Raw genomic sequence first — 57,671 nt, forward strand, 5'->3', positions numbered from 1 at the left:
CATTCTGTCAGCAGTATTCTTTGCTGTCTGTATTAATTCCAATTTATTATTCATGGGTTTCACTCCTTATTCTCATTACAATATCAACTCTTTATTGCTCCCGCGGTAGCACCCTTTGTAATGTGCTCATTCAATACGATATATACAAGCAGTGAGGGAAGCGCCACAAGGTTCATTACCGCAAACTGTACCGAGTAGTTGGAAGCATATTGTCCTGCAAAATAATATACTGCAAAGGGCAATGTCCTGTAAGTATCGCTGGACAGGTAAGTTGCTGCCATAATAAACTCGTTCCAGGTATTAAGTATAGTCATAATGGATATAGTCATTACAGCCGGTTTTACCATTGGCAGTATGATTGAAAATACTATACGTATAATGCCACAGCCGTCAATAACTGCAGCTTCCTCAATTGATCGGGGTATTGTCTCCATAAAGCCTGTCATCAGAAACACTCCAAGGGGCAGAGAAAACGCAATATAAGGAATTATTAATGCAAGATAAGAGTCACTGATACCGACGAATTCGAAGGTCTTATAATTCGGCAGAAGAGTTGCGTGTATGGGTATCATCAGACCCAAAAGTATAAATGCAAAAGTTCGTTTCCTGAGCTTCCACTCCATACGAGTTAAGGCGTAGCCCATCATAAGTGAGAAGAGTACGGTGAAAAAGCCTGCGGCAATATTCACTATCAGACTGTTTATCAGAAATTTGAATATCTGTCCGTCCACCCACGCAGTAACATAGTTCTGCCATTGTGGAGGATCAGGCCACTTCAATATGTTCGCACCAAACAAGTCCCCGCTTTTGCACAGCGAAAAATCAATAAGCCATACCAAAGGGAAAAGCTGCCCGATGGAAAAAACAGCCATAAGTATATACATGCAACGCTTACGGATTTTTGGCTTCGTATTGCTAACTTTCATATTATCCATAATGCCTTCCCCCTTTCTCAGTATTCTATCGCTTCGCGCTTAAGCAGTTTATTCAACAAATATGTGGCAATCAGGCAGGCTATTACGAATAGCACAGATATTGCGTTTCCGTAGCCATACTCGTATGAGTTGAACGCCTTTATATACAGATAATTTGCGAGGAACTGGCTGGTATTCCCAGGACCCCCGTTTGTAGTCAGATAGATGGTTTCCATTTGCTTAAGAGCAGCAATTACTGCCAAGGTGACATTTATCCTTATAACCGGCTGGAGCAGAGGAATTGTTATCTGGGTATAGAGCTTCAAACCACTCGCACCATCAATTCTTGCAGCTTCATACAGCTCCTCAGGTATTCCTTTTATGCCTGCGTAATAAATAAGCATGCCCCAGCCAAAGCCCTGCCACATTATTATGATCAGTAAGGACCAAAGCACCAGCTTTGGATTGCCGAGCCATTCCTGCTTTAAGAAACCGAGATGAAATAGATCCAGAACCTTGTTCAGCAGACCATATTGCGGGTCATAAATACCTACCCACATTCTGGAGGTTACTACAATAGAGATGACACAGGGGATGAAAAATATTGCCCTGAATACCTTCTCAAGCCTTCCGCCTATCCGGTCAAGCATTATTGCTGCAGTAAGACACAAGGGATGCTGTATCAGTACATATCCTGTTGCCAATAGTAAAGCATTACGCAAGGAAATCCAAAACACCTTATCATGGAAGACAAGCTCCTTGAAGTTTGCCAACCCGATAAACTCTGGTTTTCCAATGCCTGACCAGCTTGTCATTCCGTAATAAATACTTAGAACTATAGGAAGAAAAACTGCAAATACAAAAACAGATAAGCCAGGAAGTATGAGTATTGAAATGATTTTTTTATCCCGCAGCATCTTATTCATTAAAAATCCCCCTTAGGACAAATTTGATGCAGAAGCTTTGTGCTTCTGCATCAAAGTGTTCTATATTTACTTTGCTGAAGCGTCCGCTGCTGCTTTGTCCATTTCTTCGAGGAATTTCTCAGGAGTCAACATCCCTGCAGCAAGCTCTTGAGACAGATTCTCAGAAGATGTTTTAAAGTCCGGGGTCAAGCTGTCATTCCAGCTGGTACCGCTTATTGAAGTTGTAACGCTTAATACTTCAGTAAGTTTTTTCTGCAGATTTGTTTCTTTGCCTGTCAGATAGCTGTCATATTTTTGTCCTGGCACCACTAATCCAAGCTGCCAGCCGTTTTTAGCCCAGTTATCCGGTTTCATTATATATTTGAGGAGTTTAATTGCTTCATCTTTTACCGGTGAGTTGGCTGATACAGCATAGCCGCCGCCGTTCCAGGCAAGTATGTCGGTAGACTTTCCAGAACCGGTACTCGGCCCCGGGAATTTGACTACATCAACGTTTTTCTTGAAGGAATCGCTGAAATTAGGATTGCTGTCCATACCTACTTCCCATGCACCCATGTAGTACATAGCTGCTTTTTCCTGTGCGAACAAATTGTTTGCTGCGCCGTAGTCAGCAGCCACAAAGGAGTCCTGGAAGCCTTTAACATCCATTAAGGCTTTTACGTCTTCTGCTGCTTTTTTCAAAATTGGATTCTCTGTAAACTTCACTTTACCGTTTATTGCATCATATATAAGCTTCTGATCTCCGCCTTCTTTGATTACCAGGTCCTGATAGAGCAGAGAAATTGCCCATTTATCCTTACCATTCATTGCTATAGGGGCAATGCCCTTGGCTCTGAAGGTCTTAGCTGCAGCTATAACCTCTTCGAAGGTCTCAGGTACTTTTACGCCATTACTTTCAAACAATGCTTTGTTATAATATAAAACCATATAGTCTGTGTTTCTTGGAAGTCCGTATAGTTTGCCATCAAGACTGAAGCCGTCCAATGCTCCATTGAAGAACTGGTAGTCCTTGAAGTCCGCTGCGTTCAGCTCAGCAGCGTAGCCCGCTTCCATTACAGGGTTGAAGAAGGACGGCTGCCCCCATACCATGTAGATGTCCGGAATCGAGTTCCCTGAAGCATACGCTTTGAATTTCTGCTTGTAGGGCTCATCCTGAAGGGCTTCCAACTGAATTGTCACGTTAGGATTTTCCTTAATATAATTATCTATCAGCATTTGTTCAAGCTTTCCTTGTCCTGATGCACGGTCCGGGAGGTTGGAAAAGAACTTGATTTCAACTTTAGTTTCCTTTGGAGGTTCTGTCTGTGTAGCAACCGGCTTTTCGGCTGTACATCCGGCTATGCTTAATAAAAATATCAGTGTAAGCATAATGCTGGTCAGCTTAATTATTGTCTTTTTCATTGCACTTCCCCCTTTTAAAATCTGGTTTCAACGGCACTTAGCTTAAGGATCCATTAAGCAAGTTCCCTTGGCATACCTTTAATACATTTTCATTATATCTTCATAAAAAAACACTTGATAGTATGTATTCTTTGAAAATAGTTTAAATTTTTCGAATGATTAGTTTCGTCACCCTTTTAACTGTAGCCAGGTTTATTATTAATTGGTATTATTTAGATAGTACATGTTTTATAAAAGAGGGTGTATGGCATGAAAATATTAGGAAAGTACTTGGCTAAGCTGCATACAGGCTATATGAACCTTGGCTTCAAATACAAAGCCTTAGTGATATTCAACAGTATAATAATCCTTATTTCAATTATACTTGGAACATATTCCTATGTCACCTCATCAAAAATGATACAGGACAATGTGACCTCGACAAATGTGAGGGATATTGAGCAGATAACCAACAGTATGGACTTTTTGCAGAAGGACATTTACGATCTGTCTACCTTCATATGTATAAATCCCACTGTACAATCCTTTCTCCGGGCAAAAAACAATACGCAAAGCAAGCTGGTCAACAACAATCTGGGGTCATTCAATAATCTTCTCGCCTCCAAGGATTACATAAGCTTCATTGTTATTTACAATAAAAATGGAGATGAGTATTATATAAGCAGTGATAGAAGTACCGGTATAAAAAGCTATGAGTCAGTCAAACAAAGCAAGCTGTATGAAAAAGTTCATGCCCTGAAGGGGGCTCCTGTATGGGTTGACCTTAATGCTGAAAACCAGGTGTTTATTGTGGATAATAAGGCTCCTAAAATAGCGATGGTCAGAGCTTTGCTGGACAACAACAACTTCGATCCCTCAGGACTCTTGGCTATTTGTGTGAATCATGATGTGCTCAAAAGCATTTATGGCAGCAACAGCAAGATCTCCGGCAATACGATGATACTGGACAAGGATAACAGGGTCATTACGTCCAGCCAACCACTGGACATGAGTGCTGCAGATTATGAGACACCGAATATATTGTCACATATGAAAAATGAAAGCGGCAGTGCAATTTTCAGGACCAACGGCAAGAAGCTGCTCATGGTGCATAATACAATGAAACAAAGCGGCTGGAAGGTGGTTTCTATAACACCCATTGTTCTGCTGCTAAAGGACCTGAACTCCATATTAGGTCTGACCGTTGTTGTCATTCTGGTATGCATTGCCATCGCTTTCATGTTTTCTGCTTATACATCCTCAATATTGACTTCGCCTATTAATCAGTTGCTGAGGTCTATGGAAAAGGTTAAAAACGGTAATTTCAAAGAGAAGGTGGATTTCAAATACAACGATGAGATTGGTATGCTTGGGGCCCAATATAACGATATGATTGATAATATCAATAATCTGATTGGCAAGGTATACAAGCTTCAGATAAAGGAGCGGGAAGCTGAATTGAAAGCACTTCAAGCCCAGATAAATCCGCATTTTTTGTATAATACCCTCGATACGATATTCTGGAAAGCAGAGAAATCAAAGCAGAAGGACATTAGTGAAATGGTATATGCCTTGTCCCGGCTATTCCGTACAACCTTGAACAAAGGCAGTGAGTTTATACTTGTCAGGGAAGAGAAAGAATTCATTGAACACTATTTGCTGCTCCAAAGCAGCAGGTTCAGGGAAAGACTGACCTATGAAATCGACTTTGATCCGCTGATACAGGATTATTCAATTCCAAAGCTGATATTTCAACCCTTTGTTGAAAATTCTATTATACATGGAATGGAAGCCTATGATAGAACCTGTCATATAAAGATAAGCGGAATATTTGCAAATGATAAGATGGCATTCATAATTGAAGATAATGGCGCAGGAATAAGTCAAGATACTATCGGTAAGCTTTTGGACAAAACCCGAAATGATGAAAAGGGCTTTCCCTCAAAACAAGGATACGCTATCAGCAATGTTGATCAAAGATTGGCGCTATACTATGATGGTGATTATGAAATCAATATCACCGGCTCGACGGGAGAAGGAACAAGAGTTGAGATTATTATCCCTAAAGTGTACAGGGCAATAGGCTAATAAATGGGAGGGTCAATATGTATAAGCTTTTGATAGTGGATGATGAAACGGAAATCCTTGAAGGCCTCAAAACCATTATAGATTGGGAGAATAACGGCATCACGCTGTGTGGGGAGGCCTGCAACGGAATAGAGGCTCTTGAGAAGATACATCAGCTGTCACCAGATATTGTGATTATGGACATCCGTATGCCTTTACTGGATGGACTGGAGCTTCTGGCAAGGGTCTCTCAAAGCAACCTTCCTGTCAAATGTATTATCCTAAGCGGTTACGACGATTTCTACTATGCACAGAAGGCAATCAATCTGAAAGCTGCCAACTATCTGTTGAAGCCATGCAGACCCAACGACATACTTGAAGCTGTCCTGAAGGTGAAAGCTGAGCTGGATGAAGCAAAGCAGCAGGAGGCATTATTCCATAAATACAAGCAGCAGTTTCAGTATAGTATGCCTAACTTAACAGAAAATACAAACAAGCTTGTCAAAACAGCTATAGGTTTTATCTATTCCAATTATTCGAAGGATATAACTTTGGATTTTATAGCTAAGAAAATCTATATTACTCCTGGTTATCTAAGCCAATTATTCAAGCAGGAGACCGGCGTCAATTTCCTGGACTTCCTCAATCAGCACAGGATTGAAAAAGCAAAGGAATATCTAGCCGGTACTTTCTTGAAGAATTATGAAATAGTCGACAAGATTGGTTTCAAGGACGAAAAATATTTCTCACAGGTCTTTAAACGGTATACTGGACTGACTCCATCGCAGTACAGAGACAGCTGCAAGTATTGATAGACGATAAATGCCTATTAAGTTGAAGCACTGCAGTTACAGGATTTCATACTTTGCGGACATTCAACAGGGGGTGCGATAGCCATCAGATATATGGCCAGCGAGATAAATTCAACTTTGAATTGACGCAATTTATTGAGGAATAATATGCATAAAACCGACATAACTTAACCAGCCTATTTACAATTATTAGTAGTTTATGATACAATTTGTAAATAATGGTAATTTAGGAGGGTTTTATGAAGAGAACAAAAGTCCTTATACGATGTGGTGCTGTATTGCTTATTATATTCTCAATGCTTTGCCAGACAATTACGGCTTCCACAGCACCCGATACCCAATCTCCCACGGCTCCGAAAGAATTAACTGTTACCAATAGAACCTTTACAGCTATTTCATTAAGTTGGACAGGCTCATATGACAACACAAAAGTAAAGGGCTATCAAGTGTTCAGGGACGGCAAGAAAATAACTACCACTGCAAAAACAACTTATACAAATAAGGATCTAATCCCAGGACGGAAATATACATATGCCATAAAGGCGTATGATGCTGTCGGGAATGTATCACCGAGCAGTATTGCCTTAAGCACAACAACGATAAGTGATTCACAGAGCCCTTCAGCTCCAGGAGACCTTGCAGCACCCTCTTCAACCTTTACTTCCATATCACTCACTTGGGAATCCTCAACAGATAATGTAGGTATCAAGGGTTATGAAGTATACCGCAACGAGAAAAAAGTCGCATCTACATCCGCTGCATACTATGAGTGCAAAAGGCTTACGCCGGGTACTGCTTATACCTTTTATATAAAAGCACATGATAAAGCAGGCAATTACTCTTCACAAAGCAATCGCGTTTCTGCCAATACTGTATCGGACAAAGCAGCACCATCTCAACCGAGCGGACTTGAAGCTTCCTCCGTTACTGTAACAGAAGTGAATCTGACATGGTCACCCTCTTCGGATAATGTTAAAGTTAAAGGCTATGATATCTTTCGTGATGGAGTTAAGATTGGCACAACAAGTAAAACAGGCTACCTCAACAAAAGCCTGATCCCTGGAAAAAGCTACACCTATATGGTAAGAGCCTCCGATATTTCCGGGAATCTATCAGGTAACAGCAGCCCGTTAAAAGTGACTACATCAAAAGATTTACAGGCACCTGCAGCTCCAGCCGAGCTTAAAGTAACCGCTGTCAATGGCTCATCCGTTTCTCTTGCATGGACGGCAGCCACTGATAACGCAAAAGTTGCAGGTTATCAAATCTATTGCAATGGCATTGTAATTACCACAGCAGTCAGAACCTCACGTATTGTAAAAAGTCCATTTGGACTAGGTCTTGATGTATACTGGGTAAAGGCCTTTGATCAAGTAGGCAACCTTTCGGGCAGCAGCAATACAGTAACTGCTATTACACTTCCCGGATAAGCTATTTTATATATGATGCCAGTCACCATATTCTAGACTGGCATCATTGTTTCAAAGCCTTCTCCCACTACTCCTATACTTTCATTTATGTACATGAAACATATTGGGTCTACTTTTTTCACATATTCTTTGAGAGCAATCAGTTCAGAGTTGCTGACAAGAGTCTTGATAAGCATCTTTTCCTGATTATTATATGAACCGAGCCCTTTTATATAAGTAGCTCCCCGCTTCAAGTCCTTATGTATAAATGCAGTTATATCCGCGTACTTATCCGATATAATGGTTACTTCATAATCCCGCCTAAAACCTGCTACAATGAAATCAGTAACTTTGCCACTAACATAAATTGATACCAGCGAGTATAATATGCTGTTCAGTGTAGCATTTGGAAGAAGCAATGAGGATGAAACAATGACGGTGTTTAGTACTGTGAAAAATACCCCCAAGGTAATACCATATTTATTCTTCACATAAATTCCTAACAGGGCTTCAGGGCCATTTGCCACTCCCAAGCGCAGTACTATCCCCCCGGATATTCCAAATAACACGCCTGAAAGAAGTGCAGCCAGAACCACATCAACATTGAGCGCCGGAAATACTTTAACAATTCCAAGCAGTATTGTAAACAACGTAAAGCAAGTAAATGCGTATATTATTTGTTTAAAACCATATGTAATATATGCCCATATCAATATGGGAAGACACAATACTGCCAATATTATCTGTATATTTATTGAGTTCCACCTGTTGATTACAGTAGCAATGCCACCGAGACCTCCAGCTATTAAATTGCTGGGCAGAAGCACATTGTTGAAAGAATATGCCCCTATAAATGCTCCTAGAAATAGAAACAGAACTATTCTTGCAATTTTCTTCATTGCATGCCCCCCTCATATTTCATTTTGGGTTATATTAATCACTTCATTTGTTCCAGTGTCCTTATCATTCTAAATAGAGTGTCATTTACTGGCGTCGGGACTCCATGCTTTTTTCCCATTTCCCGCAATGCACCAGATAGCATCTCAACCTCTGTTTTCCTTCCAGCCTCAATATCCTGCAGCATGGAGGTCTTTCCATCAGCTGAAAGAGTGCCTAAGAGCTTATGTACCTCTGCAATATCCTCTTCTCCAAGGCTGACTCCTGCTTTTGCTGAAACTGCAATTACTTCCTTCATGGCTGCATCCAGAAGCTCATGGGCTTCATGAATAGTATGGAATACCCCATAGGTTGCTCCAAGAACTGCCGAAGCTTGATTAACACCGATATTCACCATATACTTCCACCATATAGCCTTGAGCATATCTTCAGGGATAAAATAAGGTATCTGCGCTTCATCAAACAAAGCCTTAACACGTTCCACCCTTTCGGTATGAAGCTGATTCAACCGCTCTCCGAAATAAAGTTTCCCAAAAGTGGTATAGCGTATATCATTGTCCGTTCTGACTGCATCAATGCCCACACATGAGGCATACAGCAGCTTATCTATACCAAAAGCTTCACCTATTATTTCTTCACTGTCAATCCCATTTAAAAGAGATATAATAATGGTCTCCGGCCCTACACGCTTTCTTACCGAATCAATTGCTTGGTTGAGGTTGTGATATTTGACCGCTATAAGGATCAAATCCGCATAGTCCCCATCATTATCCGGCTGTACAAAATTAAAGTCATAGGGCTTCCTATTCACAGTCAGCTTGTTTAAGTAATATTTCTCAATTCGCCTGCTGTCCGCAATAACAGTAAAATCTATAGAATCGGTGTCGCAAAGCTTTGCAGCATAGCTGCCGCCTATTGCTCCCAAACCGATGATTGATACATTCTTGATTTTTTTCATACTATATACTCCTCAAACCAAAGATTCCAAGATATTTATACTATACCACAAATAAAAAAGGATGTGATTCCAGATCGCATCCTTTTTTATTCTAAATTATACTCATCGTCTAGACGCCGTGTCTGGCACCATATTCCTTACAGCAAAATGGGCATTTGTTTCAGTATTTTGTTAGTTTGACAAGACATTTAATAAATGTTATATTAATTTCATTACTTACTAAAATACTTTTAATAAGTATCTTAATAAAGGATGTGTTTAAATGAAGGACATTAGTGGAAATGCCCTTATTATTAAAGAAATAAATATAAACCTTGTACGAAAAGCCTTAAAATCAAAAGGAGTTGCTACCAAGCAGCAAATTTCAAAGGAAACAGGCTTAAGTCTTGTTACTGTCGGAACAGTTTTACAACGCTTAGTAGACCAACATGAAGTATTTGAGTCAGAGCTGTCCCCTTCCAGTGGTGGAAGGCCGGCACAACAGTATCGCTATAATGATGATTTTGCTCATGCCCTAATAATATTTCCATATGAGTCAGATGAAAATATTATTATCCGAAGTACTATTGTTAACTTATCCGGCCAGTGTATAAATACGGCAGATTCTCAAGTAGAAGTCATTGATTTGAAAACCTTTGAAAGAATAATCGAACCGTTGTATAACACTTATCCCTCAATCCAAGCGATTGGATTTGGACACCCCGGTGTAGAGGAAAGTGGAAAAATAATTGTATCTGACTATAAAATGCTGATAGGCACTACTTTCACAGAGCATTTTAGCAGACTCTACCAAGTACCCGTAATCATTGAGAACGATGTGAATGCTGCTGTAATTGGATTTGCAGATCAAAAGAAACTCCCCCATAATAGCATACTGGTCTACTTATATTTCCCTGACCAACATCCGCCTGGAGCTGGCATTCTAATTAATGGTGAACTGTTTAAAGGTATGAGAGGTTTTGCAGGGGAGGTTAGCAATATTCCATTGGATCTAGTATGGGATGACGAATTATACTCTTCCTTTGATATATTGTGCAAAGCAATAACTAAGCTTATTATGACAGTTTGTGCTATTCTCAATCCTGACAAAATCATCTTGAATGGTAATTTTTTAAGTGAAAACCATATAGCAACCATATCACAAAATTGTAATACTGAGCTTCCACAAAACATCATTCCGGTTATTCAACTTTCTGATAGTTTTGTAGCAGACTATCAAACGGGACTTATTGTGCAGACTTTGAAGCAGTTAGAGACTGACATTAAAATAACAAGTAAAAAACACTTGGAGGCATAGCATAATTATGACAACATATTTTTTAATGATAATATATATGGCATTTATCAGCTTAGGGCTGCCTGATTCCTTATTAGGAGTAGCTTGGCCGCTTATACAATCAGAGTATGGGTCCCCATTTGAAGCTGCGGGTTTGGTTTCCATGTTTATAGCAGGCGGTACGATTGTCTCAAGCTTTGCAATCGGAGCTGTCCATAAGCATTTGAGTACCGGCAAAATAGCATTAGTCAGCTGCCTAATGACATCACTAGCTCTATTGGGTTTTGCTTTTTCCCCAGCTCTAATTTGGCTTCTTCTATTTGCAATACCTCTTGGCTTGGGAGCTGGATCTGTTGATGCAGCATTGAATAACTATGTTGCTATCCATTACAAAGCACATCATATGAGTTGGCTGCATTGTTTTTGGGGGATTGGAGCCACCATGGGACCTATTATTATGTCCCGGTTTATTGCAGAGCAAAATTCTTGGAGAGGCGGATATTTTACTGTTTCTATGATTCAGCTTGCCTTGGCCGCCCTACTCTTTTTTACCCTCCCATTATGGAACCGCATGGCAGCTGAAGTTCACAAAAGCCCTGTGGACCTAAAGGCAGATCAGAAATTACAAGCTGTTTCCTCCCATAAAACAGTAGGGAAAACAAATTCTTTGAATATTAAGGGTGTTAAGCTTTCACTTGTTTCTTTCTTGTTTTATTGTGGTGTAGAAAGCACTATGGGTTTGTGGGGCAGCAGTTTTCTTATAAACGTTAAAGAATTGTCTGCATCATCAGCAGCACAATGGGTGTCTTTATATTACGGTGGAATTACAGTAGGTAGGCTGATAACGGGATTTATTACCTTAAAAATCAGTAATAGGGTTCTGATTCGTACTGGACAAACCGTAGCATTGGCTGGAGTCTTGCTCCTTTTGTTTCCTTTGCCTAACAGCTTTTCACTTATAGGGTTCATTATGATTGGGTTAGGATGCGCACCTATTTTCCCATGTATGCTGCATGAAACGCCTGCACGTTTTGGGAAAGAAAATTCTCAAGCAATTATGGGATATCAAATGGCTCTCGCTTACACAGGCAGCACTTTTTTGCCGCCCATTTTAGGATTTATTGCAGCTCGCACGACCATAGGACTTCTCCCATTTTTCGTTTTGTCATACATCATCATTATGTTTATCAGTTCTGAAAAAATAAATAGGGTAATGATTTACCATTCCCAATAAACGTGATATTTTCAAACATTGCGAGTTTTTCGGAGGTTTCCTGGCACTTAATCTCTTTTGCCTCTATCTCTTTAACGTCGCTCACCATCTTCTCACACTTTATGGTTCCTAACACCTAACTCATTAACTGTAATATATTGACAGTATATATTCTATATGATAAAATATTAAAAACGAGCGCTCGTTCGTAAGAAGGGATGTATTTTATGACTTCATATTCAGATATGCCGTCTAAAGAGCGGATAATGGATGCAGCTATTGGACTTTTCTCTGAAAAAGGCTTTTTTGAAACCACTGTAAGGGAATTGGCTGAAAGAAGCAATTTGAAAGTCAGTTCACTTTACAGCCATTATTCTGGCAAGGATGAGATACTCAAAGCAATCCTTGATTATTATCAAAAGGAAATGAACAAAACAAGTATCCCGGATGGAAAACTTGACGAGATTATTAGTCAGTACTCTCTTGTGGACATACTTCTCAAAGGCTTTGATATGATACTTGATACAACATCATCACCAAGAATAAACAAGATTATTAAAATCCTCGTTATGGAGATGTATCGTAATGAAGCAGTTCAGGAGTTTTACCAGCAGTGGTATCTGGATGAGAATATGTCTACTATGACAAAGATTTTTACAATACTTAAAGAACAAGGGAAAATCAGCGATGTGGACACTGAACTTCTTGCATCGATGTATAATGCGTTGATTAATTTTTACTATCATGAATATTTTATTTTAAAGCTCAACAATAAAGATACTCACTTGCTGGTTGAAAAGATAAAAAATCATATTGTATTATTTGTAAATCTTATTAAGGAGAGATAATTGTATGAGTGAAAAAGAACAGGCTAATGCTGGCCCATCAGAAACTGCCTTAATAACTGCTTCAACAAGGGCACTTGCATATTATGATGAAAGGGAAGAAATCAGGTGTGGTGATAAATATGCAGAATTGTTCCTGACTGAGGATAGAAAAGCTGCAATTAAAAATCCACATACCAGGGAATGGATAAGGAAAAGTGCCATGCCGCCGGGATTATATGAATACATTATTGCAAGGACAGCATTTATTGACGACATTTTTAGAAATATGCTTCTTAAGAACATATCACAAATTGTAATTCTGGGCGCAGGGTATGACAGCAGGGCATTATTATTTGCAGAGAATAATAATTCTACAATTATATATGAGCTTGATGCCAAGCCAACCCAGGAAAGAAAGATCAAAATAATAAAAGAAAACAATTTCCTTATACCAGATAGTGTAAGGTATGTACCTATAGACTTTGAGAGCGAAAGCCTTGAAAAAACGCTTGTGGAAGCTGGTTATAATAAGAATTTAAAAACCCTATTTATCTGGGAAGGTGTGACATTCTATTTATCAGAGGATGCAGTAAATAATGTAATGGCATCTATCCGGGATAATTCACCGGCTGAAAGTATATTGTGCTTTGACTTTCAGACATACCTGGAAGAAAGTAAAGACCTCGTAAAAACGGAAATACCAGCTGAACAGATAAAGTTTGGAATTAGAGAAGGGGGTATTACAGAGTTTTTGAACAATAGAGGTTTTAAAATCATTCAGCACAGTACTTCAGCAGATATGGAAAAAAGATATCTTACATTAAAGGATGGAAGTATTGCAGGCAGCATTTCTCCAAAAATGAATCTTGTAAGCTGCTATAAAGTATAAGCGGTATCAATTGTACCGGGTACAGAGGATAAGAGGTTATTGTGAAGTGAATCAAAATTAACCACTTAACTGCTGTACCCGGTACACATTTTTAATATGTTTAGTCTATTACAGCCGGGATAATATGTTCCTTAATCAGTGTCCACCTATCACGAGGATTAATGACGAATTCTGATGCAATTGCTACGACTAGGTCTTTTTCTGGAAAGCAACAAATGGCATTGCCGCCATCGCCTAGTGCTAAGTATGCAAAAACTCCATCCTCTTCGTATAACCACCATAGATAACCGTATTTATTAGGGTTCATCACTGTTGATTCGTCAATCCATGTCTTGGAAATAATCTGATTATTGTCCCAAATACCACGGTTCAGATATAGAAAACCAAAACGTGCCATATCACGGGGAATTAGCGTAAGTCCCCATCCCCCTGTGGAGTTGCTGTTTGGGTCTTTAACCCATCCTTTCACATTTTTCCCGAATAAATCCTCAAACCCAAATGATTTCATTTCATGATCCGGGATTTCTTTCATGCCGATGGGTTTAAATAAGCGTTCATTGGCAAACTCACGGGCACTTTTTCCTGTGCTGCGAGTGATGATGGCTGAAAGCAGGTGCGCCCCTGCAGTGGAATACTTAAAAGCTCCAATACTGCCTTTTTGGCCCAGCATATCCAGTGTATACTTTACCCAGTCAGGTTGCATACACATCTTGTCCAGCGGTTCATGCCAGTCCTCAAATGGATAGGGAGCAGTCATAGTGAGAAGGTGGCGTATGGTGATTTCTCGTTTCTGCCTATCAGCAGCATCGGGAACATATTCGGGAAAAAAATCCAGCACCTTCTGGTCTACATTTTTAATATATCTTGCATCTATGGCAATACCAATGAGGGCAGATATTATGCTTTTCGTTACAGATGCCACATGGTACGTATCATCCGGGCCATAGCCATTATAATATCTTTCATAAGCAATATATCCATTTCTCACAACAACAATACCGTTTATATTGCTGTACTCGGATTTTATCATAGGTTCAAGCTCTGAAAGCTTTCCAGAGTCCATTCTCAAGGTTGCCGGGTCAACGGCTTGCCATTCTGTAGTTGGCCAGTAGTTTCTTTGCATTATAGCTACCTCCTAAAAGACGTTTTTGTTTTGTTTAGCGAGCGTTAAGGAGAATAATAGTTCCTGCTGCTATTTTTTCTTTATAGGAAAATACACCTCGGTAACAAGATCCTCAGGAAGGTTGGCTTGATTGGGATCGGTCACATACACTTCATATGGTGGTCTCACCAATTCATATCCCTCATTTTCTACCCATTCCCTCAGCCTGGCATATATCATTGTCAATTCTGGATATGAACCCTTTAAAACAGACTTTGCACAAAGGCCTCCAGGCAAATCTCTCGTTCCTTTTACAGCCTCTTCTATCGGGATGGCAAACTCTGTATCATTGCCGGCAGGATCGTATTCAGGGCTGTGATAAATAGTCATCGGCATACCAAGCAAGGTGTGTTTTTCGGCAGCAATCCTTTCATATAGCCTGCCAAAATACTTTCCATATCCATCAGCATAGTCTTCACTGCTCATCATCCGACGCATATAAAGGATATTCATTGGCTGGGTCTCAACAAGCTGTACTTCTATGCTGTCAAGGTACGACATAATCGGTATGCCCTTCTCTAAATTTAAAATATCATTGCTCATTTGTTTTAGGGTATATTCAAAAGCATTTAGCTTTTCCTGTATTTCCCTTCTCTTGCGATTAAGGGCAGAAGAAAGCTTCTCTTCTGATTGATCCTCTTCCAATTCCAGAATGGTTTTGATTTCTTCCAGAGAAAAATCATAAGATTTCAAACGGTTGATAAAGAGCATCTTTTTTAGTTGCCTGATGGAATAATACCTATAACCATTTTCAGGATTAATCTCATTAGGATTAATTAATCCAATTTCATCATAATATCGAAGCGTTTTTGTAGATACTTCACATATCTTTGAGAATTCTCCAATCGACAGCAAGAGGCCACCTCCATTCTCATAATTTTATACTGGCTTAATGCTTTAAGTATCGATACCTTTGTTCAGTTCTACTATACACCTTACCCTAAGGGCAAAGTCAACTGCAAAAATGATTAAGAATATGGTGCCTGCACCGCAGTTTCCCATACGAAAAGCAAAGCAATTTATGGATATACAAAGAGGGTTTAAGCTTAGCTAAACCCCTCAAATTGCATAATTATTTTTTGTTTGGTATATTTATTAATATGTTTTAGTTTTTCAGAGCTTTCTCAGGCACCATATTCATCCTTTTGGTAAAGAAAATAGGAGGAACATTATGTCAGTTGAAATTGTAAAATGATATTTGAGATAATAGAATATGAAGTAACGTGTTCAGGAATTTTCTATTTTCAGTGCATCTAAAGCTATTTTTTATCTTATATTAGAATTTTGCGCATATAGTGAAATTGTGAAAATAAAAGGAGTCAGTTAATAATGAGTAAATCTAGAGTCTGGTTGCTGTTAGTTTTATGTAATTTATTTTGGGCAGGAAACTTTGTATTTGGCAAATTCGTTGTAGCAGAGATGCCGCCAATTAGTATAACCTTTACCCGTTGGTTATTTGCATCAATTATTCTAATAGGGATAGCTCATTTTATTGAGAAGCCAAAATGGAACACAGTGTTTAAAGAGTGGCCTTCATTAACAGGATTAGCTATATTGGGCATAGTAGGTTATAATTCAGTGCTTTATTATGCACTTAATTTTACGTCCCCAACTAATGCTTCTTTAGTTAATTCATTTAACCCGGGGTTGATAGCTGTAGCTTCTGCCATTTATCTAAGAGAAAAAATTCCACGAATTCAAGTATTGGGTATTTTGGTGTCATTCCTGGGAGTGTTTGTAATTATGACTAAAGGCAATCTGCTACAGATATTTGCTACGCAATATAATAAAGGTGACTTGCTAATGATAGGTGCAATAATAATGTGGACGCTTTATTCAATGATAAGCAAAAAACTCACAACTATTCCCCCAATAACGTCTACAGCTGTGTCTGGTTTAATTGCTGTAATTTTAATGGCTCCATTTGCAATTGCTCAGGGAATTGATTATGCGAAGCTTAGCACAATAGCTGTTACAGGCATTGCTTATATAACTATTTTCCCAACAATTTGTTCTTTCATATTTTGGAACATAGGAGTCAGAGAAATTGGCGTCAGCAAGGCCGGAGTATTTTTAAATCTTAATCCGGTTTTTACTGCTGTTATTAGTTTGGCACTTGGACAGAAGATTACTATAGTGCAAGTATTAGGTGGACTATTAGTGTTTTTAGGAGTATATATTACAACCGGAATGTTTGAGAAGAACTTTATCCATAAATCAAAATTTTAGGTGTCAGACACCTAACTATTATTCACTAGTTTCTTCAAGAAAAATGGTGCCAGCTACAGCACTTAAGAACTTAACTATTGCAATTGAAACAATATGTTCTTATGTTCTGTACCTGGCACCATGATTACAAGATCAAGTCAATAGCATCATCCGATGTTATCCCCAATTCAATAAACCGGTCTAGCATCAGTTTATAAAGCTCTATAAGCAGTTTAAGATGATTTCTGTCTTTGATTATTCCATAAGTTTTTAAGCGCATTTCATTAATCTTTTCTGGAAACTTTGTCCCTAATAAGCCCTTCCCGTTAACTATTTCTAAATTGAAACCTTTTACTTTATCTAATATTTGGCGAATATCCGGATTGCATAAAAGTTCTTTTGCCTTTGATTGATCATTAGTTTCAACAAAATACTTATTATCAATTTCCATTTGCCCTATTTCAACATTATTTCTCTTAAATAGAAAAATTATTTTATTAAAGATATTTCTGTTTCTTATATGCAGGTCAAAGTCTTTCTTATTAATGAAAGACACTCTTAGTCTAGTTTCTATTGTTCTTGTTTTTCCATTGGTTCTTGAAAAAAGGTCCAAAATAAAAACCCAATGTTTATAATTAATCAAAACTTTATCATAATAGCCAAGTCTACCCTCTACATATCTTGCACCCATTTCATTTGCAAGTTCTTCCCATGCGGCCTTTTTACTCATAAACTTATTATTGCTAAACATATGCCACAGCTCCTATCTAACTATTGTTAAATTTTCAATATGACTATTCATATCTTATTGATTCAACCGGATCTAAGTCCGCTGCTTTCTTTGCGGGATAGACACCAAAGATTAATCCTAATAATATCACGCCAATAAATGAAAATAATATAACCAATATGTTAATTACCGGAGTTATTTTAAATAGATAAGCAATCAAGTAACCTGTACTAATCCCCAGAACTATTCCAATTAATCCGCTGAAACCGGTCATGATAACTGATTCCATTAAGAACTGGAAGACAATATCTCTTTTTTTAGCCCCAATAGCTTTTCTAATTCCAATCTCCCGTGTTCTTTCGGTGACAGAAACCAGTAAAATATTAATGATTCCTATCCCCCCAACCAGCAGGGTAATAATTGCTATTACCAAAAGAACAGAGGATAGGATCCACATGATACTTGTAAGGGATTGCTGCATCTCTGCAGAATTTGAAGCATAGTATTTATCTTTGTTTCCATGTTTAAACTCCAAAGCGCGAATAGCCCTTTTTCCAACCTCCTGCAATTTATCTTTTTCTGCGATTGAAATCATGATCCTGTCAACCTTGTCTACATTGAAAAATCTCTGGATGGTCTTTATGGGGACATATATAGTGGTTGGATAGTAATCTCCAAAAATGTCTTCCAATGGATTGGAATCGGCTTTTAAAACGCCTAATACAGTCAGATTCAGCGTTTTGTTGGAATCACTTTTCAGTTCTATAGTTTCACCTTCGATATCCACTCGATGAAAGTATTTTTTTGCAAAATTCTCATCAACCATAAGAACATCAGACTTTGTTGATATATCAATCGCATTGATGCTTCTACCTGATACAAGTCCATATTTCATAAAACTTTTGAATTGGGAGGTTACACCATAAACAATTGCATCTCTGCTGCTATTTTCAACCTTCAAGGTTGCCATCCTTTGTATGGCTGCCTGAATGTTTTTTATTTGAGGAACAGCTTCTATTACAATGTCCATGTCATCTAAATACAACCAATCATTGGAATTAAAACTTCTGTTCCTTTCCGAAATGGTTAATGTATTAGCCCCTAGACTCTCGAACTCAGCATTTATAAATTCTTGTGCCGCATTACCGATTGCCACTATAGTGATGACTGAAAAAACTCCCATTACTATTCCTAGCATTGTTAATATGGATCTCAATTTATTGGAATTCAGACTATCCAGTGCTTGACGGAAACTCTCATACAGGCTCATTTTTCAGCACCTCACTCAGTTTCATCCATAATTGTGATAACAACCTTATCGCCATCCTTATAGTTTGGTTGTGGCTCAAGCACTACAAAATCATTCTCTTCCAATCCAGCTAACACTTCTGCTTTAAGATTTGAGACAATTCCCAACTTAATTGTACGTTTTTTCAGCGTATTGCTGTTTTTATCTACAACAAATGCATATTTATCACCATTCTTATCTTCTAGAATCATGTCAAAGGAAACAACTATAGCATCACTTTTTTTACTGGCAATGATCTCACAGTCAACATTTAAGCCGTGCATAAGAAGTTCATTCTTTTTGACAATACCAATAATTACTTGCATAAATGTTTCTTCACCATTAGAGGTATCTTTTTTAATGGCAATAGGAATTACTTTTTCCACACTGCCCCTAACGCCATCATCCTTATGTATCAAATCACTTGTAACAATCACTTCTTGACCTATACGAATATATCTTATATCTGATTCTTTAATGTCAGCACGTATCTTAAGGCTATCGGTATCCATGACAACAAAGGCCGGCTGGTCAGAATTAGTAACATATCCTGATTCTATATTGACCTCCGTAACAACACCATCTATAGGGCTTTTAACCGCGACCTTCAGTTTGCTGATACTTTTTTCAATGATAGAACGACTAAGCATCAGGTCTTCAAGATCTTTTTTCTGTATCTCTCTCTCTATTTCATTATTCTTATCTGTTGTTTCAGAATTTTCTAATTCTGTTTCAGCATTCTTATAAGCAGTTTCCGCATCATTATAGGTTTTTTCTTCTATCTCCAGTTCATACTTGGATATTGAGCCTGTTTCATATAATACTTTGCTGCGGTCATAACTTTTCTTTGCCAACTCGTAAGTGGCTTTTGCATTTTCATAGTCGTTTTGTGCCACTACGCTGCTTGTTAAAGCTGCTTTTTTCAATAATAGCTGCTGAGATGCGATTTTGAGGTTTATTTGATCAAGGTTGGAATTATATTCATCCATATCTGTTTCGAACAATGGCTCGCCGGCTGTGACCTTCTCATACTTCTCCACCAATACATTTTTGACTTTAATGTTGCTGTCCAAATATATTTTCTTTTTTTCCTCTGTTTCTACCAGACCTTCTGCTTTCAAGCGAAGCTCAATTTCACCCTTCCTAAGCTGTTTTACATTTACTTGCTGATGCCCCCCCACGGATGTATTGACTTTACCGCCACTACTGTAAATATTATAAAACAGTAGTCCCAATATAATAATCACTCCCAAAACAAGCCATACTATTTTTTTTACTTTCATATAAAACCTTCCTCGTAAAAGTTAATGGTTATATCGGCTATTAGAAATTTTTCATATTGGATGCTCCTAAAAGGACATATCCGATAAAAATAAGAGACGTTACTAGTATGATTTTTTTCTTGTCAAGCTTTGTTAACACATAAATTCCTGTTCCTATCAATGAAAAATACCAGATGTCAAAAAGCTCGATTCCCCTTAATAAGCCGTAGATAAACTGCCCTTTTTTATCCAGAGCCAGCAAAGCCAATGAAAAGTTTACATACAGTTCCCCTGTAAATAATCCGGAGATACAGCTCAGCAAATAGAAAACCAGCTTTACCACATAGGCCATGCCTGCTATAGACAAAACCTGGGAGTAGGAAGCCTGCCCCTTGAAAAGCCTAACAAAAGCAAAGAATATCAAAGAAATAAGAAGCCAGGAAACAACGGCTATCAGAGGGAACAAAACAACTCCCACATATGAAAAGATATTAGCCATGGCATTTATTTGGTCTTGTGAAACAGGTGCGTTGTTTTGTGCTATACCCATTTCAATGTTTTGCTTTATCAAATGGCTAAATGCCTGAAAATTTAATGATACAAACAGCAATGTACCTACAAATATGATCAGAAATGGAATGAACAGTCTTTTTTTCAACACAACACGCTTCATTGCATCAACAGGGGAAAGAAACATATCGGCAATAATTCTGAATGCATTCATTTTGCTTTCAGATTCATTTTCACTTTTTTGCTTATTATCAGTGCTTATCATTAAAATCACCCCAAATTATAAAATTTGAATTTATCCGACGACCCCTGGCTGCATAGGCGTATTATGCTCTTTTATAGCTGAAGCCCATCTGGCTGAAATAGAAAATAACAAATGATTCATGCGCTATCAACGCCGGCAAAAAGCTGCCGGTATAAATAATCAGCAGGCAGCCTACACCGGATACAGATAGTGAAGCAATTGCCATTGCAACCCCTTGATGAAATGTCTCTGTATTAAGTATCTGCTGTACAGCAAACAATACTGTTACAACTGCAATGGGTATGATCACACCAATCTGCGGAAACACTTCCAGCATGATAATAAAAAGTACCCCACGGAAGAACATTTCCTCAAAGAATGCACCGGAAGTCGGTATAATGGGTCCAATATGCTCAGGCATCAAAGATATTGAATTGATCCAGGGAATCGTCTGTATCTGCTTTACCCAGTCAACATCCATCTTGAACGCCATTACCAGTGATATTATAAGGCTTGATACCGACATTTCCGCAATAATGCCTATCACTATATAAATTATGTACTCAGGTTCTATAGTAAAGTATTTAAGTATATTCACCCGATAAGCTATGGAAAAGATGACACACCCTAAAAGTCCGCCCCCAAGATATAAAGCTCCTAAAACAGCTGAATGCAAATAAGTATATTCTATTCTTGTAAACTGCATCAGGAACCGGGCAAATTTCTTAATATACCTTTTTTGAGCATTGAACAGGAGGACTTTTCCCCATAATACGGAATATATTGTTGCCAATACCAAGAAAATGGCGAAGCCTTGCAAATTCTCAATCATTTTCTACCTCCACGACTTGACAGGAAAAGTAAGGTCAGATTTTGTACCGAATGTGCTATAATCGGTACCACAACGGATGACCCGGAAAAGTAAAATAGTAACGTATAAACCAACCCGCTCACAAACTTCTGAACCAGGGTATTTACGCCAAAATACAGATGATTGAGCGAATATATTAATGCGCATACCAAGACTGTCAATAGCAATCCAAGCCCTATCATGTTATAAAAAATCGTAAACATGAACTGCCTCAGAATTAACTCTTCGCAGACCACCAATAGAATAATCAAGGCAATAAGAGCAGGTCCTATCTTGATATCGTAGAATGCGTGCACTCTATAGTCCGGCAATTTTTTATTCTTTATTACAAACTGTACCGCTCCCACCGCATACTCAAGTATAATGCACAAAGGCCCCCCTAAAAGTGCTATGAGGTACATATATGCTGGGGGAACATTAAAGTAAAAATACTGCTCCCTCGTTATCGGGAAGACCAAAGCTATCAACAGGACATTGATTACAACATTACCCAATATAGTATAAAAATATGTATTATTTTTCGCTCTGGGGAATATGACGCTTAGCCCTCCCGAAAAACCCAATGTACACAAAAGGATAATTTCTTTAAGGAAGGGGATGTGGTGTGTCATTTTTGATTCCCCCATATTTTTTAATTCTTGGATGATTACTATATGGGAAACCCGGGAGGGACATCTGCACTAATTCAGGGAAAAATGTCCTTATACACTTCCAGCCCTTACTCTTAACTTCCGGCGGTGTAATATCCAGAAAAACGCCATACTCAGATACATTCCTCATCTTTTTGAGAATGTACTCCAGTTCCAAGTCAATATCACCTGAATAGTCTTTAAGCCCGCTCAAGGCCGTTTCTCCCTGAAGCATCCCAAGAAGCTTTGCCTTCTTTTCGTTCATATCCGTTGCATGAGCCCAGTAGGCAACATTTGCATCCAGATTGGCAAAATTCTGCTGGCCTGTCGTCTCCAAATAGTCCTTGGGCATAACCAGTGCACCATAATTGGCAAGGTACAAAATAGCAAGCGCTTCCATTACAGCCCTGTACATTCCTGACAAAGGCTCCAGCGTTGTCTGGCAACCCATTACTATGTATGGATGCTCTTCCCTCTTATTGACAAGCGCAAGTCCGAAAGTATGTCCCGGCAGCTCTTCAAGACTGTATTCGAATGGTATCAGTTCATAGTTTTGTTTGCCTAAAAGGTCGGATAACATATTCAGAAGTGTCGGGTCGTCAAGAATAATCTTCTTGCACTTTCTGCCTGTATACCAGTTGATCATCAATGCATCCGCCTCGACATATTCCAATATGGCACTCTTTAAGGCTTTCTTAAAATCAGTATGTGAAGCAGAACCCTTTGAAAACCCTGGAGCAAAATACTGTTCACCGACGCTGGTATTCGTCTGGTAGCCGGTAAAGAGCAGCTGAGCAGGTACGAAAATCTCTTTTTCAGGATCGAAAATAGAGGAGCATTTAAGCCAGCCAATTGTATCATCCTGTGTAATATTTCTAATCAGCGTCCTCTTTTCCAGTTTTTCATAATCCTCATCAGAAAAAATCTTTATATATTCCCAAGGAATAACCGTCCCCTGTTTTTGAATATCCTTGTAACTGGCAAAAACAAATTTATTCTTATACAAGGTAGGTGCAATCAATAGAGCATATCTCTCAATGCCTTCTCCAAGCAATCTGATCATTGCTTCTTCCCTGTAATACCCATAACCGGACAGATGGTAGCTCATATCAACATTTTCGCCAATCAGCAGCTTGTGGTAAGCAGGCATCGAGTTTGTGCATAATGCGGGACTGGGTGAGTAATTTGTCTTGGCGGAGAAGAGTATCTGAGACTCCAATATACCGGCATGTTGTCCGCAAATTTCACTGAATCTATTTTTTAAGTTGGTATGCGAAGGGTAATTCTTTAGCATTCTTTATCACTCCCTACATTTATATCTCATTGTTAATCATGATCTTGTTAATAATGTTGCCTACAATTTTCTTCGAGGAAGTATACATCTCTTCCATTTCCGCCTGTGCAATGAATCCACATGCCGGACAGAAGGGAACACGCATCAGATCTTGAATTTGTATTTCCATAATCGGAATGTACATATTCAATACTCGACCTGCAAGCTTAGATCTTCCTATAGCCGAGAGCAGGAACCCCTCAAAAAGGGCAAGTGAAGTAAAAGCTTGAATGATTGGACTTGCATAGGTCTTTTCCTTCATCGGCGCGTATTTTCTTGTATGAGCTACAAATTTCCGGTAGGCGGACATTTCTTGCATACGTGCAAGTACTCTGTTTTCGAAGCATTCAATGCACCCGGTCTCTGTCGGCTTTATAGTAAGGAGGCTCAGGAAGGGACCATCCATCATGCTCAGTGTCAACGGCTTAGACATATCTACCAGCAGTCGGTTCAGGTTTCTCAGAAAATTAATATGCGGTCGTTCAAAGCTTCCGACAATACAATAGAATGGCTCTATGAATTTCTGAAATTCTTCCATTTTCTGTTTAGTGTCATACGCATCGAACCTTGTTGTAAGGTCTGCCTCACAAAGGTCCTTGTATTCCTTTTCTCCCATGACAGTGAGGGGAAGGCTCATCTGCTTCGCAACCGTCTGCGCATAGTCCCTTATGTATTCGGTATCAGCAAAGAAAAGTACAGGCTTCAGCATGTTCACTTCCCCGGCAAATTGATTAATGACAGATCCTCCGATAAGGCTGTAAAGCAGCTGCTTGATAAAATCATCGTTTTCATATACCACATAGTTTTGTTCCTGTAGCTGCAGCATCAATCTTTCTACAAGATTTTTCTCGTCCTGGGTAAGCTGCATTTCCTCCATCACGTCAAATATATCTACAGCGATGCCTTCATCCATATCATTGAATATCTTGACAAGTGCATCTCTCATGTTCTTATTGAATGCATCCAATGTCAAACCGGCTTCCTCGTAGTTCCATATTCCTTTTCTGATACGGTATTCATTGTCACCATTGGAATAAACCCTTACATTGTCAGCAAGTGTATATTTAAAACTGCTGTTGTACATTACTTTTACCTCCTATTCACCTATTACTGTTAAATGTATGATATGCTTAGTCAGACCATCCACACCAATCAGCTTCTCGCAGGGAACCTTGTCGTATCCGCCTATGTCACAGGAAGCCAGGTTAAGGCCTGTGCATGCAAGATGGATGTTCTGCGATATTTCCCCCGCTTCAATCAGACCGAAGGTAAGACCCATATCCACATACTTTCTTGAGTTCTCATATAAATTGTAAACGTAGAAAATAATCATATTCAGCTTAGGCAGCTCTATATTTCTACCCCAGTTGGCAATGGTATAGAGTTCCCCTTTGTCCCTCTCGTCAAATAATTTGACCTTTTTGAGCGAGTGGGTCAGCGGCATGTATTTGTAGATACCGTCCTCCAGCTTCTCCACATTTTGAATGACCACATAAAGATATATCGGGTAAAGTCCTCCCCCTGAAGGCGCTGTACGAACCTTGCTCACATATCTGGAGCCTAATGACTCGGTCACAGCAAACTCGGCACCCTCGGGGGCATGGTTAAAATCACCGGTCGTACCATTTGCATAAAAAAGAATGGTTGAAAGCTCTTCCAGCTTGATCCTTCTTCCTGTCATCTCTCTGATGCTTCTTCTTGAGCGTACCAGAACATCCAGAGAGGTCTTTACCTTCATATAGTCAGGAAGCTCAATGGTGTTATCCTCCTGATCATGTTCCTCTTCTTCCAGGAAATGCCTGAAAGAAAGACTTCCTCTTGTTGCCAGGGATGCGTAAGAAAACACCCCCAAGGGCAGAGCCATATCTATGGAACAGCGCTTGGAATTGAGCAGGTATTCTTCACTGAAAAACCTGTTCTCAGAAATTAGGGCACCTCTGTAGCACATTTCTGGTAACTTGACAGCTGTTGATTCAGTATAGATAGATACCGGAATATTGGCGGCAAAATCGAATATTTCCCAGATAGGTCCCATCTCTCTTTGTTGAAACTCCTGGATAGACATTTTCACTTTCTTGTTTTTTTCTTTGTCTTTTTCTCCCATCTTTTCAGACGCCATTGATGTCATCTCCTCCCATTATGTATTTCATAGAATATAGTGATTCTGATTGTTGGATCTGGACCATATAACCGAAACTAGAAAGCATTTATTTCCAACCTTGAAGCTTGTTGGCTACCCAATTGCTTCCTCATCCCACTCCTTCTAATGGCACGTGCCAGCATATCATACCCGTTTTTCAGTTTGTCGGCAGACATTTTCTTAGGCTTGTAAACCACCTGGCAAAAATTATACTTGTTCCAATTATAATCGATGATTCTGCCTTCACTCTCAAATTGCTTGAAGAGCTCGGTTCCCGGTAAAGGGGTAAGAACACCCACCAGCGGAAACTCGATTTCATTCTTTTCTATAAAGTTATACATTTTCTCGAATATGCTTTCATCATCGTTATCCAAGCCGATGATAAACGAGCCATAAACATGTACACCCCTGTCATGAAGCTTTTTTATCGCTTCGCTGTAACCTTCAACAGTATTTACATTCTTTTTATTAATAAGGATGATATTTTCCTCATCGATGCTTTCAAAGCCAATGAACAAAGATTTGCAGCCGCTTTCTACGGCAAGCTTTAAAAGTTCCTCATCATGAGCAATTTTCATGCTGACCTGCCCGCCCCACACCTTATTCAAGGGCCTCACCGCTTTAAACAGCTCCATGGCGTAATTTCTATTTCCGATTAGATTGTCATCTGCAAACAATATGGGATCATTATTCATACGCATAATTTCATCAATTACATGCTGCACCGGCCTGGTCCTGAACCCTCTGCCAAACATTTTTGTGACGCAGCAAAAGCTGCAGTTATTGGGGCATCCCCTGGTAGCCATTACGGAATTTAGAGACCCATGCGGCATTCTGTAACTGGGGCCATCTATCAGATCAAGTCTTGGAAATGGCAGGTTTTCGAGGGAAGGGGGATTGATGCATCTATATACAGGCTTTAATTCACCTCTTTTGAAATCCTCCATCAATACCGGCCAGATTTCGTCACCTTCTCCTATGACGATACTGTCCGCATGTTTGCTTGCCTCTTCAGGTAAGAATGTCACATGTATGCCGCCCAGAACAACGGGGATATTTCTGGACCGATAGATATCAGCAATTTTATACATGCGATTTGCTTGCATTGTCATGCCGGTTATCCCAACCAGATCTGCATCTTCAAAATGGCTGATAAGTCCATGCTGCTCATCAATGATCTTTACTTCAATATCGGGTGGTGTCAGCGCCGCCAGGTAGGGTAATGCCAGCATTGGCGTTATCATCCTCAGTTTGTTTGCCTCGGCAACAAATCTGGACTCTTCATTGTCAATACCAGGGCTAATCAAAAGTAATTTCATAAAATTAATTCCCACCTTCAAATTTAAAAGTCGTATACTGAATAATCTTTTTTCTGTCTGCCTGAGAACTTATTCTTCGCTCTTCCGGATAGCGCTTTGACCAGCTCATGGTGGCGCAATTGCAGAGTTTCCGCAGACATATTCCTTGGCAGATAGACAACCTCGTCACAGCTGTATCTACTCCAGTCATAGGATATTATTCGATTTTGTTCTTTCAAACTGAGAAACAGCTCAGTACCCGGGTAAGGCGTCAATATATTTACAATTGGTACATAGATATCATTCCGATCAATAAAAGTGTAAATGTCCTCAAACACACTGTCATCATCATGGTCTAACCCCACAATGAAAGAACCGATTACCTTCATTCCATAACTGTGTATTTTATTGATAATTTCTGAATACTGGCTTATCTTATTAACACTTTTGTTGATCTTCTGTATATTTTGAGGGTTTGTAGTCTCGAATCCTATGAACAAGTAGCGGCAGCCTGCATCACTTAGTGCTTTGAGTATTTCATCATCATTGAGATGAGCCAGGCTTGCCAATCCCATCCATTCTTTTTTCAGCGGCACCATTTGGGCCAACAGTGCTTTTGCAAACTTAACACTTGCCAGCAGATTATCATCAATCAATAAGAACAATTTTTCTTTTACTGTTGCAATCTCATCGATGACATCTGAGATATTCCTAGTTCTGTAAGCCCTGCCGAACATTTCCGGTACATTGCAGAAGTTGCATTTGTTTGGGCATCCCCTACCGGCTTGCACCGGTAATACAATCTGCATGTTTCTATCTCTGGCACCTTTCTCCACCAGATGCCAGCTTGGCATAGGCGTTTCCTTCATCGTAGGTGGGTTACCTAATGCAGAATAGACTTTCTTCAAATCTTCTTTTTCAAAATCCTCTATCACTTTACTCCATAGATTATCGCCTTCACCCACAACAACTGAATCTGCGTGGGTTAAAGCCTCTTCCGGAAGTGAACTTGCATGTATTCCTCCCATTACTACTTTTTTACCTATACGCCGGTAGGCATCTGCAATTTCGTATGCCCTGCCGGCAGACGCAGTGAGGGTGGATATACCTATCAGATCTGCATCAGGCAGCTTATCCAAATCCAAGGCCGACTGGGCTTCATCGATGATACTGACTTCTATATTCTCTGGTGTATAAGCCGCCATAAGTGGAAGCCCCAGACTGGGGAAATATGAGTTGCCCCAGAAATAGCGTTTGGTGACCGGATTAATAAGCAGTATCTTGAAAGTTTTGTTGTATGCCATATTTAAAATTCAACTCCCAGATTGGTAATTTTCTTATGCAGCTTTTATTTCTGTCAAAAATGCTTACACGCTGATTATAGTGGTAATACCAATACTGCATTAAATCTTCCATTTCTTTACTACTAAACCCACTTAATGCATTCTTCATTATCTTTCTTAAACACAGCGGCTGTTCATCTGTCAGCTTAAGGCCTCTGGTAAGCTTGTTGCCGATGCAGCTGCCATAGCAGACTGACTTGAAGGAGCAATCCTTGCATTCGCCTTGCAGATTATCAAGGAAATCCTCTGAAAACATGCCGTTCATTTCATTCTTCAGCTTCTTGAAATCGTCACAGCATGTGTATTTACAATGAGGATATTCAACTTCGGACGGAAAGAATTGGCACGGGATGATATCCTGATTTGCATCAACAATCATAAAAATGTCCGAACCGGCAGGACATCGCCGTGTTGTCATGATATCAATCGGATCTCCAATCAGGTTTAGGTTTTTCTTGGGATAACTCAAATAATTTTTGTACTTCAATGCTGCTTTTATGATTCTAACCAGCATTTCCTCATGAAACTTTTGATCGAGTTTGATACCATTCCCTTTTAAAATACTAACAACTGGCGAATACCTAATAAAAGCCGCATTTGATTTTAATGCAAATTCAGCCAGCTGTTCGATTTCATCCACATTTTCTTCAAAGATAGTGCTGCCTATGGAGTAATACACTCTCAATTCCTTAAGCCTGTTAATGGTAGCAACCAATTGATCGTATGTGTCTCCATTGGTAATCTTATTATGAAGCTCTTTTTTCAAGGAATGAAAGCTTACTCTGATATTTACCTTTTTTCCCTTTATACTGCTTAAGAATTTGTCATCTATTAGAAGGCCGTTTGTCGTGATATTTATCCAGAACCCTTTATTATTTGCGTAATCTATTATTTCAAGAATATTAGGATGCATCAGGGGTTCTCCGCCGGATAGAGTGGTGTATTTGAAACCGTAATCTTTTCCAGCATCAAGGATACTAAAAACTTTATCCAGTTCTATAAATTGATTTGGATTATCCTGCTTCCATGCTCCACAGAACAGACATTGCATATTACATGCAGTTGTTACAAATACATCAAGATTCATCTATTTCACTTCCTCAGTATCTTCACCCTGTCAAGGTTTGTTTGATACAGCATTTTGTTATTTTGGGGCAGATGCTATGTGCGCAAGCCCCATAACATCTCCCCTTTGCTTTACCTTGCTATTACCAGGAAGTTGATGTGCAAGTAGATCCACCGCAGCAGCAGCAAGAACCAGGAGCCAATACAACTGTATTACTTGCAGTACAAGTAGCTCCAACCTTAGAAGTAAATGTTAACATGAGTTTCACCTCCTCACTTATTATTTAATTAGGTTATTAAATACTTCGCCCATTTGAATCCAGGGCTTTTCTTTATATAGAACTCCTTACTTGTATGATGCAATGTGAATTGCGGTATATATGAATACGTATACATTTACAAGGTAGGAGAACCATACTAGGTTTTTAAACAATTTTGCCTTTCACCACTTAAGTAGCTGATTTCAATAAAACAAAGATGTGCATAAATGAAAAACAGATGAGCAGTAAAAACTCCAACATAGTATTCTTAAAAAAATACTAGAATGAAAGATATACTAATTGCGTGGCAGCATGAAGTGACTTGGTATACATTAGTAGAAATATAAGTGCTTAGAATGATACGGCTTAAAGTATAGTCCTATACTTGATATAAATTATATATATTTTCTAATACATTATAAGTATTATAGGTTGTATCATATTATGCATGCATTTACATTTTTTGTATTTTACTCATTTTAGTATTTAATAAAGCCTTTAGGGTTAAATCATGATGACTCAGTAGAATCACATATATCATAATTTATTGGTTATAGCTTTAATGTATCTTTGTAAACATAAAAGCATCTCATTAATTAATGAGATGCTTTTACATACCCTTTTAGATTATCGTGTCTGGCATTTAATCATTCTTAACGACCTGTTCATGCCTGAAGCAGTCTAAAACATGGTCATTGACCAACCCCGTAGCCTGTAAATGGGAGTACATTATTACAGGTCCTAAAAATTTAAAACCTCTCCTCTTCATATCCCTGCTTATTTCTTCTGAAAGATCCGTTTTCGCGGGAATCTCTGATTCACTAGTCCAACAATTTATTATCGGTTTATAACCTACGAACCTCCATATATAATCACAAAAGCTCCCAAATTCCTTTTGAATCTCTAAAAATCTTTGAGCATTATTTATCGAAGCTCTGATTTTACTATTATTTCTTATAATACCTTCATTGCTCAGCAACTCTTGAACTTTCTCTTCATCAAAGCTCGCTGCAGATAAAGGATTAAAATTATCATAAGCTTTTCGGTAGTTCTCTCTTTTCCTTAATATCGTAATCCAGCTCAACCCTGCCTGTGCAGATTCCAACACAAGAAATTCAAATTGCTTTTTATCATCAAATACCGGCAGTCCCCATTCTTCATCATGATATCTTACATATAGTTCATCCTTACCACACCAATTACACCTCTTCATGATAGTTTTCTCCTTCGTTTATGAAACTTCTGGCAGCATATTCTTATTGTTTACTCATCAATTAAGTTCTTTTGTTTCGTGCTTGGCACCTACCCTTCAAAAGCTAGACCTTTAGCGATCCGCGGAACGCCCTAACTCCATAGTAAGATTCTGCACCGTTATGATACACAAAGACATGGTCGTAGCGACGATCACAAAAGAGGGCGCCGCCGAGTTTTCTAATCTCAGTAGGCGTTTTCACCCAGCTCGACGTTTTTGTATCGAAATTCCCAAGTTTCTGCAATTCCCGATATTGTTCTTCCGTTAAAAGCTCTATGCCCATGGAAGCTGCCATATCAATAGCGTTATTCTCTGGTTTATGTTCTTTCCTTGACTCCAGCCCTTCACGGTCGTAACAAAGACTTCTGCGGCCTTTAGGACTTTCCGCTGAACAATCATAAAAAATGTATTCACCCGTCTCTTTATCATAACCAATAACATCCGGTTCACCGCCAGTTCTTTCCATCTCATTGAGTGACCACAGTTTTTCAGTATTAGCTTCTAGCTTTGCTTGTACTCTAGCCCATTCAAAACCTTTATGTCGGTTCACGTTTTTCTCAAAACGGGCTTTCAATGCTCCGAGTAGTTCTTCACGTTGTTCTTGTGACAACTCCCTTTTTTCATTTTTCATAATTAAACCTCCTAATGAAGATTTCTATATTGGGGTGCCAGGTCTAAAGCAGAGGGAACCGTCCCTTCTGCTTTCTAATTATCACTTTTGGTCCAATATCTTTTTAGTATATATACCTGAGTATCTCACGTTCATTCCTGCAAATGGTGATTGACCATAATCTTGCCCAGTTTTGATATTAATCTCTTCAATATTAATAACATTCTCATTTGTAAGTTTAAAAATCATTTTATAATCAGGATACTCTTTTGTCGTAAAATATGCCTCTTTAGAAGAAGTGAAATAAGCGATACCCGCGATATTGCCTTCATGGGGATTGGGAATTAATTCTCCACTTTCCGTAAGTATCGTACTTATAAAATAAGCATCTATCGAGAAACTAAACTGTTTCTTGTTTGCATTGCTAATATTTAACTTAGCGCTTGCACCAATTCCGTTTTGTTCTCCCATACTCCAATTGCCAATCCACTTTGAATATTTAGTATCTATTTTATCTTTTTCTAACTTCTTAACTTGTTCTGATAAGTTTGAAGTCTGCAATTCGCTATAAATCACTTTGCTTTCAAGCTCTTTAGGCTGTTCAGATTTACCAACACATCCTATTTGAATTGCAATGATAGTTAGAGCTATCAATAATAAGGCCATGGTTTTTTTCATTTACATACCTCCTGTTATTGTTTCAGCTAATAAAACTTAATAGTCTTCCTCGCACTGTTAACTTATTATTTTACTAACCAATCATAACTATCCTATATAAATGTTGAATAATCTTCCTTTTGAAAACCCAGGTGCCAGGCACGACAGTTGGTCAGCTATCGAGACCTTTTAATTCAATAACTGCCTAACTGTCGTGCCTGGAAGAGCTCCGAAAAACTCCATATCAAAAAAATAAAACTAACGATTCGAAAATACAAGGCTCAAAAATTCGTTCTATAGGACTTATTTATATCAGGTAATGATTTACCATTCCCAATAAACGTGATATTTTCAAACATTGCGAGTTTTTCGGAGGTTTCCCTGGCACCATATTCTTTAAGAATGATTGGGACAATGTACCTGTCCCCTTGTCCCATGCAAGTTTATCGTTAGCAATATAACCTCTTTTAGGTTTGGTTCCATCGATTGGTACAACACCGTGGCAATGGATATAAGGTATACGTGATTGTCTTGTATTGATAATGCTATTAAGAACCCTATCAAATATTATTTTATTACCATGTCCTTGGTCTACACTGAATGAGTTTATCATTGCCAATAATATTGCTTCACCATTAAACGTCAGTATTGTTTTAGGAGCGATATCGTTTTCAATAGCAGAAACGATGACTTTTGCTAATTGATACGATGATGTTTTGTTAAGTACATTTTCTCTTATGTATTTAAAGTCATCCCAAACATTTTTTTTAATATCAGATAAATGTTGTAAATTATGGACAATACAAAATGACTTCCATTGCCTCAGTGTTAGTTGATTTTTTATCTTTTCATATATTTCCTCAGAAAGCATATTAATAAAATCATTATCACTACTTCTCAGATTGTTCTTAACTGCTTGAATCATAGCATCAGCAGAAAAGCCCATTTTTTTATACACATCTATATTTATCCTGTCTTCTATCTTGCAATACTTTATTATTAAAGAATCTACTAACTGAAACCAGTCTGGAATAACTGGTGAAGATGTTCCTGCCCCAATACATAGTGACCATCCAGTTCTGGCATGAGCATCTTATAAAATTGGATATATTGTATCAACATGCAAACCTTGTTTCGCCATTAGTCAGTATCCTCCATGTTTATTTTTCATTGAAGCAGCAATAATTGAAGTATTGTATATTTTATCAAAGGTTGATAATATTATGTTTGCTTGAACTACCCTTATAGCTATGCTTGTCCAATTTTATATATAATCGAAGATCATTAATGGAATCAATACTTATCTTTCTAATAATTTATGCCGCATATTAGATTTAGCTTATGTACTTTATAAATTTAATAATAGTCTATTGATATAACTTAAGTATTTTAAATATCGCTTCGTTCAATAAATTAGTGATTTTATCATTACAACTATTATCTATAGCGAATTCATTTATAAGATTATTTATGCTGGCATAACATTTGGTAATAAAATCCATCATTTTCCCTTTATTCATAATAATCCTATTATCGACCTCTAATGTAGCATTGTCATTTATATATGCTAAGAACATAGCTTCAAAGAAACCTATTTCTAAATTCAAATACCATATTATTTCAGGAAATTCAGTAATTATCTCTTTTATATAGGTTTGAAATTCAGCAATGCAGAATAATTCTCTCATGTCATCATCATAACCTGAAACTGAAATTATAAATTTTTGATAATTGTCTTTAACATTTTGCTTATTATCCCGTTTTGATACTATATATTCTTGTATCTGAATGTAATTTCTACTTAATATTTCTTCTTTACTTATTTCTATAATATAGAATTTATAATCATTGTTTTTCACTTCTCTTTTAGTTAAAAAGTTTTCGTTAAGCAAAGCATTAGTATATAAACTATTTTGCCAGAAATTATTATCTTTCTTTAATTCTACTTTCTTGTAAGCTTCCAATTTTACAAAATTAGAACTGACATTCAGTATTGCCTTTTCTATTTCATTAATCTCACCCTTATCAATATCTTCATCATACACTATAATCAAAAATGCAAATGAGTTTATTATAATTGTTCTCATAGAACATTTGTGAGTACTTTTATCTTTCAATTTAAATGGAGCTATTCTGAAAAAATCTATTGTATATTCTGAATTACCATCAAAATGATAGTAATCATGTGTCTTGCCATTAATGGCTAAATCTATAAATAATCCATAAACACTAATTTTATTGTTTATTTCTTTATTATCTTTAATATATGGTATGCAATTTTTATATGAGTTTGAATCATATTCTAATTTATTAGCTCTTGCTGAATTGTAGCATATTTTTAATAACCATCTGGCTAATTTGTTATAATCATATTCGAAAATTACCTGCATTATATCTTTTTGTATTTTACCATTATATTTTATGATTTCATTGATTGCATATGTATCTAGCTGCGATAGAACGCCATTATTACATACACTACATACATCTTTAATGATAAAATCACTGTTTATGACTTTGCATGGCGCAGCCTCAGTCCAACGAATTTGTTCACTTTTATTCATTCCTCTAAGAAACCCATCAGGTATTATATGTTCTCTTGTAGGCACTCTTTCTTCTCCACAATATGCACATTTCATATGTATCACTACTTTCTTAAATGTATCCCAAATTTCGTATTTCAGACAAACTTTCCCAATTATATGGATAATACAAAGGGAAAGTGCAAATTAATGATAAATTTAAAGTTAAAAAATACCTGCTTTAACTTCTTTAGCCAACCGATTCCAAGAATAACAACTAATATTTTTATTCTCAGAGGTAACGCCTCCAAAGCTTGGCCTTGCAGTTATAATCACAGATTTTACTTTTACATCCTTCCAATCAATTATACCAAATAGGATATCTAGTATATCACATAAATTTTCAGCGATTAGTTTTTCTCTTAAGGCTATCTGTTGATACACTTTATTCTCAATTTTATCAAATACTAGTTCTCTGTGGCTCATGGCAGCTTTATAATACTTCAATTCAAAATTGTAAATCAGTTTTTTCGCAGGCTTGTATGCCAAAATATCAATATCATTAAAGGCTATTGTCTTGCCTTTTTTATTAATTATTTTTTTTATATCTACATAAACTATGTCCGGTTCATCTGGGTCTCTTGGAAGAATGAAACCTTGTGACTCAATAAAATCCGCAAGTTTATATGAAAAAAATAGTGACATATCTTGCTGCAACTCACTAAAAAGACTTTTATTTTTTTTATCAATAATCATCTCACCCATGAAATGACCGGAGAAGCATATATTTTTAAATATAGTCACAACTTCTATAAATGTATACTTACCAAACTTTATGCATTTACCCTCCTCATAAAAACATCTTAATTCTAAGTGCCTGGTGGAAACTTCAATTTCCGCTTTAAAAAGCCTAATTATTGAAAAATATTCAATAATATTGCATATAGTTTGTACATCCAGATACTTCTTGAATAATTTTTTGAATCTATCCTTGCTAACATAATAATGGTCTTTTATCTTGGAATCTCTATCCAACAAATGCAGATTATTAACAATAATGTCCAAGTCAGATACCCTAAAACCCAAAATTGTTTCAATTGAGTGATTAGCTCTTTTCATAATTAACTCAGGCATAAGTCTTTTTCTAACTAAATACTGTCTCAATCTTGGGTCTATAATTTCTTCCTGCTCAATTTTCCTGCTTGTATAAAGTTCAGCGCATTCGTCAAAAAACTGATCTACCTTTTCATCTTTTATTGGTTCAAAAAGATTGATGTCCGATATTTCCCTTCCCAGTGCCTTGTAATACTCCATATTCAGAATAAATATGTTATAAAGTTTTATAAGTTCAAATAATTCATCCAAATTGGTATTTTCATATAAAACAGCATTGTTCTGAAATCCTTGATTACCCAACTGCAAACATATTTTTTGTAAATGAAGCGCAATTTCATTAAATTCATTCATCCTAAATAAATGCTCTTTGGGATGAAGCTTTTGGCAATACTGTTCCCTCATAAATTCAACGATGAAAATCAATTCATCATATCTAAAGTATTGTACTTTACATATAATTAAGTTATAAAAATCGTGCTCGATTTCATCAAGACTTCTATGATTTTGAATATCTCGACTAAAAACTTTAAGGATATATTCCTTTGTGCTACTGAATAAGTCCAGTCCAGAGTTTTCATAAAATCTCGGTAATATCCTCAAGAATTCTTTCATTAGATTTTCAAGCATCTCATTACCTCCAATAATTAAAAGACTAACTCGTATTTACATTATTTCAGAATCCAGGTCAAGCTTTATTCTTCGCTTCCGATATTGCTGTTATCACAAAAAGAATCCTATATTGATAACCCCTATTTACTCAACTTCTAGTTATTAGCCTAATTGGAATTGATACTCAACCACCCCTAACAAACTAACTTGTCCCAATTCTACGGATAAAGTGTAATTAGTTATTTTTAGATTAAACCATCAGCGTTGATATTATATCTGATATTTAGAATGGTTATATGGTTAATTTATTTTTATTTACAGTCCCTCTCAGCATAAAAATCACCGGATAATTTACTAGTTATTGATATAAACTCATCAACTTTTAGAGCAATAACAGATGACATCCAAAAGTTATGTTCTTCTAGCTCTGGCATAAACATACCCTTTTCTCCTGCTGCATCAAAATAAACCTGAAAAACAATTTGTGGAGGTATTGCACCCGTATAGCAGATAACAGCCCCATCTTGCCAAGGTATCCACCCAACTTGACCTATCAACTTTTTGTCACGCTTAAAGAATAAATTATATTTAACTGTAGCACCTTTAAAATTGCCCATTTTATGATAATCGTCTACTTCAACTAATTCTCTTTCTAAGTTGTATTGATACCCTTTCAGAGTCATAAAAGCAGATGGCTGTTTCCCTAAAAAACTCTCGATATTTATCAACGAACGTTTTCTATAAAAAGAAAGTCTTATGATCAGGTCACTAAAAAACTTGTTTAATGTAAGTTCACCAAGTTCCGATTTTCCTAAGTGTACATAAAACGGTGCAATTAAAAAGTTATCATCACAATTTCCTGCAAACCATCCTCCCATATTTTTGCTAAAAGGCGTTTGAATTGTATATCCAATTATCCCCTTATCTAAAACAACAATCATATCAATCCATTGACTTGAAGGATATTCTGCATTTATTTCTATTAAGTTTTCAGACAAAGTATTAAGCGATGTGTATGATTCATATGCAAAAACAACACCAAAGGTTTTTTCTATTACTAATGGACTCATTGTTACTGGCTGATCGCCATCATTAACAGGTGTTTTCTTTAAAGCTTTTGCAGAAGCAATCTTCTTAGCAGCATCTTTTAACTCTTCCTTATTCAATTTGGATTTTACCTCAATAACTGAAGCTACATTATCATTGGGAAGAATTAATACTCTTTTACCTTTCCGATAAATAGGACTATTTAATGCATCATAAATAATAATGTCAGTTTGCATGCTGATATTACTTTCATCATCGATAACACAACCTGTATCAGCAGCAAATCTCTTAGGGAGGTGATCATTGAGAAAGTCTCGCAAAATGACTTCTGCTTCTGCTCCACTTTCTCCATAATGCGGATTATCTTTTTTTATTTCTTCAAAGTCATAACGCAGTTGCTTGCCTGCTTCAATGAATAAGTTTAATATCTTTTCATTCTTCTCCATAAATAACCTCACAAATAATTTGGTATTCCCTATAATCGGTAAATTCATCTGCACCTTCCCATTATAGACATTAGTGGCTGTTCTAAAAGACTTTAGTTACACTATTATAATTCGTCTACCACAGCTAAAACTTTTATTTGTCTATATCTTCAATCACGAATAATGTCGTGATTGGTCACTGTATGTACTAATTATAATTCTATACATTCAAGTAAATTCCTTCCATTTATTGAAATTGTTATGGATGATTGTTTTTTAGACAAAACAAAAAGCTTATACTCAGGCATCCACCTAAATATAAACTTTCAGTACATCATACAGTTCACAACCTTTTGAATCTACTAAAGTTGTGAACTTAACTTGATTCTTTTTACTAACTTTATTGTATCTATACCAACTTTATTGTATGTTTACTGACTTTATTGTACGGAAACATTAATATTATATTTTATTTACTCAGTCTACTCCACAGTAACGCTCTTCGCCAAGTTCCTCGGCTTATCAACGTCGCAGCCCTTCTCCACTGCCATGTAATATGCCAAAAGCTGCAACGGTGTCACTGCCACCACAGGTGCCAGGATATCTGACACGTTCGGTATATAGAGGGTATAATCCGCTACCTTTTCAACCTCGGTGTTGCCTTCCTTTGCTATTGCGAATACGAAGGCGCCTCGGGCTTTGACCTCTTTTACGTTGCTTACCATCTTCTCGTATAGCTCATCCTGTGTTAGAACTGCAAGGACTATTGTGCCCTTTTCTATGAGGGCTATTGTTCCATGCTTAAGTTCTCCGGCAGCATAGGCTTCTGAGTGTATATAGGATATCTCCTTGAGCTTCAGTGAGCCTTCAAGAGCTACAGCGTAGTCTATTCCCCTGCCTAGGTAGAATACGTCTTTGGCATTGGAATTTTGGGTTGCAAACTTCTGGAGGATTGCTTTATGCTTAAGAACTTGCTCTACAAGCTCAGGAAGTTTTCCCATCTCTTGTGTGATTGCTGAAATCTCTTCATCCTTCAAAGTCCCTTTGAGCTTAGCCATGTAAAGTGCTATTATATATAAAGCTATAAGCTGGGTTGTGTATGCTTTTGTGGATGCAACTGCAATTTCAGGGCCTGCCCAGGTGTAGAACACATCATGGGATTCACGGGCTATGGAGCTGCCTACAACGTTGACTATGCTCAGTATCCTTGAACCCTTTCTCTTAGCTTCCTTCAATGCAGCCATTGTGTCAAGGGTTTCACCCGATTGGCTCACTACTATAGTCAGAGTCTTATCATCTACGATAGGGTCTCTGTATCTGAATTCCGATGCAATTTCTACTTCTACAGGAATCCTTGCAAGCTTTTCGATGACATATTTGCCAACCATGCACGCATGGAAGGCTGTCCCGCAGGCTACCATATATATCTTATTGAACTGCTGAAGCTGTTCCTTTGTAAGCTTTATATCGTCCAGCTTTATGCTTGCAGTGTCATGCAGAACTCTGGAGGTCATAGTGTCCTTTATAGCCTTGGGCTGTTCATGTATCTCTTTTATCATGAAATGCTCGAAACCGCCTTTTTCAGCTGATGCTACATCCCAATTCACTTCAAATACTTCCTTGCTCACTGCATTGCCGCTCTCGTCATAGAAGCTTATCTTATCCTTTTCTACTACTGCAAGCTCATTTTCATTGAGCAGATATATCTTCCTTGTATGATTCAGTATAGCAGGTATATCTGAGGCTATGAAGTTTTCCCCGTTGCCTATGCCTACTATAAGAGGATTTTCTTTTCTTACGCATACTATTTTATCGGGCTCTTTTCTGCTCATTACTGCAAAGGCATAGGAGCCTCTGATTTTTTCGAGTACCTTCTTTACCGCTTCTATAAGATCACCTTCATAGAAAAAGTCCAGATAGTGCGCAAGCACCTCTGTGTCAGTCTCGGATATAAAGGTGTACCCCTTCTCTATAAGCATGTTCTTTATGCTCATATAGTTCTCTATTATACCGTTGTGAACTACAGCAATATCATTGGAACAGTTGGTATGCGGGTGGGAATTCACATCCGATGGCTCACCATGGGTAGCCCACCTTGTGTGTCCTATACCCAGACATCCTTCCAAGGTCTCTTTCTTCAGATGCTCTTCAAGTACTGCGAGCCTGCCTTTATATTTTCTTACCTCAATATTTCCATCATTATAAACTGCCACTCCGGCAGAGTCATATCCTCTATACTCAAGCTTCTGCAAACCCTCTATCAAAACAGGAATTGCTTTTTTATCTCCTATATAACCTACGATCCCACACATATATAAATTCTCCTCTCAGATTAATTGCTTCGCGCTACGTGCCACGTGGCTCGTGCATAGATTTGGCATTTATACTGGGTCTGGTTGACTCCTCGAACCTCGCATCTATTTTTATGTTAACCTATTTCTGGGCAAAAAAATACACTAACAGGTCCTAACCGTTAGTTTTCTCAGCTTTACCCTTGGCTCAATTAGATTTTCTTTGTCCCATCAATCACTTGAGGATTTGTAAAATCTATAACGCTGTTAAGCCGCAACGCAGGGCACCCGCCGAATTTTCGATGAACCCTGACCTCGTCAACTTGCAATGCAAGTCTGGCGCTTCATTAAGTTTTCATATGCCACATCTGTAGTCTTTTCACCACCTTTCAAATATTATTGTTCTACCTTTCACCCCCCTAATCTTATTATTATATAATTTTATAATTTTTGTAAACATTTTGCAAGTTAATTCAAATGCTACCATTCGATAAATCCTGTCAAATAGAGCAAGACCTCTCTTATATCATTCTATTTTGGAAAAAAGAAAAAGTACCTTTATTCAGGTACTTTTTATGTCTAATTCATTTTTCCTTCTATCAGTTTAGCAAGAGCCTTAGCATCTTCCTTTATTTCTGCCTCGTTCTCACCTTCAAGCATAACCCTTACAAGCGGTTCAGTGCCTGATGGCCTTATAAGCACTCTTCCCCTATCCTTAAGCTTGTTCTCTAGCTCTGCTATCATGGCAGCAATGGCGGTATCCTCCATGTACTTATCCTTGTTCTCGTTCTTTACTTTTGCATTGACCAGTACTTGAGGCAGTTCTGTTACAATAGCTGCAAGGTCTGAAAGCTTCTTGCCGGTTTCTTTTGTCACAGCCAGCAGCTGAAGTGCTGTCAAAAGTCCATCTCCGGTTGTGTTATGGTCAAGGAATATTATATGCCCTGACTGCTCGCCGCCAATGTTGTAACCTTTTGTAATCATTTCTTCGAGTACATATCTGTCCCCTACCTTAGTCTTGGCAAGGCCGCACTTTTCACGCTTCATTGCTATGTCAAGGCCCATGTTGCTCATAACTGTGCCAACTATGGTATCATTTTTCAATATGCCTTTTTCTTTAAAATGCTTCGCAAATATTGCAAGCATATGGTCTCCGTTAACTATATGACCCCTGTTATCTACCGCAATAAGCCTGTCGGCATCCCCATCAAAAGCCAAGCCTACATGAGCTCCGGATTCCAGCACCAGCTTTTGTAATTCGTCAGGATGTGTCGAGCCACATTTTACATTTATGTTCTTTCCATCCGGCTTGTTGTTTATAATCACAATTTCAGCTCCAAGGTCAGCAAGTATCGAAGGAGCTGCTATGTATGATGCTCCGTTTGCGCAGTCAACTGCTATTTTGAGTCCTCTCAGATTGACATCTATTGTCTTCTTGAGGAAATCAATATATCCATGCACTGCATTGTCTATCTCAATCTTCTTGCCAATTTCTGCCCCTGTGGGATTTGCTATGCCGTTATCAGGATTCAAAAGCAAGCTCTCTATCCTGTCCTCCAGCTGATCCGACAGCTTATATCCATTGCCGTCAAAAAACTTAATACCGTTATATTCAAACGGGTTGTGTGAAGCAGAAATCACAACCCCTGCATCCAAGCCCATATGCCTTGTAAGATAAGCAACTGCCGGTGTAGGCTGAACCCCTAAAACCACAGCTTCTGCTCCCATTGAGCAAATACCAGCGATAAGCGCAGCTTCAAGCATGTCACCAGATACTCTGGTATCTTTTCCTACTGCAATCCTGGGTTTGTGGTGGGTTTCTTCTGTCAAAACATATGCGCCTATTCTTCCGAGGTTGAACGCCAGGGTAGAGTCCAGCTCCTTATTGGCAATCCCTCTTACTCCGTCAGTTCCAAACAAGCGACCCATCGTAAGACCCCTTTCAATGTTTAGTTTGCTATTTTCCGTTAGTATATTTATAATATCACAATCATACCCTTTGTTCAAACTTCATATTTCCACCGTGTATTCCGTGGGATTTCGTGTGTTCAGTGTTGCCCGCAACCATGAAACCCCGCCCCTACCTTTTTACACCCTCTTTAAAGGCTTTCAGGTATTCAGGCTTTTCATCCAGCCAATAACGTCTGGCCGGAGTTCCTTTTTTATTCTTCCTATAGTCAAAATCTGCATAACTCCACCACACTGCGGCTTTTATATTTTTATACTTATTGATGCTGCTGAACATATCATTGATCCACTTTCCCTTGTCTCCCCCTACCGAGCTGCAGGCAAACTCGGTAATCATCCATGGAAAATGCCCATAAAACCTGGTGTACTTTTCATTCAAAGGGTCATATATTTCGTTAAAGCTTCTCCATCTTTCTCCGGTAAGGCCCTTGTAGTAAGTTCCGGTATTGTAGCCTGTAAGACCTATCATCTGTACATATTTGTTCCCAGGATAGTATGAGACATGGGAATTCCATTTCAAAGGAGGATAATCCACATCATTGGGATTAAACACCCATATGGCGTTTCTAACCCCTTCCTCCTCAAATATGTCATATATATGCCTCCAAACCTTTATATAGACATCAGGGTCGCATAGCAGCGCTATACCGCTGTATCTCACCCACGTACTGTTCATTTCGTTGTTCAGTCTGAATATGAATGGATGCCCGAAGGCTTTTGCCTCTTGTGCAAAATTCCTAAGGTAGCCGTCATATAAACCATCAATCAAATCAAAATTGACATTCTTCATTTTATTATCGGTGTTCCCTGCCTTTATGTTCCACATAACCTGCATTGTAAGCTCCACTGTCTTACCTCGCTGGTAGGCATTCCTCATACCCTCCATCGGGAATTGGTGCCCAAGATAGATATAGTGAAGTGTAATTGGAAATTTGTATCCCAGCTTCTTTTCCATATCCTCAATTTTCGAAAAATCCTTTGTTATGGAGTTTGGATAAAATATTCCCCATTTTATAGAATCTGAATTCTGCAGTGCATAATAGAAAGCCTTGGTCTCAGCATTCCAATCAGGGAGCTCAGGCTTCAGTGCAATATCGAATTTCAATTCCCCACTGCGTTCTATCTTTTTGAAGGATTTGAGCACCTGCTGTATAGCTTCTTTTTGCTCATTCAGCGAGCTGGATCTGATGAAGCAGCTGTAGAACTCCCTGTCTCCTGTGATGTAAAGAGCATGCATATACTCGTTCTGCGAATCATTGCTTCCTGCTGCAGGTCTTCTTGAGAACACCAATATTCTGTTCTTGATGCCGTTTATGGTACAATATTCATTGGTTATGAGCCTTATGCTGTTAGCTTTCCGATACTCAGGGTCAAGCATATATTTATATAAATATGTATTAAAATAGCTATCTATACCTTCATAGGGAGAAAGCTCCCTGGAAATCTTGATATCCATATCCGGACTGCTTATTCTGATGAAGGCAGGCATATAATCCTTGTCAACTGCCATTGTTTCGGGCACCTTCAACTGGAACCCCAGTTCAGGGCATTTAATCTCCTTAAAGCTTATCTCTTTCCTTTTGCTCTCTTCCTCATTTACAACTTCCTCTGCAGCCGATACTCCCTCTGCTGCAATTCTGGTTTCTTCATTGCTACTGCTCTTTTCATTCACAATACTATCACAGCCAAAACTCATAACAGAAACAATTATTACAATCAAAACAACTATAAAAGAGCTTTTGATATCAGTCAATCCTCCTTAGTGGCACCATATTTTCTTATTTTATGGTGCCACGTAAGGGCGTGAATATATACTGGATAAAAAAAGCAAAGTATACCAGCTGAGCGGTATACTTTGCTTTTTTATGTCAGATTACATGTTTTCAGGAGTTTCTATTCCTGCAAGGCCCAAGCCTGTTTTTATTACTATTCCTACTGCTTTTGTAAGCTGCAGTCTTGCATTTTTTACATTATCATCCGCATTTAATATCGGATGTGAATTGTAGAACTTGTTATAAGCTTTAGCAATCTCCGTAACATTTCGAAGAACTACAAAGGGCTCATACCTCTCTGTTGCTTCCTTAACGGAATCCTTGAAAGCTCCTAAAAGCTTCACCAGTTCAAACTCATCCTCGGTGGAAAGATAACTTAAATCAGCAGTATAGGGTACATTTCCTGCCTTTCTCAATATACTCCTGCCGCGCACATAAGTATACTGGACGTATGGGCCGGAATCTCCGTCAAAGTTCAACGCATCCTCCCAAGTAAACACAACATCCTTCTCCCTGTTGTTCTTCAGGAAGGTATAAAGAAGTGCTCCCATACCGACCATCCTTGCAACTTCTTCCTTATTCTCCAAGTTCGAGTTTTTGTGATCTATTACTTCCAAAGTCTTGTGGACAGCCTCAGTAATTACATCCTTTGCCAGGACTACATCACCTTTTCGTGTCGAGAGCTTCTTATCTGCAAACTTTACAAGACCATGGCCTATGTGCACACAATCCTTGTTCCACTCAAAACCCATCAGTCCCAAAGTACTGAAGATCTGGTTGAAATGCAGTGACTGTGTGCCTCCTACCACATATATGTTCTTATAGAAGTCATATGTTCTCTTCCTATATATTGCAGCCGCCAAGTCTCTTGTAGCATAGATGGTAGCTCCATCAGACTTCAGTATGAGTATTGGAGGCAGATTGAACTGCTCCAAATCAACGATTTTTGCTCCGTTGCTATCCTTTAGCAGTTTTTTGTCACGAAGCATCTGGACAACCTCATCCATCTTGTCACTGTAAAAGCTTTCTCCTGCAAAAGAATCAAACTCGACATTCAACATTTTGTATAATTCTTTGAATTCTCTAAGGCTTAATTCCTTAAACTTCAGCCACAGCTCAGTTACTTCAGGATCTCCGTCCTCCAGCTTTTTAAAGTATGCTCTGGCTTCATCTTCAAGAGCCGGATCCTTTTCAGCTTCTTCATGGAACTTGACATATATTCTGAAAAGTTCAGTTATTGGCTCCTTATCAAGGGCGTCTTCATCCACCCACCTCTTATATGCAGATATCTGCTTGCCAAACTGGGTTCCCCAATCTCCGAGATGGTTGATTCTTATGGTGTTGTAACCTGAGTGCTTATAAACCTTTTCAAGGGCACTGCCCAACATTGTATTAAGCAGATGACCTACATGGAAGGGCTTTGCTACATTGACTGAAGAGAATTCCACTATTACATTCTTTCCTTCACCAACATTTGAGCTTCCAAACTTTTCACCCTTCTCAAGTACCTCTTCCACCAACTGCTTTATATATTCTGTCTTGTTAACGAAAAAATTTAAATAGCCTCCGGCAGCTTCAGCCCTATCAACTATGCTGTCAGGCTGTACCTTTCCTGAAAGCTCAGCAGCAATCATATTCGGGGACTTTCTCATAACCTTGGCAAGCTGGAAGCAAGGAAAAGCATAATCTCCCAAGTTTCCCTGCGGCGGAATTTCAATAAGACCTATGACTTTATCCAACTCCATGCCAGCTAATTCACTTATCTTTTTCGCTATTTCTACTTTAAAATCCATACATATCCCTCCGATTATTGTTATTATATATAAAATTGTATATTACATACTTAAGTAGCTTGATATAGTCACAGTGTATCCTATTTTTTGCCTCGTGCTACGTGCCACGTGGCTCGTGCTTTGAGAATGTCTTCGAAGTGGGCGAACACTGTTTGCCCCTACAATGAGGAACGACGAGGGCGTCGTTCCCTACTGTTGGTATCTCGAACCAAAAAAACAAAAACCCCGTCTCAACAAAGAGACGGAGTTACCGTGTTACCACTCTAATTGGCAAATTGCCCGGTGCAATGCACCATGAACAACAGCCCTCTCAAACCTTTATCGCAGGCATACGTCCGGTTTACTGGAAGCAAAGCTCTTTTGACCGGAATCTCCCCGGCTCTTTTCATGGTGTCATTACTGCCAGGCTCTCACCAAACCCCGGCTCTCTTTGAATAATGACGCTCCGTTACTTTTCCGGATCATAGAAATTCAATATTGATATTTATATCAATGGCTTCTATTGAACCATTATTATAATCAAGGAAGCCTTTGATGAAACTCGCTTACGGGGCATTACAAATTATTGTGGAATATATGCCCCTACTCGTTATAGTATATTTTATTCAATTATGTGTAATTAGTCAATAGGTGAATTAATCTTTAGCATATTCCGGGAAGTTCTTCATATATCCAAGAGCATATGTGCAGGTTATGCTTCCAATTACTCCTATAATCAGGAGCATTATAACTGTATAGAGTCGTTAAACTTTTCACATGTATACAATGCTTTATTCTGTATAAGGGCGCAAAAGCAATTGCGGTGAAGCATTCGGGCGCTTTATTCAGTTTATATATCCACAATCTGCAAGAACAATTATATTTCGAGGTTTTCCGCTTATTATCGAGCTTTAGTCAGATATCCTCCGGAGAACCATTATGGTAAAATATAGCTTGTATTGCATTTTTAGTATTACCATAGGTCATCGCTATTATATATCTTTAAATTACAATTATATTTGGACAAGTTACAGTTTGAATGGAGGTAGTATATTGGATAATATTCTTGCACTAATAGTTGGAGCATTACAAATCACAATACTTGATTTGACACTGTGCGCTGATAATATTGGGATAATCGCGCTGGCAACCAAGAACCTGCCGGCTGAATACTCAAAAAAAGCAACTATTTACGGAATCTCCGGGGCAATAGGTCTTAGAATCATTTTTGCCTGCTTTATGACTTTATTACTTACAGTCAGTGCAATCCCGATTAAGCTTATCGGCGGCTTGCTGCTTGTAAAGATTACCTGGGATTTTATCAAACCCTGCAACGACGAGGAAGAATGTTCAAATGTCAAACAAGCCAGCAAATTCTGGGAAGCCGTCGGAATAATTATAATAGCGGATGTAAGCATGAGCTTGGACAACGTACTGGCCATAGCCGGAGCCGCAAACGGCAATATATGGCTTATAGTATTCGGTATTGCTTTAAACATACCGGTGCTTTTCTTCGGCAGCCAATATGTATCAAACCTAATGAAAAAGTATAGGATAGCGATTTATATCGGTGGAGCAGTGCTTGCTCATACGGCATTCAAGATGATTTTTGAAGACAGCATCGTATACTCGCATATACCGCATCTCTTCGGCATAATTTTCCCATGGCTGGCAGCAGCAGCTATTCTCCTATACGGAATTTATGTGGTTAAGAAAACTTCGGCAGTTTATGAATAGTACAAGCCTGGCAGATGCCAGGCTTGTTTTTTTATCTTTCTATTTCCATTCGATCTATGATAAACCTTTTTTCTAAAGATATGCTGTCACAGGCTCCCCCGCATTCAGGACAGGGCATTTCGTCTTTGTAAACAAAAACTAGCCCGCAGCATCGGCACCTTCCAGCTATGTGGCCATACTTTATGTATATCTCTGCATCCTTGGCTGCGGTGCCTTTGAGAATATACTCGAAATAAGCCGAAGTGTTCCCCTTGAACAACATCCCTTTCCCAGCTGCCAGCCAAATCTTGCTGATCCTTTTTGCCTCATTCTGCTTTGCTGTATCCTCTATTACCTTGAGAAAAGCCTCTGTTAAAGGAAACCCTCTCATTTCTGCCCTACCCCCTTTTGTACAAACCTTTGCTATAATATATGCTTGTACATTGGGATCTAGGACAAAAAAAGGTAAAAAAAACCACCCCGAAAGGAGGATGGAAGATGGAGGCCTTTTTTTTCGGGGTGGTCTAGTATTAAATTATTTTACGCAAGCAGCTCCTCTTAAAAGTGCTTCCTTATTTAGTGGAATTACGCTGGCTTTCTTACCACTGAATATTTCAGTAATTATCTCCATTATGGTATCTTCTTTTGCAGCGTTGGAGATAGCGAGATATGCTCCAAGCATAACCATGTTTGCTATTTTACCTGCTCCCATTTCGTTTGCTATATCATTTGCAGGTACATAGTAAACTTTGATATCATTTCTTGAAGCCTTCTGGTCTATCAAAGAGCTGTTAATTAGAAGCGCTCCGCCTGGAATTACATCTCCTTCAAACTTATCCAATGAAGGTCTGTTCATAACTATAGCCGCTGTTGCTTCAGTGACTATTGGTGCTCCAACCGGTTCTTCAGATATAATTACGTTGCAGTTTGCAGTACCGCCACGCATTTCTGGACCGTAAGAGGGCAGCCATGACACATTCCTTCCTTCTTTTAGGGCTGCTTCGGCAAGTATTTTGCCCATAGCCATAACCCCTTGTCCTCCAAAGCCTGCCATTATAATTTCATGTGTCATTATTTCACCTCCTCAGTATTTCTGAAGTTTCCAAGTGGAAAATATGGTATCATATTTTCTTCAAGCCATTTCAATGACTCCACAGGAGTCTTACCCCAGTTTGTCGGGCAAGTGGATAGTACTTCAACAAGTGTGAAGCCCTTGCCTTCCATCTGTGCCTGAAAAGCCTTCTTTATGGCCTTCTTCGCCTGTATTATATGCTTTACATCATGTACTGAAACTCTTTCTACAAATACAGCCTTAGGAATAGTTGCAAGCATTTCGCTTACCCTCAAAGGAAGTCCTGCATGGTCTTCAACTCTTCCGTAAGGTGCAGTTGTAGCTTTCTGTCCTATAAGAGTTGTAGGAGCCATCTGTCCGCCTGTCATGCCGTATATTGCATTGTTTACAAATATTGTTGTTATCTTTTCACCTCTCATAGCTGCGTGGACTATCTCAGCGGCACCTATTGATGCCAAGTCCCCGTCGCCCTGATAAGTAAATACTGCAGCTTTCGGGTTTACCCTCTTTATGCCTGTTGCAGCAGCCGGTGCTCTTCCGTGAGCTGCTTCCTGCATATCACAGTTGAAATAATCATATGCGAAAACAGCACATCCTACTGGAGCTACACCAATAGTTTTTTCAACAAGATTAAGTTCTTCAAGCACTTCTGCTACAAGTCTGTGTATTATACCATGAGTGCAGCCTGGACAATAATGAAAAGGCTTGTCAGTCAGTGCCTTAGTTTTTTCAAATACAACTGCCATTATTTTGCACCTCCTAGAATCTTCTTGGCTTCCTCAACAATAGCCTTAGGAGTCGGAATCATACCGCCTGTTCTTCCATAGAAATGTACAGGTTTCTTTCCGTTTACAGCCAACCTTACATCTTCAACCATCTGTCCCATACTCATCTCTACAGTCAGGAAGGCTTTTACGCTGGCTTGCTCCGCTGCTTCCGCAATGGCTTTCTGAGGATATGGCCAGAGTGTTATAGGCCTTATTATTCCAGCCTTTATTCCATCTTTAGCAAGTGCATTTATTGCATTCTTAACTATTCTTGATGTTGTTCCATATGCAACGAAAACGATTTCTGCGCCTTCCATGTTGTAGGTCTCTACCTTTGTTTCATTTTTTTCTATTTCGCTATATTTTTCAAACAACTTGAAGTTGTGCTTTTCACATTCAGCTGGATCTATGAACAGTGAATTTATAACGTTGCCACTTCTTTCTCCCTTTGTACCCACTGTGGCCCATGGCTTTCCAGGTAGTTTTCTCTTTTTTACTTCAGTAAATTCTACCGGTTCCATCATCTGCCCTATCATACCATCTCCAAGAATCATTACCGGATTCCTGTACTGATCCGCTATGTCAAAAGCTTCCTGAACCAAGTCAACTGCTTCCTGCACAGATGCCGGTGCCAGTACGACCAATCTGTAATCGCCATGTCCACCGCCCTTGCAAGCCTGGAAATAGTCTGACTGAGCAGGTTGTATCCCACCTAGACCTGGGCCTCCTCTTACTATATTAACTATTACGCAAGGCAGCTCAGCGCCCGCAATATATGTTATTCCTTCCTGCTTCAAGCTTATTCCTGGGCTTGATGAGGATGTCATTACTCTCGCACCGCTGCCTGCTGCTCCATAAACCATGTTGATTGCTGCTACTTCAGACTCTGCCTGAAGGAAGCATCCGCCATCAATCTGAGGCATTTTCATTGCCATGTATTCAGGTATCTCATTCTGTGGTGTAATAGGATAACCGAAGAAAAATCTACAGCCCGCCTTAATAGCAGCTTCAGCTATAGCTTCGTTGCCCTTCCATAATTCCTTAGCCATTTAAGCTTATACCTCCCTTTTTATCTCTCTACTCTTATTACAACGTCTGGACATATTCTTGCGCACGATGCACAGCCTGTACATTTATCCATTTCCTTTACGGTAGCCACATGATAGCCCTTGACATTAATCCTATCCTTGTCCATCACAACTATCTTAGCAGGACATACTGTGGTGCAAAGTTCACAACCTTTGCATCTGTTCTCATCAAAAGTTACCTTACCCATTACTTAACCTCCTTCTAGATTTATATTTAGTCCTCCCAAGGCTTCTTCATGTAAATATCTATGGGGAACAACTCACCCTGGAGTCCTTTTGGCAGCATATCAACAAACTTTTTTTCAACAACCACATATTTTATTGGAAGTCCCAAAGCTTTGGAAACATCTTCACAAAGCCTTTGACCTTTTATTATCTCCTCTACTGTGGTATTGCCACAGAGGTGAGTATTATTAACCAATGCAGTAACCTTCTGCTTTGAACTTTCCTCGATAGATCTTAGGTAGCTTACTGCTCCATCAACAGTATTGGTCTGATGCCTGTTGGCATTAAGCACAAAGAGCATATCATAAGGCTCCTTGTCAAAATACTCATGATATCTTCCCAATGCCCTTGCTCCCGCCTTATCTCCGCCTACATCCAATACGACCTCATAGGAGGTGTCCTGCAGAACAGAGTATATTTCCGGTGAAAGGGCAGGCACGTCTCCAGACAAGCCTTTTAGTGAGGAGGATATTACTCGTACTCCCTTTTCATTAAACTGTGGTTCTATTTCTCTGGAGCGGAAGTATGGGTTTACTATGTCCAGGTCTACTATTGAAGTTTTTTTGCCTGTAGCTGCAAGACCAAAGGTATAGTTGACTGCGAACTCTGTCTTTCCGCTTCCGTAATGACCTGTGATTATCCTGATTCTTTTTTCATTGAACATATGATCAGATCCTTTATTTATATTCCTTTGCTGCTTCTTCTTTACGAAGAACCCTCAATCCGCCCTCAGCAAGAGCTATCATTTCGTCTTCTCCGGGATATACCCTTACATCCCCTATGAACTCTACCATTTCTTTTATCCAACCAACAAGAAGCTTGTCATATGCAAGACCGCCTGTCAGACATATTGCATTCACCTTACCCTGAAGCACTGTTGCACAGGCTCCTATCTCCTTGGCAACCTGGTATGCCATTGCCTTGTATATGAGCTCTGCATTCTTGTCGCCGGCTTGTATCATTTTTTCAACTTCCCTGCCGTCGTTAGTTCCAAGATATGCAACTAAACCGCCCTTGCCGGCTATCTTCTTGTTCATTTCTTCTATTGTATACTTGCCCGAATAACAGAGCTTCACGAGATTACTGACAGGCAAGCTCCCAGTTCTTTCAGGAGAGAAGGGACCTTCACCGTTAAGAGCGTTGTTTACATCAATTGTTCTGCCATTTTTATGGGCTCCTACCGAAATACCTCCACCCAAATGTGCAATTATGAGGTTTATTTCTTCATACTTCTTTCCCAAGTCAGCTGCTGCTCTTCTTGCAACTGCTTTCTGGTTCAATGCATGCCATATACATATTCTTTTTATTTCCGGCATACCAGAGAATCTTGCAATTTCATCCATTTCATCAACTACGACCGGATCAACTATAAAGGCCGGTATTCCCAACTGTGAAGCTATCTCGTTGGCTATTATTCCTCCAAGGTTTGAAGCATGCTGCCCCATGACTGTGCCCTTAAGATCCTCAAGCATTTTATTATTTACTCTATATGTTCCGCCTTCCATAGGCCTCAAAAGCCCGCCTCTGCCTACCACGGCACTTAGTTTTGTAATATTTATGCCATTGGTATTTAAGGTTTCCAGTATGACATTCTTTCTGAACTCAAACTGGTCTATTACCGTGGCATAAGGAGCAAGTTCCTCGTTTGAATGTCTAAGGGTCTGCTCCAACACAGGCTTCTCGTTATCAAAAATAGCAATCTTGGTAGAAGTAGAGCCTGGATTAATAATAAGCAATCTATATGTCTCCTGCATAACTATCCTCCTTAAAATTTATGTTGTGAGTTCATCTTGCCATAAGTGCTGCTATAGCAATTGAATTCAACTTAGCCTCGTCAGAATCGGCACGAGAGGTCAATACCACTGGAGCCTTAGCTCCTACTATTACCCCTGCATTCTTGGCTCTTGCAAGGAAAACCATTGATTTATACAGAATATTGCCTGCCTCAATATCCGGAACCAGCAAAATATCTGCATAGCCTGCAACCGGATGGATTATCCCCTTATGCTTGGAGGCCTCTACTGAGACTGCATTGTCCAAAGCGAAAGGCCCTCCCAGTGTACAGCCTGTAAGTTCTCCTGATTCATTCATTTTCACTAGCTCTGCTGCATCTAGAGTTGCCTGCATCTTGGGGTTTACCTTTTCCACTGCTGCCAGCAATGCAACCTTAGGATTATCATTCCCCAGTGCATTGGCCACTTGTACAGCATTCTCAATTATCTGCTTCTTTTGAAGTACGTTCGGAGCTATATTCATAGCTGCATCTGTGACATAGAAAAGTCTGTCATAACCAGATACATCAAATACCGCAACATGTGAAAGCACGTTTCCTGTCCTTAGGCCTATCTTCTCATCCAAAACTGCTTTCAATATCACTGAGGTATCAACGAGCCCCTTCATTACAATGTGTGCTTTTCCTGTCGAGACAAGCTCAACCGCTTTTCTGCACGCTTCATCCTTTTCCTTGATGTCAATTATGTCAAATTTGTTTATATCCACGCCGCATTCTTTTGCCGCTTTTGATATTTCATCCTTATCACCAACTAATATTGCATTTGCAATACCCAAATCTTTGGCACCATTGACTGCGGATAAGACCTCGATATCCTGAGCTACTGCAACAGCAATTATTTTGGGTCCCTTATCCTTGGCAGCCCTTAGAATCTCATTAAAGGTTCTAACCATTTACTTCACCTCATCTTCATATATCTTCGCTTGCTCTTCACCCGCAAGCACCCTTAAAGCACCTTCGGCCAATGCCTGCATCTCATCTTCTCCGGCATATACCTTCACTGGCGCTATGAATCCAACTCTCTTAGCTATTCTCTCACATAAAAATTCCGAGTATGCAAGCCCTCCGGTAAGAAGGATTGCATCAACATCTCCCTTTAGCACAGCTGCCATTGAACCAATCTCCTTGGCAATCTGATATGTCATTGCATCATATATCAACTCTGCATTCTTGTCTCCAGCTTCAATCATTTTTATTACATCTCTTGCATCATTTGTTCCTAAGTAACCGACAAATCCCGATTTACCTAGAATTTTCTTCCTCATCTCTGCTTGTGTGAACTTTCCTGAATAGCACATTTTGATCAGGTCTCCTACCGGAAGCCCTCCTGTTCTTTCAGGTGAGAATGGACCTCCATCGTCAGCACCACTTACATCGATTATTTGTCCCTTTCTAAGAGGTGCAATTGATATGCCCCCTCCGAGATGGGCAATTATGAAATTAAAGTCAGCAAGCCCTTTTCCCATATCTTTTGCAGCTTTTCTGCCGACAGCCTTAATGTTTAAGGCATGCACCAAAGATCTTCTCGGAACTTCCGGCAGGCCTGATATTCGAGCAATATCGTCGAATTCATCAGAAGCGACAGGATCGACTATAAGAGCAGGAATGCCTTCCGGATCAGCTATTCCTTTGGCTATTATCCCTCCAAGGTTCGAGGCATGTTCACCTTGAATACCTATTCGCAGGTCTTCTATCATTGCATCAGTTACCTTATAGCTCCCACCCGGCATTGGTTTTAATAGTCCGCCTCTGCCAACCACTGCGGACAGGCTTTCGGTAGATATGCCTACTTCCTTAATCCAGTCCAGTATCATCTTTTCCCTATACTCAAACTGGTCAGTGACCTTTGCAAATCTGGCTACTTCCTCTGCAGAATGGCTTAGGTTTTTTTGGAATAGATTCTTCTCACCTCTGAAAATTGCTACTTTTGTCGAAGTAGATCCAGGATTGATTGCTAATATATACTCTCTTGCCACTGTCTCACTGCTCCTTATTCAAATTCTTTTTGTTGCGCGTTTCGCGTTTCGCGGTATGGGAAATGGCTTCGAAGGATTAACAAAATACTCGTAACTCGTAACTAGTAACCATGACCTTAAGAAATGCCATAATAGTTATATACTTATGCAAATAATGTGCCACAAACTTTGTCAAAAAAAACAGAAACCTGTATATCCCGTGTAAACAAGGATAACAGGCTAAAAATTCTTTATAACACTTACAAACATTTTTGAAATATTTATATACTTGTATGATTTATCAAAGGAATCTATTAACATAAGATTTATTTGAATAAATATGCATGCAAAATATTGCAAAATAACTGTACATGTGCAATGTTTTGCATGGTTTTCTTCTTATCCTAACTTTTCAGTTTTAATATCTACAAGATAATAATTCATATCAAAATCCCAGTTCAGATGGTTTCCGTAAAAATTCTCATCTAGAAGCCTCACAGGATATCGGGACCTTAATATCTCGAAGTCATCCAAAGCCCTATGTCTTGAATCCGCCTCCAGATATTCGCTGTTCAGAAGCTCCCAGGCCTTTTCATCCTCTCGAAGCTCCTGATAAGCTTTAATCAGCTTATCGTACATCTCTTCCTCACCAAATTTGAACTTTGCAGTTTTTACTTCCACTGCAGGACCCAGACATTTGAAAAGCGTTTTCTCAGTTTCATCCCAGCTGCTTTCTGCCACTACATAATACCTGTCGTCACTGCACTCTTTCATCGTTTCTACTTTTCCACTTTCAAAGACTTTCATGCATTTTGATGCATAAAAACCATAAAAACCATTGTCCCAAAACTTACCCTCTACAACCTTCCCTCCTGAGAGGTATACTCCCTTATTTCCTGCCCATGAAAATATAAGACAGTCCTTCAGCGGAATCAGCCTATCATTTGCTACATCATAAATGCTGTCAATAATATATGCGTACTGCCCGTCATCACTCCACTGGATTCTGAAAAAATCAAAGGACCATAAGGAATATGGGTGTTTAAACAGCTCATTGTCCTTTTCATAATTCCTATATATTATCCTTTCACCCTTTTCATCAAATATATAAAGGTTATTATCCGCTCCCAACTGCAGCTTAATATTGCCCTCAGGCGACCAGCTTACTACCCTTCCCTGGCTTGCTTCGCCAGAGCCGCCGATTTTACTTGCTGAAACAGCCGTTACGCTTTGTTTTCTGTAGGCATTCCCTCCAAGTATACTACAGCTTGTAAACGACACGGTGACAATGCATACCAACCCTAAAATCAAAGCTCTTTTCCCCAAGTTAAACAATCTAAATCACCCCTGATTCATAATGATGTCATTAGAACTTTATTTCGTTAATACACCTCACTTTACTATTTTATCATTTTAGTCCAAATATTTCCATAGTTTTTATACCCAACATTAGACGTAATTTTTCTGGAAATTCTTCCGAAAAAAGAAAAATTCTGCACATTTTATGTGCAGAATTTTTTTATTCCAATCCGTATTTCTCCAGCTTATAGTAAAGACTCCTCAAGGATATATCCAAGAGCTTCGCTGCCTTGGTCTTATTATTGGCACACTCCTTCATAACCTGAACTATATAGCGTTTCTCCGACTTCTCCACGATATCATCCAGAGTCATGGATATGTCCTCGTAACTCTCACTATTGTCAACAGGCATGCCTCCGACCTTCACAAGCCTTTCAAACTGAGACAGGTGCGTCTCCAGTATCACTGAGTCGTTTATCTTCATGTTTATGATTGCACGTCCTATGAAATTATCCAGCTCTCTTACGTTCCCCGGCCAGTTGTAGGCTTTAAGCTCCTCAACAGCTTGGTGTGATATGTCCTGAACATTGCGCCCGTAAAGCTGGTTAAATTTCTTTATAAAAAATATGGACAGGTCATAAATATCGCCTTTTCGCATCCTTAATGGGGGAATATTTATCGGAAGCACATTCAGCCTGTAATACAAGTCCGCCCTGAACCTGCCGCTGTCAATGGCTGCTTCAAGATCTACGTTAGTTGCGGCAATTACCCTGACATCTATGTTTATTGATTTAGTCCCGCCAACCCTTACGAACTCTTTTTCCTGCAGCACCCTGAGCAGTTTTGACTGTGTTCCCTGAGGAATCTCCCCTATCTCGTCCAGGAAGATAGTTCCTCCGTTAGCTTCCTCGAAAAGACCTTTTCTTCCGCCTTTTTTAGCCCCGGTAAAAGCCCCTTCTTCGTACCCGAACAGCTCCGATTCAAGAAGTGTCTCTGGGATCGCGGAACAGTTAACCCTTACGAATTTTCTATATTTTCTCTCACTCGCGTTATGTATTGAATGAGCGAATATTTCCTTACCTGTACCACTTTCACCTCTTAAAAGCACAGTTATAGGGATTTCCGCAGCCTTCCTGGCTTTATCTACAGCAGCCAAAAGCAGCGCATCCTTCCCTATGATGTCCTCGAAGGTATACTTGGCTTCCAGGCTTCTAATGATATCCTTAGCATTCTTCAATTCGTTGGAAAGCTTGGTTATTTCCGATAAATCATGTATTACACCCACACTGCCCCTTAGCTCCCCATCCACTATTATGGGTGCAGCATTAACCAGCACTTCCTTATGCGTAGGTCCCACCTTCAGAAGGGCGCCTTTAATAGGATTTTTGGTTTTAATTACCTGCATGTGAAGGCTTTCTCCTTCGGCAATATCAACAGTAGCCGGCTTGCCTATCACATCCTTTTCCGACAATCCGGTAATTCTTGTATAGGCAGGGTTTATCATTACGCCCAACCCCTTCTGATCCACAACCGATATTGCATCCTGAGTGGCATTGAATATTGCCGCCAGCATACTCTGCATTTCCTTAAGGTTTGTTATTTCCTCCGCCAGCTCTATAACTTCGGTGATATCCCTGAATACCGCAATAGCTCCTATTATTTTCCCCTGCTTATCTTTTACAGGCATCCTGTTGGTTATAATTTTGATGCTGCCCAGGTTTTGCTGTTGATTCAGCTCCGATTTACCCGTCTCCAGTATGAATGGCAGCCTTGTATCAATTATTACATCAGCCACATACTTTCCT

The 57,671-nt window shown here is 38.9% G+C and carries 52 protein-coding genes, 1 pseudogene and 1 other annotated feature (2 of these 54 cut by a window edge); of the genes and pseudogenes, 10 read left to right on the top strand and 43 right to left on the bottom strand.

Translation table 11 applies throughout. The features are described from left to right. From VEB00_14605 to VEB00_14620, 4 genes are all read right to left on the bottom strand, one after another. Positions 1-54 carry the 5' end (the start) of a glycoside hydrolase family 30 protein gene (locus VEB00_14605; GenBank protein ID HYF84248.1) on the bottom strand. The gene continues 1,290 nt to the left of window position 1, outside the view, so 54 of the gene's 1,344 nt are visible here — the first part of the coding sequence; the start codon lies at positions 52-54; its stop codon lies off the left edge, out of view. A 29-nt stretch (positions 55-83) separates the two neighbouring features. After that, positions 84-935, bottom strand: a complete 852-nt coding sequence (locus VEB00_14610; protein ID HYF84249.1) for a carbohydrate ABC transporter permease — start codon at positions 933-935, stop codon at positions 84-86. Positions 936-952: 17 nt separating this feature from the next. Beyond that, the gene (locus VEB00_14615) at positions 953-1,840 is read right to left on the bottom strand and encodes a sugar ABC transporter permease (protein HYF84250.1); all 888 of its coding nucleotides are present in this window, start codon (positions 1,838-1,840) and stop codon (positions 953-955) included. 66 nt (positions 1,841-1,906) lie between these two features. After that, positions 1,907-3,241, bottom strand: a complete 1,335-nt coding sequence (locus VEB00_14620) for an extracellular solute-binding protein (protein HYF84251.1) — start codon at positions 3,239-3,241, stop codon at positions 1,907-1,909. A 249-nt stretch (positions 3,242-3,490) separates the two neighbouring features. On the opposite strand from VEB00_14620, the gene VEB00_14625 reads away from it, so the two are divergent. The 4 genes and pseudogenes from VEB00_14625 (at position 3,491) to VEB00_14640 (ending at position 7,529) form a co-directional block, all read left to right on the top strand. Next, positions 3,491-5,308, top strand: a complete 1,818-nt coding sequence (locus VEB00_14625; protein HYF84252.1) for a sensor histidine kinase — start codon at positions 3,491-3,493, stop codon at positions 5,306-5,308. A 17-nt stretch (positions 5,309-5,325) separates the two neighbouring features. Then, complete coding sequence (locus VEB00_14630) at positions 5,326-6,099, top strand: response regulator (GenBank protein ID HYF84253.1); 774 nt, start codon at positions 5,326-5,328, stop codon at positions 6,097-6,099. 21 nt (positions 6,100-6,120) lie between these two features. Then, positions 6,121-6,198: pseudogene (locus VEB00_14635) on the top strand (alpha/beta hydrolase). A gap of 140 nt (positions 6,199-6,338) precedes the next feature. Beyond that, positions 6,339-7,529: a fibronectin type III domain-containing protein gene (locus VEB00_14640; GenBank protein ID HYF84254.1), complete on the top strand. Its 1,191-nt coding sequence runs from the start codon at positions 6,339-6,341 to the stop codon at positions 7,527-7,529. Between the two features lie 32 nt (positions 7,530-7,561). Here the strand turns inward: VEB00_14640 and VEB00_14645 are convergent, their stop codons facing one another. Continuing rightward, positions 7,562-8,407: a YitT family protein gene (locus VEB00_14645; protein HYF84255.1), complete on the bottom strand. Its 846-nt coding sequence runs from the start codon at positions 8,405-8,407 to the stop codon at positions 7,562-7,564. Between the two features lie 38 nt (positions 8,408-8,445). Beyond that, positions 8,446-9,363: a ketopantoate reductase family protein gene (locus VEB00_14650; protein ID HYF84256.1), complete on the bottom strand. Its 918-nt coding sequence runs from the start codon at positions 9,361-9,363 to the stop codon at positions 8,446-8,448. A gap of 262 nt (positions 9,364-9,625) precedes the next feature. Between VEB00_14650 and VEB00_14655 the strand changes: the two genes are divergently transcribed. From VEB00_14655 to VEB00_14670, 4 genes are all read left to right on the top strand, one after another. Beyond that, a complete protein-coding gene (locus VEB00_14655) occupies positions 9,626-10,660 on the top strand; it encodes an ROK family protein (GenBank protein ID HYF84257.1) in 1,035 nt (344 codons plus the stop codon). 7 nt (positions 10,661-10,667) lie between these two features. Continuing rightward, positions 10,668-11,873 carry an MFS transporter gene (locus VEB00_14660; protein HYF84258.1) on the top strand — a complete coding sequence of 402 codons (1,206 nt, stop codon included), beginning with the start codon at positions 10,668-10,670 and terminating at the stop codon, positions 11,871-11,873. Between the two features lie 206 nt (positions 11,874-12,079). Then, a complete protein-coding gene (locus VEB00_14665; GenBank protein HYF84259.1) occupies positions 12,080-12,700 on the top strand; it encodes a TetR/AcrR family transcriptional regulator in 621 nt (206 codons plus the stop codon). A gap of 4 nt (positions 12,701-12,704) precedes the next feature. After that, on the top strand, positions 12,705-13,568 hold the full coding sequence (locus VEB00_14670; GenBank protein HYF84260.1) for an SAM-dependent methyltransferase: 864 nt from the start codon (positions 12,705-12,707) through the stop codon (positions 13,566-13,568). Between the two features lie 100 nt (positions 13,569-13,668). Here VEB00_14670 and VEB00_14675 read toward each other — a convergent pair whose 3' ends face one another. Together VEB00_14675 and VEB00_14680 are read right to left on the bottom strand one after the other, a co-directional pair. Continuing rightward, a complete protein-coding gene (locus tag VEB00_14675) occupies positions 13,669-14,691 on the bottom strand; it encodes a serine hydrolase (protein ID HYF84261.1) in 1,023 nt (340 codons plus the stop codon). A 69-nt stretch (positions 14,692-14,760) separates the two neighbouring features. Continuing rightward, on the bottom strand, positions 14,761-15,585 hold the full coding sequence (locus tag VEB00_14680) for a MerR family transcriptional regulator (protein ID HYF84262.1): 825 nt from the start codon (positions 15,583-15,585) through the stop codon (positions 14,761-14,763). Positions 15,586-16,059: 474 nt separating this feature from the next. Here VEB00_14680 and VEB00_14685 point away from each other — a divergent pair, with 474 nt between their 5' ends. Next, complete coding sequence (locus tag VEB00_14685; protein HYF84263.1) at positions 16,060-16,959, top strand: DMT family transporter; 900 nt, start codon at positions 16,060-16,062, stop codon at positions 16,957-16,959. A 124-nt stretch (positions 16,960-17,083) separates the two neighbouring features. Here VEB00_14685 and VEB00_14690 read toward each other — a convergent pair whose 3' ends face one another. The 24 genes from VEB00_14690 to argS all read right to left on the bottom strand — a co-directional run bounded on the left by VEB00_14690 (position 17,084) and on the right by argS (position 45,973). Continuing rightward, complete coding sequence (locus VEB00_14690) at positions 17,084-17,689, bottom strand: hypothetical protein (GenBank protein HYF84264.1); 606 nt, start codon at positions 17,687-17,689, stop codon at positions 17,084-17,086. Positions 17,690-17,732: 43 nt separating this feature from the next. Next, positions 17,733-18,938 (bottom strand): ABC transporter permease, encoded by a 1,206-nt coding sequence (locus tag VEB00_14695; GenBank protein HYF84265.1) that lies wholly within the window; start codon positions 18,936-18,938, stop codon positions 17,733-17,735. An 11-nt stretch (positions 18,939-18,949) separates the two neighbouring features. Beyond that, positions 18,950-20,239, bottom strand: coding sequence for an HlyD family efflux transporter periplasmic adaptor subunit (locus tag VEB00_14700; protein HYF84266.1), 1,290 nt, complete (start codon positions 20,237-20,239; stop codon positions 18,950-18,952). 40 nt (positions 20,240-20,279) lie between these two features. Continuing rightward, complete coding sequence (locus tag VEB00_14705; protein HYF84267.1) at positions 20,280-20,993, bottom strand: YIP1 family protein; 714 nt, start codon at positions 20,991-20,993, stop codon at positions 20,280-20,282. 61 nt (positions 20,994-21,054) lie between these two features. After that, entirely contained in the window at positions 21,055-21,804 is a 750-nt protein-coding gene (locus VEB00_14710; GenBank protein ID HYF84268.1) for a CPBP family glutamic-type intramembrane protease, read from the bottom strand. Next, complete coding sequence (locus tag VEB00_14715; protein HYF84269.1) at positions 21,801-22,454, bottom strand: CPBP family intramembrane glutamic endopeptidase; 654 nt, start codon at positions 22,452-22,454, stop codon at positions 21,801-21,803. Before VEB00_14715 ends, VEB00_14710 begins: the two co-directional genes overlap by 4 nt. Continuing rightward, positions 22,429-23,766, bottom strand: a complete 1,338-nt coding sequence (locus VEB00_14720) for a YcaO-like family protein (GenBank protein ID HYF84270.1) — start codon at positions 23,764-23,766, stop codon at positions 22,429-22,431. Before VEB00_14720 ends, VEB00_14715 begins: the two co-directional genes overlap by 26 nt. Positions 23,767-23,785: 19 nt before the next feature. After that, entirely contained in the window at positions 23,786-24,889 is a 1,104-nt protein-coding gene (locus VEB00_14725; protein ID HYF84271.1) for a streptolysin associated protein SagC, read from the bottom strand. A 12-nt stretch (positions 24,890-24,901) separates the two neighbouring features. Further along, a complete protein-coding gene (locus VEB00_14730) occupies positions 24,902-25,924 on the bottom strand; it encodes a SagB family peptide dehydrogenase (protein HYF84272.1) in 1,023 nt (340 codons plus the stop codon). Between the two features lie 77 nt (positions 25,925-26,001). After that, positions 26,002-27,264, bottom strand: a complete 1,263-nt coding sequence (locus VEB00_14735) for a radical SAM protein (protein HYF84273.1) — start codon at positions 27,262-27,264, stop codon at positions 26,002-26,004. Positions 27,265-27,287: 23 nt separating this feature from the next. Continuing rightward, complete coding sequence (locus VEB00_14740) at positions 27,288-28,547, bottom strand: radical SAM protein (protein ID HYF84274.1); 1,260 nt, start codon at positions 28,545-28,547, stop codon at positions 27,288-27,290. After that, positions 28,510-29,673: a radical SAM protein gene (locus VEB00_14745; GenBank protein ID HYF84275.1), complete on the bottom strand. Its 1,164-nt coding sequence runs from the start codon at positions 29,671-29,673 to the stop codon at positions 28,510-28,512. Before VEB00_14745 ends, VEB00_14740 begins: the two co-directional genes overlap by 38 nt. Positions 29,674-29,794: 121 nt before the next feature. Beyond that, positions 29,795-29,911: a streptolysin S family bacteriocin gene (locus tag VEB00_14750; protein HYF84276.1), complete on the bottom strand. Its 117-nt coding sequence runs from the start codon at positions 29,909-29,911 to the stop codon at positions 29,795-29,797. Between the two features lie 643 nt (positions 29,912-30,554). Then, positions 30,555-31,124 carry a DNA-3-methyladenine glycosylase I gene (locus tag VEB00_14755; protein ID HYF84277.1) on the bottom strand — a complete coding sequence of 190 codons (570 nt, stop codon included), beginning with the start codon at positions 31,122-31,124 and terminating at the stop codon, positions 30,555-30,557. Positions 31,125-31,227: 103 nt separating this feature from the next. Continuing rightward, on the bottom strand, positions 31,228-31,794 hold the full coding sequence (locus VEB00_14760) for a DUF4256 domain-containing protein (GenBank protein ID HYF84278.1): 567 nt from the start codon (positions 31,792-31,794) through the stop codon (positions 31,228-31,230). Between the two features lie 81 nt (positions 31,795-31,875). Continuing rightward, the gene (locus tag VEB00_14765) at positions 31,876-32,451 is read right to left on the bottom strand and encodes a hypothetical protein (protein HYF84279.1); all 576 of its coding nucleotides are present in this window, start codon (positions 32,449-32,451) and stop codon (positions 31,876-31,878) included. 286 nt (positions 32,452-32,737) lie between these two features. Next, entirely contained in the window at positions 32,738-33,388 is a 651-nt protein-coding gene (locus VEB00_14770; GenBank protein HYF84280.1) for a hypothetical protein, read from the bottom strand. A 409-nt stretch (positions 33,389-33,797) separates the two neighbouring features. Further along, complete coding sequence (locus VEB00_14775) at positions 33,798-35,039, bottom strand: hypothetical protein (protein HYF84281.1); 1,242 nt, start codon at positions 35,037-35,039, stop codon at positions 33,798-33,800. Positions 35,040-35,177: 138 nt separating this feature from the next. Then, complete coding sequence (locus VEB00_14780) at positions 35,178-36,695, bottom strand: hypothetical protein (GenBank protein ID HYF84282.1); 1,518 nt, start codon at positions 36,693-36,695, stop codon at positions 35,178-35,180. Between the two features lie 293 nt (positions 36,696-36,988). Beyond that, a complete protein-coding gene (locus VEB00_14785) occupies positions 36,989-38,170 on the bottom strand; it encodes a DUF6602 domain-containing protein (GenBank protein HYF84283.1) in 1,182 nt (393 codons plus the stop codon). 461 nt (positions 38,171-38,631) lie between these two features. Beyond that, the gene (gene glmS, locus VEB00_14790; protein HYF84284.1) at positions 38,632-40,461 is read right to left on the bottom strand and encodes a glutamine--fructose-6-phosphate transaminase (isomerizing); all 1,830 of its coding nucleotides are present in this window, start codon (positions 40,459-40,461) and stop codon (positions 38,632-38,634) included. 558 nt (positions 40,462-41,019) lie between these two features. Further along, positions 41,020-42,369 (bottom strand): phosphoglucosamine mutase, encoded by a 1,350-nt coding sequence (gene glmM, locus VEB00_14795; GenBank protein ID HYF84285.1) that lies wholly within the window; start codon positions 42,367-42,369, stop codon positions 41,020-41,022. 151 nt (positions 42,370-42,520) lie between these two features. Then, complete coding sequence (locus VEB00_14800; GenBank protein HYF84286.1) at positions 42,521-44,161, bottom strand: glycosyl hydrolase; 1,641 nt, start codon at positions 44,159-44,161, stop codon at positions 42,521-42,523. A 120-nt stretch (positions 44,162-44,281) separates the two neighbouring features. Then, on the bottom strand, positions 44,282-45,973 hold the full coding sequence (argS, locus tag VEB00_14805) for an arginine--tRNA ligase (GenBank protein HYF84287.1): 1,692 nt from the start codon (positions 45,971-45,973) through the stop codon (positions 44,282-44,284). 234 nt (positions 45,974-46,207) lie between these two features. Further along, positions 46,208-46,447 (bottom strand) — a binding site (T-box leader). A 558-nt stretch (positions 46,448-47,005) separates the two neighbouring features. Between argS and VEB00_14810 the strand changes: the two genes are divergently transcribed. Then, the gene (locus VEB00_14810) at positions 47,006-47,689 is read left to right on the top strand and encodes a TerC family protein (protein ID HYF84288.1); all 684 of its coding nucleotides are present in this window, start codon (positions 47,006-47,008) and stop codon (positions 47,687-47,689) included. 31 nt (positions 47,690-47,720) lie between these two features. Here VEB00_14810 and VEB00_14815 read toward each other — a convergent pair whose 3' ends face one another. The 11 genes from VEB00_14815 to VEB00_14865 form a co-directional block, all read right to left on the bottom strand. Continuing rightward, entirely contained in the window at positions 47,721-48,059 is a 339-nt protein-coding gene (locus VEB00_14815) for a hydrogenase/urease maturation nickel metallochaperone HypA (protein HYF84289.1), read from the bottom strand. Positions 48,060-48,203: 144 nt separating this feature from the next. Next, complete coding sequence (locus VEB00_14820) at positions 48,204-48,740, bottom strand: 2-oxoacid:acceptor oxidoreductase family protein (protein HYF84290.1); 537 nt, start codon at positions 48,738-48,740, stop codon at positions 48,204-48,206. Next, a complete protein-coding gene (locus tag VEB00_14825; GenBank protein ID HYF84291.1) occupies positions 48,740-49,486 on the bottom strand; it encodes a thiamine pyrophosphate-dependent enzyme in 747 nt (248 codons plus the stop codon). Before VEB00_14825 ends, VEB00_14820 begins: the two co-directional genes overlap by 1 nt. Beyond that, the gene (locus tag VEB00_14830) at positions 49,486-50,556 is read right to left on the bottom strand and encodes a 3-methyl-2-oxobutanoate dehydrogenase subunit VorB (protein ID HYF84292.1); all 1,071 of its coding nucleotides are present in this window, start codon (positions 50,554-50,556) and stop codon (positions 49,486-49,488) included. Before VEB00_14830 ends, VEB00_14825 begins: the two co-directional genes overlap by 1 nt. A gap of 20 nt (positions 50,557-50,576) precedes the next feature. Next, positions 50,577-50,783 (bottom strand): 4Fe-4S dicluster domain-containing protein, encoded by a 207-nt coding sequence (locus VEB00_14835; GenBank protein HYF84293.1) that lies wholly within the window; start codon positions 50,781-50,783, stop codon positions 50,577-50,579. Positions 50,784-50,809: 26 nt separating this feature from the next. After that, entirely contained in the window at positions 50,810-51,484 is a 675-nt protein-coding gene (locus VEB00_14840; protein HYF84294.1) for an ATP-binding protein, read from the bottom strand. Positions 51,485-51,497: 13 nt separating this feature from the next. Next, complete coding sequence (gene buk / locus VEB00_14845; GenBank protein HYF84295.1) at positions 51,498-52,574, bottom strand: butyrate kinase; 1,077 nt, start codon at positions 52,572-52,574, stop codon at positions 51,498-51,500. Positions 52,575-52,605: 31 nt separating this feature from the next. Next, on the bottom strand, positions 52,606-53,505 hold the full coding sequence (gene ptb, locus VEB00_14850; GenBank protein ID HYF84296.1) for a phosphate butyryltransferase: 900 nt from the start codon (positions 53,503-53,505) through the stop codon (positions 52,606-52,608). After that, positions 53,506-54,588 (bottom strand): butyrate kinase, encoded by a 1,083-nt coding sequence (gene buk / locus VEB00_14855; GenBank protein ID HYF84297.1) that lies wholly within the window; start codon positions 54,586-54,588, stop codon positions 53,506-53,508. It lies immediately after the preceding gene. A gap of 378 nt (positions 54,589-54,966) precedes the next feature. Then, a complete protein-coding gene (locus VEB00_14860; protein HYF84298.1) occupies positions 54,967-55,902 on the bottom strand; it encodes a hypothetical protein in 936 nt (311 codons plus the stop codon). 184 nt (positions 55,903-56,086) lie between these two features. After that, on the bottom strand, positions 56,087-57,671 hold the 3' portion of the coding sequence (locus VEB00_14865; GenBank protein ID HYF84299.1) for a sigma-54-dependent Fis family transcriptional regulator. Its footprint extends 131 nt past the window's final position; the window shows 1,585 of its 1,716 coding nt (coding positions 132-1,716); the start codon falls outside the window, past its right edge — the gene reads right to left on this strand; the stop codon is at positions 56,087-56,089.

It is taken from the genome of Clostridia bacterium, from assembly GCA_035628995.1.
In the GTDB taxonomy this organism is placed as follows: domain Bacteria; phylum Bacillota; class Clostridia; order Lutisporales; family Lutisporaceae; genus BRH-c25.

Excerpts from the sequence above, each read along its gene's own strand:
- VEB00_14610 (HYF84249.1), bottom strand. The coding sequence starts at position 935 with ATGGATAATATGAAAGTTAGCAATACGAAGCCAAAAATCCGTAAGCGT.
- VEB00_14615 (HYF84250.1), bottom strand. The coding sequence starts at position 1,840 with ATGAATAAGATGCTGCGGGATAAAAAAATCATTTCAATACTCATACTT.
- VEB00_14620 (HYF84251.1), bottom strand. The coding sequence starts at position 3,241 with ATGAAAAAGACAATAATTAAGCTGACCAGCATTATGCTTACACTGATA.
- VEB00_14625 (HYF84252.1), top strand. The coding sequence starts at position 3,491 with ATGAAAATATTAGGAAAGTACTTGGCTAAGCTGCATACAGGCTATATG.
- VEB00_14630 (HYF84253.1), top strand. The coding sequence starts at position 5,326 with ATGTATAAGCTTTTGATAGTGGATGATGAAACGGAAATCCTTGAAGGC.
- VEB00_14640 (HYF84254.1), top strand. The coding sequence starts at position 6,339 with ATGAAGAGAACAAAAGTCCTTATACGATGTGGTGCTGTATTGCTTATT.
- VEB00_14645 (HYF84255.1), bottom strand. The coding sequence starts at position 8,407 with ATGAAGAAAATTGCAAGAATAGTTCTGTTTCTATTTCTAGGAGCATTT.
- VEB00_14650 (HYF84256.1), bottom strand. The coding sequence starts at position 9,363 with ATGAAAAAAATCAAGAATGTATCAATCATCGGTTTGGGAGCAATAGGC.
- VEB00_14655 (HYF84257.1), top strand. The coding sequence starts at position 9,626 with ATGAAGGACATTAGTGGAAATGCCCTTATTATTAAAGAAATAAATATA.
- VEB00_14660 (HYF84258.1), top strand. The coding sequence starts at position 10,668 with ATGACAACATATTTTTTAATGATAATATATATGGCATTTATCAGCTTA.
- VEB00_14665 (HYF84259.1), top strand. The coding sequence starts at position 12,080 with ATGACTTCATATTCAGATATGCCGTCTAAAGAGCGGATAATGGATGCA.
- VEB00_14670 (HYF84260.1), top strand. The coding sequence starts at position 12,705 with ATGAGTGAAAAAGAACAGGCTAATGCTGGCCCATCAGAAACTGCCTTA.
- VEB00_14675 (HYF84261.1), bottom strand. The coding sequence starts at position 14,691 with ATGCAAAGAAACTACTGGCCAACTACAGAATGGCAAGCCGTTGACCCG.
- VEB00_14685 (HYF84263.1), top strand. The coding sequence starts at position 16,060 with ATGAGTAAATCTAGAGTCTGGTTGCTGTTAGTTTTATGTAATTTATTT.
- VEB00_14690 (HYF84264.1), bottom strand. The coding sequence starts at position 17,689 with ATGTTTAGCAATAATAAGTTTATGAGTAAAAAGGCCGCATGGGAAGAA.
- VEB00_14695 (HYF84265.1), bottom strand. The coding sequence starts at position 18,938 with ATGAGCCTGTATGAGAGTTTCCGTCAAGCACTGGATAGTCTGAATTCC.
- VEB00_14700 (HYF84266.1), bottom strand. The coding sequence starts at position 20,239 with ATGAAAGTAAAAAAAATAGTATGGCTTGTTTTGGGAGTGATTATTATA.
- VEB00_14705 (HYF84267.1), bottom strand. The coding sequence starts at position 20,993 with ATGATAAGCACTGATAATAAGCAAAAAAGTGAAAATGAATCTGAAAGC.
- VEB00_14710 (HYF84268.1), bottom strand. The coding sequence starts at position 21,804 with ATGATTGAGAATTTGCAAGGCTTCGCCATTTTCTTGGTATTGGCAACA.
- VEB00_14715 (HYF84269.1), bottom strand. The coding sequence starts at position 22,454 with ATGACACACCACATCCCCTTCCTTAAAGAAATTATCCTTTTGTGTACA.
- VEB00_14720 (HYF84270.1), bottom strand. The coding sequence starts at position 23,766 with ATGCTAAAGAATTACCCTTCGCATACCAACTTAAAAAATAGATTCAGT.
- VEB00_14725 (HYF84271.1), bottom strand. The coding sequence starts at position 24,889 with ATGTACAACAGCAGTTTTAAATATACACTTGCTGACAATGTAAGGGTT.
- VEB00_14730 (HYF84272.1), bottom strand. The coding sequence starts at position 25,924 with ATGGCGTCTGAAAAGATGGGAGAAAAAGACAAAGAAAAAAACAAGAAA.
- VEB00_14735 (HYF84273.1), bottom strand. The coding sequence starts at position 27,264 with ATGAAATTACTTTTGATTAGCCCTGGTATTGACAATGAAGAGTCCAGA.
- VEB00_14740 (HYF84274.1), bottom strand. The coding sequence starts at position 28,547 with ATGGCATACAACAAAACTTTCAAGATACTGCTTATTAATCCGGTCACC.
- VEB00_14745 (HYF84275.1), bottom strand. The coding sequence starts at position 29,673 with ATGAATCTTGATGTATTTGTAACAACTGCATGTAATATGCAATGTCTG.
- VEB00_14750 (HYF84276.1), bottom strand. The coding sequence starts at position 29,911 with ATGTTAACATTTACTTCTAAGGTTGGAGCTACTTGTACTGCAAGTAAT.
- VEB00_14755 (HYF84277.1), bottom strand. The coding sequence starts at position 31,124 with ATGAAGAGGTGTAATTGGTGTGGTAAGGATGAACTATATGTAAGATAT.
- VEB00_14760 (HYF84278.1), bottom strand. The coding sequence starts at position 31,794 with ATGAAAAATGAAAAAAGGGAGTTGTCACAAGAACAACGTGAAGAACTA.
- VEB00_14765 (HYF84279.1), bottom strand. The coding sequence starts at position 32,451 with ATGAAAAAAACCATGGCCTTATTATTGATAGCTCTAACTATCATTGCA.
- VEB00_14780 (HYF84282.1), bottom strand. The coding sequence starts at position 36,695 with ATGCTTGAAAATCTAATGAAAGAATTCTTGAGGATATTACCGAGATTT.
- VEB00_14785 (HYF84283.1), bottom strand. The coding sequence starts at position 38,170 with ATGGAGAAGAATGAAAAGATATTAAACTTATTCATTGAAGCAGGCAAG.
- glmS (HYF84284.1), bottom strand. The coding sequence starts at position 40,461 with ATGTGTGGGATCGTAGGTTATATAGGAGATAAAAAAGCAATTCCTGTT.
- glmM (HYF84285.1), bottom strand. The coding sequence starts at position 42,369 with ATGGGTCGCTTGTTTGGAACTGACGGAGTAAGAGGGATTGCCAATAAG.
- argS (HYF84287.1), bottom strand. The coding sequence starts at position 45,973 with ATGGATTTTAAAGTAGAAATAGCGAAAAAGATAAGTGAATTAGCTGGC.
- VEB00_14815 (HYF84289.1), bottom strand. The coding sequence starts at position 48,059 with ATGAGAGGGTTTCCTTTAACAGAGGCTTTTCTCAAGGTAATAGAGGAT.
- VEB00_14820 (HYF84290.1), bottom strand. The coding sequence starts at position 48,740 with ATGACACATGAAATTATAATGGCAGGCTTTGGAGGACAAGGGGTTATG.
- VEB00_14825 (HYF84291.1), bottom strand. The coding sequence starts at position 49,486 with ATGGCAGTTGTATTTGAAAAAACTAAGGCACTGACTGACAAGCCTTTT.
- VEB00_14830 (HYF84292.1), bottom strand. The coding sequence starts at position 50,556 with ATGGCTAAGGAATTATGGAAGGGCAACGAAGCTATAGCTGAAGCTGCT.
- VEB00_14835 (HYF84293.1), bottom strand. The coding sequence starts at position 50,783 with ATGGGTAAGGTAACTTTTGATGAGAACAGATGCAAAGGTTGTGAACTT.
- VEB00_14840 (HYF84294.1), bottom strand. The coding sequence starts at position 51,484 with ATGTTCAATGAAAAAAGAATCAGGATAATCACAGGTCATTACGGAAGC.
- buk (HYF84295.1), bottom strand. The coding sequence starts at position 52,574 with ATGCAGGAGACATATAGATTGCTTATTATTAATCCAGGCTCTACTTCT.
- ptb (HYF84296.1), bottom strand. The coding sequence starts at position 53,505 with ATGGTTAGAACCTTTAATGAGATTCTAAGGGCTGCCAAGGATAAGGGA.